Below are 55,933 nucleotides of genomic sequence, written 5' to 3' on the forward strand. Positions count from 1 at the left end.
GGAGCGAACAGCACGGCCAGCACCGTGCCCGAGTTGCCGGCGCCGGCGATGCCCATGGCCAGGCCCTTGTGCTGCGGCGGAAACCAGCCGCTGCCCAGGCTCAGCGCGACGCCGAAGCTCGCGCCGGCGATGCCCAGCAGCACCCCCATCGCCAGCACATGGTCGTAGCTGCTGATGAAGAAATAGCCAAACACCAGTGCCAGCATGATCAGGCTCATCTCGACCAGCGCGGCGTTCTTGCGTCCGATGTACTGCGCCAGGATGCCGAGCGGGAAGCGCATGAAGGCGCCGGCCAGGATCGGCACCGAGATCATGAAGCCCTTCTGCGCTGCGCTCAGTTGATAGGCCTCCGAGATGAAGGGCGCCATCGCGCCGTTGAGCACCCAGACCGCGAAGCAGAAGTCGAAGTAGAGGAAAGACGCGAACAGCGTTGGTGCATGCCCGGACTTGAGGAAGGTTCTGAATCCCGCCATGGTGCAAATTCCAGTGAAAGTTGAACTTGCAGTCCATCAAGCGAGATTCGTGCCAGCGCCAGGCACGCGCGACGGATTCAGCCGCCGCCCAGCACCTTGTAGAGCGTGACCTGGTTCTGCCAGTAGGCCAGTCGGGTCTGCGTCAGCGCCTGCTGGCTGGCGTAGAGCGAGCGCTGCGCGTCGAGCCAGTCGAGCTGGCTGGCGGCGCCATGGCGCAAGCGCAGCTCGGTCAGATCGAGTCGGCGCGCATCGGCCGTGGTCTGCGCCTGCTGGGCCTGCAGCTGGCGCGCCAGCGTCTCGCGTCCGGCCAGGGCGTCGGCCACTTCGCGGAACGCGGACTGGATCGCCTTCTCGTACTGGGCCAGGGCGGCCTCGCGCCCGGCCCGCGCCGCATCGAGCCCGGCCTGGTTGCGCCCGGCGTCGAAGATCGGCAGCAGCAGCTGCGGCGCCAGCGTGAAGCCCCAGCTGCCGTCCTTGAACAGGCCCGACAGCTCGCCGCTGGCCGAGCCGATGCCGGTCGTCAGCGAGATGCGCGGGAAGAAAGCCGCGCGCGCCGCGCCGATGTTGGCATTGGCCGCGATCAGCTGCTGCTCGGCCTGCACGATGTCGGGGCGGCGCGTCAGCCGCTGCGACGGCAGGCCGGCGGCCAGCTGGGGCAGTTGCAGCGCGGTCAGCCGCTGGGCCGCCAGCTCGGCGCGCAGGGCGGGGTCCAGCGGCTGGCCCAGCAGCAGCGCCAGCGCGTTCTCGTCCTGCGCGCGCTGGCGCTCGAACTGCGCCAGCGTGACGCGTGCGTTCTCGATCAGCGATTCGGCCTGGCGCAGCTCCAGCTCCGAGGTCGCGCCATGCTCCAGGCGCAGCCGGATCAGCCCGAGCGAGGCCTCGCGCGCGCTCAGCGTCTGCCGCGCCAGCTCCAGCTGGGCCTGGTCGGCCAGCAGCGCCAGCCAGCCCTGCGCCACGCCGGCGACCAGGCCGATGCGCACGCTCTGGCGGCCGGCCTCGCTGGCCAGGTACTGGGCCAGCGCCTGTTCCTTCAGGCTGCTCACGCGGCCGAAGAAGTCGAGTTCGTAGGCGGTGACCAGCAGGCCGCCGCTGTAGCTGCTCGTGATGTCGCCCGAGCTGTTGGGTGTGCGCGAGCCGTTGACGGCCAGGCCGACGCCGGGCCATTGCTCGGCGCGCCGCAGGCCGAGCTGGGCGCGGGCCTGCTCCAGGTTGAGCGCGGCCACGCGCAGGTCGCGGTTGTGCGCCAGCGCGGTCTCGATCAGCTGGCGCAGCGCCGGGTCGCTGAAAAAGCCCTGCCAGTCCGGCAGCTCGTCGGCCGCCACGCTGGCGCTGTCAGGCTGATGGGAGGCGCCAGGCTGGGCGGTCGCCCCGGCGCTGGCCGGCCAGTGCGCCGGCACCGGCGCGGTGGGCCGCTCGTAGGCCGGCATCAGGCTGCAGCCGCCCAGCAGCAGGGCCGCCGCCAGCGGGCCGAGTGAGGTCAATGGGATCTTATTCATGGCTGTGGATTCCGGCTTGCTGGCCATGGGCCATGTCGAACTGGTGCTGGCGCTCGCTGCCCTTGAACAGGCTGCGCACCACCACGAAGAACACCGGCACGAACACCACGGCCAGCAGCGTGCCCGTGATCATGCCGCCGATCACGCCGGTGCCGATCGCGCGCTGGCTGGCCGAGCCCGCGCCGCTCGACAGCGCCAGCGGCAGCACGCCCAGCATGAAGGCCAGCGAGGTCATGATGATGGGGCGGAAGCGCAGGTGCGCCGCTTCCAGCGCCGCCTCGATCACGGTCCTGCCCTGGGCCTGCAGGTCCTTGGCGAACTCGATGATCAGGATCGCGTTCTTGGCCGACAGGCCGATGATCGTGATCAGGCCGACCTGGAAGTAGACGTCGTTGGCATAGCCGCGCAGCAGCGTCGCCAGCAGCACGCCGAGCACGCCCAGCGGCACCACCAGGATCACGGCCAGCGGGATCGACCAGCTTTCATACAACGCGGCCAGGCACAGGAACACCGCCAGGATGGCGAAGCCGTAGACGATGATGGCCTGCGCGCCGGCGAGCTTTTCCTCGCGTGACTGGCCGGTCCACTCGAAGCCCAGGCCGGGCGGCAGCTGGGCCGCGAGCCGTTCCATCTCGGCCATCGCGGCGCCGGTGCTGTAGCCCGGCGCGGCGCTGCCGCTGATGCGCATGGCCGGATAGCCGTTGTAGCGCACGGTCTGCATCGCCCCCGTGATCCAGCGCGTGCTGGCGAAGGCCGACAGCGGCACGGTCTGGCCGCTGCTGTTGATCACATGCAGCTTGAGCAGGTCGTCGGGCTGCATGCGTGCCGGTGCATCGGCCTGCACCACCACGCGCTGCAGGCGGCCGGCGTTCGGGAAGTCGTTGATGTAGCTCGAACCCAGCGTGGTCGAGATCACCGCGTTGATCGCATCGAAGCCCACGCCGAGTGCCTGCGCCTTGTCGCGGTCGATGTCGAGCTGCAGCTGCGGCGCGTCCTCCAGCCCGTCCGGGCGCACCTGCGCCAGCACCTTGCTCTGGCTGGCCATGCCCAGCAGCTGGTTGCGCGCGCCCAGCAGCACCTCGCGGCCCAGGCCGGCGCGGTCCTGCAGCCGGAACGAGAAGCCCGAGGCCGAGCCCAGCTCGGGGATTGGCGGCGGGCTCAGCGGGAAGATGAAGGCGTCGCGGATGCCCGAGAGCGCGCCGAAGGCACGACCGGCCAGGTCCTGCGCCGAACTGCCCGGCGCATGGCGCTCGGACCAGTCCTTGAGCGTGACGAAGGCGAGCGCGGCGTTCTGGCCCTGGCCCGAGAAGGAAAAGCCCAGCACGCCGACCATGCTCTGGACCTCGGGTTGCTTGAGCATGAAGCCCTCGACCTGCTCCATCACGGCGCTGGTGCGCTCGCGCGTGGCGCCCGGCGGCAGCTGCACGTTGACCAGCAGCGTGCCCTGGTCCTCGTTGGGCAGGAAGGAGGTCGGCAGTCGCAGATAGACCACCGCCGCCACGCCGACGATGACGCCGTACAGCAGCAGCGAGCGACCAGCGCGCGGCAGCAGCCGGCCGACCCAGCCCTCGTAGCGCTTGGCGCCGCTGGCAAAGCCGCGGTTGAACCAGCCGAAGAAGCCGGTCTTGGCATGCTGGTGGCCGGCCTCGACCGGCTTCAGCAGGGTGGCGCACAGCGCCGGCGTCAGCGACAGCGCGAAGAAGGCCGAGAACGCGATCGACACCCCCATCACGGTGGCGAACTGGCGGTAGATGTTGCCGACCGAGCCGCTGAAGAAGGCCAGCGGCACGAACACCGAGATCAGCACCACCGTGATGCCGACGATGGCGCCCGAGATCTGGCCCATGGCCTTGTGCGTGGCCGCCTGCGGCGACAGGCCTTCCTCGCTCATGATGCGCTCGACGTTCTCGACCACCACGATCGCGTCATCGACCACGATGCCGATCACCAGCACCATGCCGAACATGGTCAGCACGTTGATCGAGAAGCCCAGCGCCAGCAGCGCGGCGAAGGTGCCCAGCAGCGCCACCGGCACCACGATGGTCGGGATCAGCGTGTAGCGCCAGTTCTGCAGGAACAGGAACATCACCAGGAACACCAGCGCCACCGCTTCCAGCAGGGTCTTGGCCACCTGCTCGATCGAGATCTTGATGAAGCGCGAGCTGTCGTAGGGGATCTTCCACTGCATGCCGGCCGGGAAGAACTTCTCGAGCTCGTGCATCTTGGCGCGCACGGCCTCGGCCGTGGCCAGCGCGTTGCCGCTCGGCGAGAGCTGGACGCCGATGCCGGTCGAGGGCTTGCCGTTCAGCCGCGCCGAGGTCGCGTAGGCCTGGCCGCCGAGCTCGATGCGCGCGACATCCTTCAGCCGCACCGCCGAGCCGTCGGGGTTGGCGCGCAGCAGGATGCGGCCGAACTGCTCGACGCTGGTGAGCTGGCCGTTGACCACCACGGTCGCGGCGATGCCTTGGCCCGCGACGTTGGGCAGGCTGCCGATCTCGCCGGCCGAGACCTGGGCGTTCTGCGCCCGGATCGCGGCGTTGACATCGGCCGCGCTGAGCTTGTAGCTCAGCAGCTTGGCCGGGTCGATCCAGATCCGCATCGCGCGTTCGGTGCCGAACAGCTGGGCCTGGCCGACGCCGGGCAGGCGCTGCAGTTCCGGCACCACGTTGCGCGAGGCGTAGTCGCCCAGCGCGACCGGGTCCCAGGCCGGGTCGTCCGAGGACAGGATGGCGAACAGCAGGAAGTTGCTGCGCGACTTGTCGACCCGCACGCCCTGCTGCGTGACCGCCGCCGGCAGGCGCGGCGTGGCGCGCGACAGGCGGTTTTGCACATCCACCTGCGCCAGCTCCGGGTTGGTGCCGGGCTGGAAGCTCAGGGTCAGGTTGCCCGAGCCGTCGGCCTGCGCCACCGACTCCATGTAGATCAGGCCGGGCGAGCCGTTCATCTCGCGCTCGATCACCGACAGCACGCTGTCTTCCAGCGTCTGGGCCGAGGCGCCGGGGTAGGCGGTCGAGACCACGATCGATGGCGGCGCCACCGGCGGGTACTGGGCGATCGGCAGCTGGGTGATGGCCACCGAGCCCAGCACCATCACGAACAGCGCGATCACCCAGGCAAAGATGGGCCGCTCGATAAAGAATTTCGCCATGTCAGTGCTTCCTTAGCGTGCCGCGCCAGCGCCGGCCTTGGCCGGGGCTGCAGCCTCTGGCGCTGCTGGTGCAGCGGCCTTGCCATCCTGTTTGGCCGGGCTGCCTGCCGGCTGGCCGGCGGATGCCTGCCACGGCACGGGCTTGACCACCTTGGCGCCGCGCAGCTTCTGGAAGCCGTCGACCATGACCTGCTCGCCGGCCTTGAGCCCGTCGAGGACGATCCACTGCCCGCCCTGCTGGGCGCCGATCTTGACCGGACGCGGGCCGAAGCTGCCGTCACCGGCCACGACCATCACGCTGTCGCCCTGGGCCGAGCGCGTCACCGCCTGCTGCGGCAGCGCCATCGCGTTGCCGGCCTTGGCCTGTTCCAGTCGCACCCGTACATAGAGGCCCGGCAGCAGCAGGCCACCCGGGTTCGGCACCTCGGCGCGCAGCGTGACCTGGCCGCTGCCGGCGTCCACCGTCAGGTCGGAAAACAGCAGCTTGCCAGCGCGGCTGTGCTCGCTGCCGTCGGGCAGCAGCAGGCGCACGCTGGCACCGTCCTGTCCGGCGCGCTTGAGCTGGCCGCTCTCCAACGCGCGCCGCAGCTGCATCGCCTCGTCGGCCGACTGGGTGAAGTTGACGTAGATCGGATCGATCTGCTGCACCACCGCCAGCGGCGTGGCCTCGCCCTGGCCGACCAGCGCGCCCTCGGTCACCAGCGCGCGACCGATGCGGCCCGCGATCGGTGCCGTCACCTTGGTGTAGCCGAGGTTGATGCGCGCGGTCTGCACCGCCGCCCTGGCCACGGCCACATCGGCCTGGGCCTGCTTCTGGGCCGCTTGCGCGCTGACGAATTCCTGCTGGCTGATGGCCTTGGCCTCGGCCAGCGGCTGGTAGCGCTCGGCCAGCGCGCTGGCCTGGATCAAGTTGGCCTCGGCCTTGGCCAGGCTGGCTTGCGCGCTGTCGTGGCTGGCCTGGTAGGGGCTGGCGTCGATCGCGAACAGCGTCTGGCCGGCCTTGACCTCGCTGCCTTCACTGAACAGCCGCTGCTGCAGGATGCCGGCGGCGCGCGCCCGCACCTGGGCCACCCGCGAGGCTTCGAGCCGGCCCGGCAGCTCGGTGACCAGGCCGACCTCGCCCGGTGTCACGGTCAGCACGCCGACTTCGGGCGGCGGCATGCCGGCGCCGGGGGCGGTCGGCGCGCTGGTCTTGTCACCACAGGCCGCCAGCAGGGCGGCCAGGCCCAGGGCACTGAGGGTGGTGCGCCAGTGCGCGGGGAGACGGGAGGATGCAGCTTGGATCACAGGCATGTCGAGGTCCGGTGGGAGCGTGATGGGGCGTGCCAGCCATGCGGCCAGGGCAATGCGGGCCAGTATACATACAATCGTGAATGTATAAGGGCAGGTGGCTGCTCCTGGAACCCGTTGGAAATGGACCCCGTCATGGCACGCCGCACCAAAGAAGAGGCCCTAGCGACCCGTCACCAGCTGCTCGATGCGGCCGAGTGCGTGTTTGCCGAAAAAGGGGTGTCGCGCACCTCGCTCAACGACATCGCGCTGGCCGCCGGTGCCAGTCGGGGTGCGATCTACTGGCATTTCAAGAACAAGGCCGACCTGTTCAACGCCATGATGGAGCGCACCACCTTGCCGATGGAGCAGGCCTTGCACCAGGGCGGGCATGAGCCGGGGCAGGATCCGCTGGCCGGACTGCTGCGCTCGATGGCCGACGCCATGCACCGCATCGCGACCGACGAGCGCACCCGTCGCGTGTTCGAGGTCGCCACGCTCAAGGTCGAATATGTCGACGAATTGATGGCCGTGCGGGCGCGCCATCGGCGCGTGCAGGCCGGCAACGTGCTGCAGGTGGAGCGCAGTCTGCAGCAGGCCCTGGCCCAGCGCGGGCTGTCGCTGCCCTTGCCGGTGAGCACGGTCGCGCAGGGACTCTATGCCTTGCTGGTCGGGCTGATCCGCAGCTGGCTGCTGGCGCCCGAGACGTTCGAGCTCGAGGCCACGGCCGAGGCCTCGGTGCGGGCCTATCTGAGCGGGTGGGGGCTGCTGGCGCCACTGGCCGGCTGACCGGCGGCTGAGCGCGGCTGCGGTTCAGTGGCCGCAGGGGCTCGCTCATGCCGGCGTGCCGCGCCGCGGCGTGGCGCCAGCGCTCGCACCCGCCAGCCAGGCGGCGGCCGTGCGCAGCACCGTCTCGACCGCGCCGGGCGTCAGCCGGGCGGTCTGCGCCATCTCCGCCGGCGGGCGGGTCGTGACCGGGTGCGCCTGCCGCCGCGCCAGCGCTTGCTGCATCTCCTGCAGCAAGTGGCGTTCGACTTCGCGCAGCTCGTTCATGCGGCGGCTGCAGCTGCGAAACCAGAGTTCGCCCAGGCCCGGGTCCAGCGTTGCCTGATCCGGGCTGTCGGCCAGCTGCTGGCGCAGGGCCTCCAGTTCGATCTGGGTCTCGAACCGCAGGCTGTCCTTGAGGCGTTTGCGCGCTCCGGGCCTGGCCCGGCTGATGAAGGCCGAGGCACAGCGCTGCTGGGCCTCGATCAGCTGGCCGATGCGCTGCCAGCCCCGTGCTGCGTGGCGACCCGAGGCGTACAGGCCAGCCCCGCTGGCGCGCTCCTGTCCGCTGTATTCCTTGCCCCACATCAATTGCAGCAAGATGGCGAGCTCCTGCTTGAGCGCGGAGTCGCTCAGTGCGTGGCCGGCGGCCTCGACCAGCTCCAGCAGCTGCGCCAGCAGGGTGCAGTAGGCATCGTAGACCGCCTGGCGCGAACAGCGCGTCAGCAGCAGGTCGCGGCGCAGCGACACCAGGTCGGCCAGGCCGGGCGAATGCAGCATGGCCAGGCCGAGCCGCTTGAGCCCAGTCAGTTCGGTCTCGGCGTTCCTGGGCGCCTGTTCGAGCTGGCGCAGTGGCTGGCGCAGGGCTTGCTCGACCTCGACGCTGCACTGGATCTGCTCGCACAGCGCCGGGGCGTAGCTTTCGGCCGCCGTGCTCAGCACCAGCTGACCCAGGCCGCGTTCGCGCTGCAGTTCGTCGATCAAATCGGTGCAACGCTGCACCAGATCGATGCAGAACCGATCCCTTTCCAGTGCCCGAGCTTCCTGCTGGCGCAGGGCCGCCAGCCGCCTGTACTCTTGCTTCATGCTTGCTCCCGTCCTATGCGACAAAACTGTCGTTTTTGATAGGCAAGTTCCGGGCCAGTCCTGCGCTTACACTCGCCGCATGCTCATCCTCGGAATCGAATCCTCCTGCGACGAGACTGGCGTGGCGCTGGTCGACGCCAGTGGCAGCGGCATCCCGCGCCTGCTCGGTCACGCCTTGCACAGCCAGATCGAGATGCACCAGGCCTATGGCGGCGTGGTGCCCGAACTGGCCAGCCGTGACCATATCCGGCGCGTGCTGCCCTTGACCGAGGCCGCTCTCGCGCAGGCCGGTCTGGGGCTGGACGCCGTCGACCTGGTCGCCTACACGCGCGGCCCGGGCCTGGCCGGCGCGCTGCTGGTCGGCGCCGGTGTGGCCTGCGCGATCGCCGCCGCGCTGGACAAGCCCACGCTGGGCGTGCACCACCTCGAAGGCCATCTGCTGTCGCCCTTCCTGAGCGCCGATCCGCCCGAATTCCCCTTCATCGCGCTGCTGGTCTCGGGCGGCCATACCCAGCTCATGCGCGTCGATGGCGTGGGTCGCTACCAACTGCTGGGCGAGACCATCGATGACGCCGCCGGCGAGGCCTTCGACAAGTCGGCCAAGCTGCTCGGCCTGGGCTATCCCGGCGGCCCCGCGCTGTCGCGCCTGGCGCAGCAGGGCGACCCGCAGGCCTTCAAGCTGCCGCGTCCGCTGTTGCACAGCGGCGACCTCGACTTCTCCTTTGCCGGGCTCAAGACCGCGGTGCTGACCCAGGCCAGGAAGCTCGGTGCGGAGCTGCCGGCACGTCAGGCCGACCTGGCCGCATCGACCCAGGCCGCGATCGTCGAGGTGCTGGTCAAGAAGTCCGTCGCCGCGCTCAAGCAGTCCGGCTTGAAGCGCCTGGTCGTGGCCGGTGGCGTCGGCGCCAATGCCGCGCTGCGCGAGCAGTTGAATGCGGCCTGTGCCAAGCGTGGCTGGCGCGTGCACTACCCCGAGCTGCACCTGTGCACCGACAACGGCGCGATGATCGCTCTCGCCGCCGGCATGCGGGTGCAGGCTGGCCTGACCGATGCGGCCGGATCCGCCGGAACTGGCTACGCCTTCGACGTCAAGCCGCGCTGGCCGCTGGCCGAGCTGTCCCTGCCGGCCTGAAGTCGCCCGCTTCCTGCGCCCGGCGAGCTTGTGGCTTTGCCCGGGCGCGGCTTTTCAATCGAGAAATGAGGAGCTTTTGCATGAATCCGTTTGACCGTCGTCGTTCCCTGCAGGTGCTGCTCGGCCTGTTCGGGGCCGCCGCACTGCCCGCACTGCCCGCAGTGGCCGCCAGCCCGGCCGCCGCGCCGATCCGCGTCGCGCTGATCGAGAGCCTGTCCGGTCCGATCGCCAACACCGGCGAGGCGGTGCACCGCAACCTCGTGCTGGCGACCGAGCGCGTCAACGCGCGCGGCGGCATCAAGCTGGCCGATGGCAGGCATCCGCTCGCGATCGAGCGCTACGACAGCAAGGGCCAGATCGAGGAGGCGCTGGCCGCCCTGCGCTCCGCCATCGACGCCGGTATCCGCATCGTCGCGCAGGGCAACTCGTCGGCGGTGGCCGGCGCGCTGATCGACGCGATCGCCAAGCACAACGAGCGCAACCCGGCGCAGCAGGTCTTGTTCCTCAACTATTCGGCGGTCGATCCGGCGCTGACCAACGAGCGCTGCAGCTTCTGGCATTTCCGCTTCGACGCCCATGCCGACATGCGCATGGCCGCGCTGATGGATGTGCTCAAGGCCGACCGCCAGGTCGCCAGCGTCTACCTGATCGGCCAGGACTACAGCTTCGGCCAGCAGGTGCTGCGCGAGGCCAAGCGCTCACTCGGCATCAAGCGGCCCGATGTCAGGATCGTCGGCGAGGAGCTGCACCCGATGGCGCGCGTCAAGGACTTCCTGCCCTACGCGACCAAGATCAAGGCCAGCGGCGCCCAGGCGGTCATCACCGGCAACTGGGGCAATGACCTCACGCTGCTGGTCAAGGCCGCGCGCGAGGTCGGCTACGAAGGCAAGTTCTACACCTTCTACGGCAATGCGCTGGGGGCGCCCGCCGCGCTGGGCGAGGCCGGCGTCGGCCGGGTGCTGGCGGTGGCCGAATGGTTCCCGAATGCGCCCGGCCAGGAAGCCAGGGCCTTCTACGAGGCCTTCCACCAGCGCTTCCCCAGGCCGGAGGACGATTATGTCCACCTGCGCATGCAGCTCATGATCGAGGCGCTGGCGCAGGCGCTCGAACGTGCTGGTGCCGCCGGGCGGGCGGGGCAGGGCGATGCCGTCCCGGCGGCGCTTGCCGTCGCGCGCGCGCTGGAGCAGGCCGATGTCAGGCTGGGCGGGCAGTCGCTGCAGATGCGCGCGGCCGACCACCAGGCGCAGCAGCCGCTGATGGTCGCCATCATGGATCGCAAGGGCGCCAAGGGGGTATCGTTCGACGTCGAGGGCTCGGGCTATGGCTTCCGTGTCGTGCGCCAGCTCAACGCCGAGACGGCCTCGCAAGTCCACAGCTGCCGCATGGTTCGTCCCTGAAATCCCTGGCGCAGCCGGCCTGGCCCGCGCTATAATCGACGACCCCCGCCATTTCGGCGAGTGGTTTCACGCCCGTTGCGGCTGCCCCCAAGAGGAGGCTGCGGCGGGATGCAAGTCATACAAGGACCATCATGATCTCTTTCGAAAACAAGGCGCAAGTCATTGCCGCCAACGCCCGCAGCGCCACCGACACCGGTAGCCCGGAAGTGCAAGTCGCCATCATGACCGCCCGCATCAACGAACTGATGCCGCACTTCAAGGCCCACTCCAAGGACCACCACGGCCGTCGCGGTCTGCTCAAGATGGTCAGCCGCCGTCGCAAGCTGCTGGACTACCTGAAGGCCAAGGACGCATCGCGTTACATCGCCCTGATCCAGAAGCTGGGCCTGCGCAAGTAAACTTGACGCTGTCTTGCTGACCGAAACGCCTGGGTAGCTCGGCCACTCAGGCGTTTTGCGCTTTGTAAACCCTTTAAATCCGGAGTCTTGTCTTTTCAGAGCGAAGCTGTGTCATTCCAACGAGGTCCCCTGGGTCGGGCCTGCGCTGGAATGGCATCGTGTTCTGATGGCCTGACTCCAGGCACCGTGCGCGGCCTTCTCGCGCACAAACATCCTAGGAAACCCATGAGCCTGTTCAACAAAGTCACCAAGACCTTCCAATGGGGTCAGAACACCGTCCGCATGGAAACCGGCGAGATCGCCCGTCAGTCCAGCGGCGCCGTGCTGCTCGACATGGACGGCACCGTCGTGCTGGCCACCGTCGTCGCCAAGGCCGATGCCAAGTCCGGCCAGGACTTCTTCCCGCTGACCGTCGACTACCTGGAGAAGTCCTACGCCGCCGGCAAGATCCCGGGCAGCTTCTTCAAGCGCGAAGGCCGCCCGAGCGAGTTCGAGACCCTGACCAGCCGTCTGATCGACCGCCCGATCCGCCCGCTGTTCCCGGAAGGCTTCTTCAACGAAGTGCAGGTCGTCATCCATACCCTGTCGCTGAATCCCGAGGTCGACGCCGACATCGCCGCCATGATCGCGACCAGCGCCGCGCTGTCGGTTTCCGGCATCCCGTTCAACGGCCCGATCGGCGCCGCCCGCGTCGGTTATGTCAATGGCGAGTTCGTGCTCAACCCGGGCCAGACCGCGCGCAAGAACAGCCAGATGGACCTGATCGTCGCCGGCACCGAAGCCGCCGTGCTGATGGTCGAGTCCGAAGCGCAGCAGCTGTCCGAGGAAATCATGCTCGGCGCCGTGGTGTTCGGTCACGAGCAGGGCAATATCGCGATCGCCGCCATCAACGAGCTGGTGCGCGAAGCCGGCAAGCCGGAGTGGAACTGGCAGGCCCCGGCGCGTGACGAAGCGCTGATCGCCAAGGTCGAAGCCCTGGGCGCCGACAAGCTGGCCGCCGCCTACCAGATCCGCAACAAGCAGGCCCGCACCCAGGCTTGCCGCGGCGCCTACGCCGAAGTCATGGCCGGCCTCAAGGCCGACGGCGTCGAGTTCGACAGCGTCAAGGTCGAAGGCCTGCTGTTCGACATCGAAGCGCGCATCGTGCGCGGCCAGATCCTGGCTGGCGAGCCGCGCATCGACGGCCGCGACACCCGCACCGTGCGTGCAATCGAGATCCGCAACAGCGTGCTGCCGCGCACCCACGGCTCGGCCCTGTTCACCCGTGGCGAGACCCAGGCCCTGGTCGTCGCGACGCTGGGCACCGACCGCGACGCGCAGCGCATCGACGCGCTGGCCGGCGAGTACGAAGACCGCTTCATGCTGCACTACAACATGCCTCCCTTCGCCACCGGCGAAACCGGCCGTGTCGGCAGCCCCAAGCGCCGCGAGATCGGCCATGGCCGTCTGGCCAAGCGCGCCCTGGTCGCCGCGCTGCCGAGCAAGGAAGAGTTCCCCTACACCCTGCGCGTGGTGTCCGAGATCACCGAGTCCAACGGCTCCTCGTCGATGGCTTCGGTCTGCGGCGGCTGCCTGGCGCTGATGGATGCCGGCGTGCCGATGAAGGCCCATGTGGCCGGCATCGCCATGGGCCTGATCAAGGACGGCAACCGCTTCGCGGTGCTGACCGACATCCTGGGTGACGAGGACCACCTCGGCGACATGGACTTCAAGGTCGCCGGCACCACCGGCGGCATCACCGCGCTGCAGATGGACATCAAGATCCAGGGCATCACCAAGGAAATCATGCAGGTCGCGCTGGCCCAGGCCAAGGAAGCCCGCCTGCACATCCTCGACAAGATGCAAGGCGCCATGGGCGAGGCCAAGACCGAGGTGTCGGACTTCGCGCCCAAGCTGTTCACCATGAAGATCAACCCCGAGAAGATCCGTGACGTGATCGGCAAGGGCGGCGCCACCATCCGCGCGCTGACCGAGGAAACCGGCTGCCAGATCAACATCGAGGAAGACGGCACCATCACGATCGCCGCCACCGAGTCCGCCAAGGCTGACGAGGCCAAGCGCCGCATCGAGCAGATCACCGCCGAGGTCGAAGTCGGCAAGGTCTACGAAGGCCCGGTCACCAAGATCCTGGACTTCGGTGCCCTGATCAACCTGCTGCCGGGCAAGGATGGCCTGCTGCACATCAGCCAGATCGCGCATCAGCGCGTCGAGAAGGTCACCGACTTCCTGACCGAAGGCCAGATCGTCAAGGTCAAGGTGCTCGAGACCGACGAGAAGGGTCGCGTCAAGCTGTCGATGAAGGCGCTGATCGATCGCGAGGAAGCGTTCGCCCAGCAACAGCAGCAACAGCAGTAAGTCGCAGCCATGCAGGCCGTCGAGATCACGACCCACGGTGCCCCCGAGGTGCTGAAGCTGGCTGAGCGCGAGCGCCCGGTGCCGGGTGCGGGCGAGCTGCTGATCCGCGTCAGCGCCTCGGGCGTCAACCGCCCCGACGTGCTGCAGCGCCTGGGCAACTATCCGGTGCCCCCGGGCGCCTCCGACATCCCCGGCCTCGAAGTGGCTGGCGTGATCGTCGAGGGCGATGCCGCCGCGCTCGCCGCCGAAGGTTTCAAGCTCGGCGACAGCGTCTGCGCGCTGGTCGCTGGCGGCGGCTATGCCGAATACTGCGTCGCCCCGGTGGCGCAGTGCCTGCCGGTGCCCGCCGGCTGGACCGAGCTGGAGGCCGCCGGCCTGCCCGAGACCTGCTTCACGGTCTGGAGCAACGTCTTCGAGCGCGGCCACCTGCAGCCCGGCGAGACCCTGCTGGTGCAGGGCGGCTCCAGCGGCATCGGCGTGACGGCGATCCAGCTGGCCAAGGCGCGCGGCGCCCAGGTCATCGTGACCGTCGGCAGCACCGAGAAGGCGCGGGCCTGTCTGGCGCTGGGCGCCGACCACGCGATCCACTACCAGGAGCAGGACTTCGTCGCCGAGGTCATGCGCCTGACCGAGGGGCGCGGCGTCGATGTCATCCTCGACATGGTCGCCGGTCCCTATGTCGCGCGCGAGCTCGACTGCCTGGCCGAGGACGGCCGCCTGGTCATCATCGCGGTGCAGGGCGGCGCCAAGGCCGAGATCAACGCCGCCAAGGTGCTGCGCCGGCGCCTGACCGTGACCGGCTCCACGCTGCGTCCGCGCCCGCTGGCCTTCAAGGCCGCGATCGCGCGCTCGCTGCGCCATGTGGTCTGGCCGCTGATCGAGTCCGGCCGGATCAAGCCCGTGATCCATCAGGTGTTCCCGGTGGCGCAAGCCGCGCAGGCGCACGCGCTGATGGAGTCGAACCGGCATATCGGCAAGATCCTGCTCGATTGGTCGGCGGCCTGAAGCCAAGTTCCAATGCAACCCTCAAGCATGACGAAGAAACTCATAGTCGGTAACTGGAAGATGAACGGCGGTCTGGCGGACAACGCCAGCCTGCTGGCGGCCCTGCTGGCTGGCTTGCATGACAGCCCCGCCGACGTGGCGGTCTGTGCCAGCGCGCCTTACCTGGCCCAGTTGCAAGCCCTGCTGCGGGGCAGTGCGCTGGACTGGGGGGCGCAGGACTGCTCCGCGCACGAAGCGGGTGCCTACACCGGCGAGGTCAGCGCCGCCATGCTGCGCGACTTCGCTTGCCGCTACGTGATCGTCGGCCATTCCGAGCGGCGCCAGTACCATGGCGAGAGCGATGACCTGGTGGCGCAGAAGGCCCAGCGCGCGCTGGCCCAGGGCATCACGCCGATCGTCTGCGTCGGCGAGACGCTGGCTGACCGCGAGGCCGGTCGCACCGAATTCGTGGTCAAGCGACAGCTGTCGGCCGTGATCCACGCGGTCGGCCATTGCGCCAGCGAGATCGTGGTGGCCTACGAACCGGTCTGGGCCATCGGCACCGGCCGCACGGCGAGCCCCGAGCAGGCGCAGGCGGTGCACGCGGTGCTGCGGGCCCAGCTGCGGGCGGCCTCGGCGCACTCCAGCCGCAACCGCATCCTCTATGGCGGCAGCATGAACGCGGACAACGCCGCCGAGCTGCTGGCGCAGCCCGACATCGACGGCGGCCTGATTGGCGGTGCGTCGCTCAAGGCCGCTGATTTCCTCCACATCACCGCCTGCTGCCCGCGCGTGGCAGCCGGTATCTGAAGCACCAGATCATGACCATCCTCTTCAACCTGCTTTCCATCGCTCAAGTCCTGTCCGCCCTGGCCATGATCGGCCTGATCCTGGTCCAGCACGGCAAGGGCGCCGACGCCGGAGCGGCCTTCGGCGGCGGCGGTTCGGCCAGCCTGTTCGGCGCCAGCGGCGGCGCCAACTTCCTGTCGCGCAGCACTGGCGTGCTGGCGACCTTGTTCTTCGTCTGCACGCTGGCGCTGGCCTATTTCGGCCACAGCAAGCCGGCCAGCAGCGGCAGCGTGCTCGAGGGCGCGGCGCCCGTCACCGCGCCGGCCGCGGCTCCCGCTCAGCCGGCCGCGGGCCAGATTCCGGGCCAGTAAGCATGGAAAATGCCCGTATGGATAAAAACATGCGGGTGGTCCGGAAAAGCTGATTTTTCCAGCTACAATTCGTTTCATTGATGCAGCGCGGCACCCACGGTGAAGCAAGAACAGGCTGCAGCAAGACAATAGCCGACGTGGTGAAATTGGTAGACACGCTATCTTGAGGGGGTAGTGGCGAAAGCTGTGCGAGTTCGAGTCTCGCCGTCGGCACCAAATATCAATGGGGCGCGCAACGCGCCTGCGAGACAAGCAAATGGACATAGCACAATACCTCCCGGTACTCTTGTTTGTTTTGGTGGGTCTGGCGGTAGGTGTCCTGCCCCAGGTCCTGGGCTACATACTCGGCCCCAATCGCCCTGATGCGGCGAAAAACTCCCCATACGAATGCGGCTTCGAAGCCTTCGAAGACGCTCGCATGAAGTTCGATGTGCGGTACTACCTCATCGCCATCCTCTTCATTCTGTTCGACCTCGAAATCGCGTTTCTCATCCCTTGGGCGGTCGCTCTGACCGACATCGGTTCGACCGGTTTCTGGACCGGCGTGGTGTTCCTGATCGACCTGCTCGTGGGCTTTGTCTACGCCTGGAAGATCGGCGCCCTGGACTGGGAATGAGGCGCGCGACAGCGCTCAGGAGTACAAATGATTGAAGGCGTCTTCAAGGAAGGTTTCATCACCACCAGTTACGACTCGGTGGTGAACTGGGCCAAGACCGGTTCGCTCTGGCCCATGACCTTCGGTCTGGCATGCTGCGCCGTCGAAATGATGCATGCGGCCACCGCGCGTTACGACATCTCGCGCTTCGGCGCCGAGGTGTTCCGCGCCAGTCCGCGTCAGTCCGATCTGATGATCGTGGCCGGCACGCTGTGCAACAAGATGGCGCCCGCGCTGCGCAAGGTCTACGACCAGATGGCCGAGCCGCGCTGGGTGATCTCGATGGGTTCCTGCGCCAACGGCGGCGGCTACTACCACTACAGCTACTCCGTGGTGCGTGGCTGCGACCGCATCGTGCCGGTCGATGTCTACGTGCCCGGCTGCCCGCCGACGGCCGAAGCGCTGATCTACGGCATCATCCAGTTGCAGCAGAAGATCCGCCGCACCAACACCATTGCGCGCGCCTGAGCGCTGGAGATACCCCCGATGACGAACGCAACCGCACAAGCCGTGGCGATCGCCCCTGAGGCGCTGCAGCAAACCGTCGCCGAGGCACTCGGCGACAAGGTCGGACAGATCAAGCTCGAACGCGGTGAGGTCACCGTGCAGATCGCGCCTGCCGACTATTTCGAGGCCATGCAGTTGCTGCGCGACGCGCCGGGCTGCCGTTTCGACCAGCTGGTCGATCTGTGCGGCCTCGACTATTCCGCCTACCGCGACGGCGCCTGGGAAGGCCAGCGCTTCGCGGTCGTCGCGCATCTGCTCTCGGTCGAGCTCAACCAGCGCCTGCGGGTGCGGGTGTTCTGTGCCGATGACGATTTCCCCGTCGTCGCGACGCTGTGCCCGCTCTGGTCCGTCGCCAACTGGTACGAGCGCGAGGCGTTCGACCTCTACGGCATCGTGTTCGACGGTCACGAGGACCTGCGTCGCATCCTGACCGACTACGGCTTCATCGGTCACCCCTTCCGCAAGGACTTCCCGGTCACCGGCCATGTCGAGATGCGCTACGACGCCGAGCGCCGTCGCGTCGTCTACGAGCCGGTCTCGATCGAGGCGCGCGAGGTCACGCCGCGCATCATCCGCGAAGACAACTACGGGGGCCTGCACTGAAGGGCTGATGCCCCTTAGGCGAAATCATGGCTGAAATCAAGAACTACACCCTCAACTTCGGTCCGCAGCACCCGGCCGCTCACGGCGTGCTGCGCCTGGTGCTCGAGCTCGACGGCGAGGTGGTGCAACGCGCCGATCCCCATATCGGCCTGCTGCACCGCGCCACCGAGAAGCTGGCCGAGACCAAGACCTTCATCCAGTCGCTGCCCTACATGGACCGGCTGGATTACGTCTCGATGATGTGCAACGAGCACGCCTACTGCCTGGCGATCGAGAAGCTGCTCGGCATCGAGGTGCCGATCCGCGCCCAGTACATCCGCGTGATGTTCAGCGAGATCACCCGCATGCTCAACCACCTGATGTGGCTGGGCTCGCACGGCAACGACTGCGGCAGCTCGACCATCCTGATCTACGCCTTCCGCGAGCGCGAGGATCTGTTCGACATGTACGAGGCGGTCTCGGGCGCGCGCATGCACGCGGCCTATTTCCGTCCGGGTGGCGTCTACCGCGACCTGCCGGACACCATGCCGCAGTACAAGCACAGCAAGATCCGCAATGCGCGTGCCATGGCCGAGATGAACCAGAACCGCCAGGGTTCGCTGCTCGACTTCATCGACGACTTCACCCAGCGCTTCCCCAAGTACCTGGCCGAATACCACACCCTGCTGACCGACAACCGGATCTGGAAGCAGCGCACGGTCGGCATCGGCGTGGTCGAGCCCGAGCGCGCGCTCAACATGGGCCTGACCGGTCCGATGCTGCGCGGCTCCGGCTTTGCCTGGGACCTGCGCAAGAAGCAGCCCTACGACGCCTACGACAAGGTCGAGTTCGACATCCCGGTCGGCAAGACCGGCGACACCTACGACCGCTACCTGGTCCGGATGGAAGAGCTCAAGCAGTCCAACCGCATCATCAAGCAGTGCGTGGACTGGCTGCGCGTCAACCCGGGTCCGGTCATCACCGACAACCACAAGGTGGCGCCGCCCTCGCGCGAGTCGATGAAGTCGAACATGGAGGAGCTGATCCACCATTTCAAGCTCTTCACCGAAGGCTTCCACGTCCCCGAGGGCGAGGCCTATGCGGCCGTCGAGCATCCGAAGGGCGAGTTCGGCATCTACCTGGTCAGCGACGGCGCCAACAAGCCGTATCGACTCAAGATCCGCGCCCCGGGCTTTGCCCACCTGGCCGGTCTCGACGAGATGGCCAGGGGCCACATGCTGGCCGACGCGGTCGCCATCATCGGCACCATGGATATCGTGTTTGGAGAAATTGACCGATGAGCTCCATCAAGCAAGGCGTGCAGGCGCAGTCCTTCTCCGAAGCGACGCTGGCCCGTTTCGCACGCGAAGTGGCCAAGTACCCGGCCGAACAGAAACAGTCGGCCGTGATGGCCATCCTGTCCATCGTCCAGCAGGAACAGGGCTGGCTCAGCCCCGAGGCCGAGCAGGGCATCGCCGACTACCTCGGCATGCCCGCGATGGCCGTGCACGAGGTCACGACCTTCTACAACATGTACAACCAGCATGCGGTGGGCAAGTACAAGCTCAACGTCTGCACCAACCTGCCCTGCGTGCTGCGCGACGGGCAAAAGGCGCTGGCTCACCTGGAGCAGAAGCTGGGCATCCAGATGGGCATGACGACCGCCGACGGCCTGTTCACGCTGCAGCAGTCCGAGTGCCTGGGCGCCTGCGCCGACTCGCCGGTGATGCTGGTCAATGACCGCCACATGTGCAGCTTCATGAGCAATAGCCGGCTCGACCAGCTGATCGATGACCTGCGCGCCGCGGAGGGCAAGGCATGAACGCCAATCAAGTGCTGCAACGGTTCGCCGCCTCCGGCGTCGAGACCTGTTTCCACGACCGCCACATCAACCCGCAGATCTACGCGGGCCTGGACGGCAACAACTGGTCGATCAAGGATTACGAAGCCCGTGGTGGTTACGCCGCGCTGCGCAAGATCCTGGGCCAGGACGGCCAGGCAGGCCTGAGCCAGGACCAGGTCATCGCGACCGTCAAGGAATCCGGCCTGCGCGGCCGCGGCGGCGCGGGTTTCCCGACCGGCCTGAAGTGGAGCTTCATGCCGCGCCAGTTCCCGGGCATCAAGCACCTGGTGTGCAACTCGGACGAGGGCGAGCCGGGTACCTGCAAGGATCGCGAGATCCTGATGCACAACCCGCACATCGTGATCGAGGGCATGATCATCGCGGCCTACGCGATGGGCATCCCGCTGGGCTACAACTATATCCACGGCGAGATCTTCCAGGTCTACGAGCGCTTCGAGGCGGCCCTCGAGGAAGCACGCGCGGCCGGCTACCTGGGTGACAACATCCTGGGCAGCGGCTTCAGCTTCCAGCTGCACGCCGCGCACGGTTTTGGCGCCTACATCTGCGGCGAGGAAACCGCGCTGCTCGAATCGCTCGAAGGCAAGAAGGGCCAGCCGCGCTTCAAGCCGCCGTTCCCGGCCAGCTTCGGCCTCTACGGCAAGCCGACCACCATCAACAACACCGAGACCTTCGCGGCGGTGCCCTGGATCATCCGCAACGGCGGCCTGGCCTACCTCGAGTGCGGCAAGCCCAACAACGGCGGCACCAAGATCTTCTCGGTCAGCGGTGACGTCGAGCGTCCGGGCAACTACGAGATCCCGCTCGGCACCCCGTTTGCCAAGCTGCTCGAGCTCGCCGGTGGCGTGCGCCAGGGCCGCAAGCTCAAGGCGGTGATCCCGGGCGGCTCCTCGTCGCCGGTGCTGCCGGCCGACATCATCATGAACTGCACGATGGACTACGACTCCATCGCCAAGGCCGGCTCGATGCTGGGCTCGGGCGCAGTGATCGTGATCGACGACACGCGCTGCATGGTCAAGTCGCTGCAGCGTCTGTCCTACTTCTACATGCACGAGTCCTGCGGCCAGTGCACGCCTTGCCGCGAAGGCACGGGCTGGCTCTGGCGCATGGTCGACCGCATCGAACGCGGCGAGGGCAAACCCAGCGATCTGGCGCTGCTCGACAACGTGGCCGAGAACATCATGGGGCGCACCATCTGCGCCCTGGGCGACGCAGCGGCGATGCCGGTGCGCGGCATGATCAAACATTTCCGGCACGAGTTCGAGCACCATATCGAACACAAGACCTGCGCGGTCCCGGCATACGTCTGAGGTCTTTGAACCATGGTTGAAATCGAACTCGACGGCAAGAAAGTGCAAGTACCCCCCGGCAGCATGGTCATGCATGCAGCCGAAAAGGTGGGTACCTATATCCCGCACTTCTGCTATCACAAGAAACTCTCCATCGCGGCCAGCTGCCGCATGTGCCTGGTCGACGTCGAAAAGGCGCCCAAGGCCATGCCGGCCTGCGCCACGCCCGTCACCATGGGCATGGTCGTGCGCACCAAGTCCGACAAGGCCATCAAGGCCCAGCAGTCGGTCATGGAGTTCCTGCTGATCAACCACCCGCTGGATTGCCCGATCTGCGACCAGGGCGGTGAATGCCAGCTGCAGGACATCGCGGTCGGCTACGGCGGCGGTGCCTCGCGCTACGAGGAAGAAAAGCGCGTCGTGATGCCGAAGGACGTCGGCCCGCTGGTCTCGATGCAGGAGATGAGCCGCTGCATCCAGTGCACCCGCTGCGTGCGCTTCGGCCAGGAAATCGCCGGCGTGATGGAGCTCGGCATGTCGCATCGCGGCGAGCACGCCGAGATCGAGACCTTCGTCGGCCAGTCCGTCGACTCCGAGCTGTCGGGCAACATGATCGACATCTGCCCGGTCGGCGCGCTGACCAGCAAGCCGTTCCGCTACAACGCCCGCAGCTGGGAGCTGGGCCGGCGCAAGAGCGTCAGCCCGCACGACTCGGCTGGCGCCAACCTGATCGTCCAGGTCAAGAACAACCAGGTCATGCGTGTCGTCCCGTTCGAGAACGAGGATGTCAACGAATGCTGGATCGCCGACCGCGACCGCTTCTCCTACGAGGCGCTCAACGGCGCCGAGCGCCTGACCCAGCCCATGCTCAAGCAGGGCGGTCAGTGGAAGGCCGTCGACTGGCAGACCGCGCTGGAATATGTCGCCAACGGCCTCAAGAGCATCAAGGCCGGGCAGGGCGCCCAGGCCATCGGCCTGCTGGCCAGCCCGCACAGCACGGTCGAGGAGCTCGCCTTGGCTGGTGCCCTGGTGCGCGGCCTGGGCAGTCAGAACATCGACAGCCGCCTGCGCGCCGCCGACTTCGGCAACGCGGCTCAGGACGGCGAAGCCCGCTGGCTGGGCCTGCCGATTGTCGCGCTGAGCGATCTGCAGCGCGTGCTGGTGGTCGGCTCCAACCTGCGCAAGGACCACCCGCTGTTCGCCCAGCGCATCCGCCAGGCCGTCCGCAAGGGTGCCCAGGTCAATGCGCTCAACGCTGCGCTGCAGGACTGGGCCATGCCCGTCGCCCACACCCTGGTGGCCGACGCTGTCCGCTGGACTGAGGCATTGGCAAGCATCGCTGCCGCCGTGGCTGAATTCAAGGGCATTGCCGCTCCGGTCGCCGCCCAGGCTGACGACACCGCCCGCGCCATCGCCGCCTCGTTGCTCGGTGGCGAACGCAAGGCCGTGCTGCTGGGCAACGCCGCCGCGCACCATGGCCAAGCGGCCAGCCTGCTGGCCCTGGCGCAGTGGATCGCCAAGGAAACCGGCGCCTCGTTCGGCTACCTGACCGAGGCCGCCAATACCGTGGGCGCGCAGCTGGTGCGCGCGCTTCCGGGCAAGGACGGCTTGAACGCCGGCCAGATGCTCGCCGGTGGCGTCAAGGCCGCGCTGCTGCTCAACGTCGAACCCGGCGCCGATACCGCCATCGACGGCAAGGCCCTGGCCAAGGCCGAGATGGTCGTGACGCTCAGCCCGTTCAAGACCAACCTCGACATCAGCGACGTGCTGCTGCCGATCGCGCCGTTCAGCGAGACCTCGGGCAGCTTCGTCAACGCCGAAGGCCGCCTGCAGGGTTTCCATGCCGTGGTCAAGCCGCTGGGCGAGACCCGTCCGGCCTGGAAGGTGCTGCGCGTGCTCGGCAACCTGCTCGGCCTGGGCGGCTTCGCCCAGGAGTCATCGCAGGACGCATTGGCCCAGGCGCTGCCTGGTGTCGGCAACGGCGAGCTGGTCCCGGCGGTTCGCCTGTCCAACCGGACCGCGGCGGCCATCGACATCACCGCCGCGACGGCTCAGCCTTGCGTGGCGTCGATTTACCAACTGGACGCGCTGGTGCGTCGCGCCGGTTCCCTGCAACTGACGGCTGACGCCCGTGCTGCCTCGGAGGTGAGCGCATGATCGATGCTCTGTACAACGGCGGCCTGAACCTGGTCGCCGCCCAATGGTGGGTCACGATGGCCTGGCCGGTCCTGTGGATCCTGCTCAAGATCGTCGCGGTGCTGGCACCGCTGATGGGCGCGGTCGCCTACATGACGCTGTGGGAGCGCAAGCTGCTCGGCTTCATGCAGGTCCGCATCGGCCCCAACCGGGTCGGCCCCAAGGGTCTGCTGCAGCCGATCGCCGACGCGGTCAAGCTGCTGTCCAAGGAACTGATCAACCCGACGGCGGCCGCCAAGGGCCTGTTCCGTCTCGGTCCGCTGATGGCCATCATGCCGGCGCTGGCCGCCTGGGCGGTGATCCCCTTCGGTCCCGAAACCGTGCTGTCCAACGTCAACGCCGGTGTGCTGGTCATCCTCGCGATCACCTCGATCGAGGTCTACGGCGTGATCATCGCGGGCTGGGCGTCGAACTCCAAGTACGCCTTCCTGGGCGCGCTGCGCGCCTCGGCCCAGATGGTGAGCTACGAGATCGCGATCGGCTTCTGCTTCCTGATCGTCGTCATGACCGCCGGCAGCCTGAACCTGTCCGAGATCGTCGCCTCGCAATCGCGTGGCTTCGCCGCCGACCTGGGCCTGAGCTTCCTGTCCTGGAACTGGCTGCCGCTGCTGCCGGTGTTCTTCGTCTACCTGATCTCGGGCGTGGCCGAAACCAACCGCCATCCCTTCGACGTGGTCGAGGGCGAGGCCGAGATCGTCGCCGGCCACATGGTCGAGTACTCGGGCATGGGCTTCGCGATCTTCTTCCTGGCCGAATACGCCAGCATGTGGCTGGTCTCGATGCTGGCCGTGCTGATGTTCCTGGGTGGCTGGCTGTCGCCGGTGGCCGCGCTCGACTTCATTCCGGGCTGGATCTGGCTGGGCCTCAAGTCCTTCCTGATCATGTCGGCCTTCATCTGGATTCGCGCGACTTTCCCGCGCTACCGCTACGACCAGATCATGCGTCTGGGTTGGAAGATCTTCATTCCCGTGACCCTGGTCTGGTTGCTGCTGGTCGGCTTCCTGATGCAGTCTTCCTGGAACATCTGGAAGTAATGGGGGCCAAACAAGATGTCTGCTAACACGACGACCACCGCCGTTGCGCCCTTCTCGCTGAAGGACTTTTTCAAGAGCTTCATGCTGGTGGAGCTGTTCAAGGGCATGGCCCTGACCGGCCGCTACACCTTCCGCCGCAAGGTCACGGTGCAGTTCCCCGAAGAGAAGACCCCGCTGTCGCCGCGCTTTCGCGGCCTGCATGCCCAGCGCCGTTACGAGAACGGCGAGGAGCGCTGCATCGCCTGCAAGCTGTGCGAGGCGATCTGCCCCGCGATGGCCATCACCATCGAGGCCGGTCCGCGCCAGGATGACGGCTCGCGCCGCACCACCCGCTACGACATCGACCTGACCAAGTGCATCTTCTGCGGTTTCTGCGAAGAGGCCTGTCCGGTCGACGCCATCGTCGAGACCCAGATCCTGGAGTACCACGGCGAGAAACGCGGCGACCTGTACTTCACCAAGGACATGCTGCTGGCGGTCGGCGACAAGTACGAACCCGAGATCGCTGCGGCCAAGGCAGCGGACGCCAAGTACCGCTGATAAGGATGACCATGGACTTCCAGACCGGATTCTTCTACCTGTTCTCGGCCGTGCTGCTGTTCGCGGCCTTCCGGACCATCACCGCGCGCAGCCCCGTGCACGCGGTGCTCTACCTGATGCTGGCCTTCTCGCAGGCCGCCGCCATCTGGCTGCTGCTCAAGGCCGAGTTCCTCGGCATCACGCTGGTGCTGGTCTACCTGGGCGCCGTCATGGTGCTGTTCCTGTTCGTGGTGATGATGCTCGACATCAACGTCGAGGAGATGCGCCTGGGCTTCTGGCGCCATTTCCCGCTCGCCCTCGTGCTGGGCGGCCTGGTCGGCGCCGAGCTGATCGCCGTGCTGTGGATGGGCTTCCCCGAGATGGTCGTCGCTCCCGATGTCCTGCAGACCGCGATGCACCTGCCCGATCACAACAACACGCGTGAGATCGGCAAGCTGATGTACAGCCAGTACATCTTCCCGGTCGAGATCGCTGCCGTCGTGCTGCTGGTGGCGATGATTGCCGCCATCGGCCTGACCCTGCGCGGGCGCAAGGACAGCAAGGCGATCGATCCCTCGATTCAAGTCAAGGTGCGTGCCGCCGACCGCCTCGAAGTGGTGTCGCTGCCGGTTACCCGTGCCGCCAACCAGGAGCGCCAAGCATGAGCCTGACCCTCGGACATTTCCTTTCGCTCGGCGCGATCCTGTTCGCGCTGTCGGTGACGGGCATCTACCTGAACCGCAAGAACCTGATCGTGCTGCTGATGGCGATCGAGCTGATGCTGCTGGCGGTGAACATGAACTTCGTCGCCTTCGCCCATTACCTGGGCGACCTCAACGGCCAGCTGTTCGTGTTCTTCATCCTGACCGTTGCAGCCGCGGAGTCGGCGATCGGCCTGGCCATCCTGGTGCTGCTGTTCCGCAACAAGTCGTCCATCAACGTGGACGAGCTCAACTCGCTCAAGGGCTAAGGGCTCGAGGGTTCAACGCCAAGTCAAAAAATGAGTACAAGCCTCTCTGCAAGCACCTTGCTGGCGGTGCCCCTGGCCCCGCTGGTCGGCTCCGCGCTGGCCGGCGTCCTCGGCACCCGGTTCGGCGGCAACCTGCTGGGCCGTCGTGCCGCCCACAGCCTGACCATCCTGGGCGTGTTCATCGCCTTCGTCATCTCGGCCCTGACCTTCCAGAGCGTCGTCTTCGAGGGCGCCCGCTTCAACCAGACCCTCTATGAGTGGATGGTGGTCGGCGGCATGAAGATGGAAATCGGCTTCATGATCGACGGTCTGACCGCGATGATGATGTGCGTCGTGACCTTCGTCTCGCTGATGGTCCACCTCTACACCATCGGCTACATGCACGAGGACGAGGGCTACAACCGCTTCTTCTCCTACATCTCGCTGTTCACCTTCAGCATGCTGATGCTCGTCATGAGCAACAACCTGCTGCAGCTGTTCTTCGGCTGGGAAGCCGTCGGCCTGGTGTCCTACCTGCTGATCGGTTTCTGGTTCAACAAGCCGACCGCGATCTTCGCCAACATGAAGGCCTTCCTGGTCAACCGTGTCGGCGACTTCGGCTTCATCCTCGGCATCGGCCTGCTGGCGGCCTACACCGGCTCGCTCAACTACACCGAGATCTTCGCCAAGGCGCCCGAGCTGGCCGCGATCGAGTTCCCCTGGTACATCATGGGACAGGACGCGATGCTGGTGACCGTGATCGGCATCTGCCTGTTCATCGGCGCGATGGGCAAGTCGGCGCAGTTCCCGCTGCATGTCTGGCTGCCGGACTCGATGGAAGGCCCGACCCCGATCTCGGCGCTGATCCACGCCGCCACCATGGTGACGGCCGGCATCTTCATGGTCTCGCGCATGTCGCCGATCTATGAGCTGTCGGACACCGCGCTGAACTTCATCCTAGTGATCGGCTCCATCACCGCGCTGTTCATGGGCTTCCTGGGCATCATCCAGAACGACATCAAGCGCGTGATCGCCTACTCGACCCTGTCGCAGCTGGGCTACATGACGGTGGCGCTGGGCGCCTCGGCCTACTCGGTCGCCGTGTTCCACCTGATGACGCACGCCTTCTTCAAGGCGCTGCTGTTCCTCGGTGCCGGCTCGGTCATCATGGGCCTGCATCACAACCAGGACATCCGCTGGATGGGCAATGTACGCAAGTACATGCCGATCACCTGGATCACCTTCGTGCTCGGCACCCTGGCGCTGATCGGCACCCCGTTCTTCTCGGGTTTCTACTCGAAGGACAGCATCATCGAGGCGGTGCATTTCAGCCACCTGCCGGCGGCCGGTTTCGCCCATTTCGCGGTGCTCGCGGGCGTGTTCGTGACCTCGTTCTACTCGTTCCGCCTCTACTTCCTGGTCTTCCACGGCCAGGAGCGCTACGACCAGAACCCCGATGCGCACCACGGCCACCACGATGACCATCATGACGACCACGCGGCGCATGACGACCATGGCCACCATGGCGGCGGCAAGCCGCACGAGTCGCCCTGGGTCGTGACCCTGCCGCTGGTGCTGCTGGCGATCCCCTCGGTGCTGATCGGTTACTTCACGATCGAGCCCATGCTCTATGGCGACTTCCTGAAGGATGCCATCACGATCAACCTGCACGCCCACCCCGCGCTGGAAATGCTGGCCGAGGAATTCCACGGTCCGCTCGCGATGGCCGAGCACGCGCTGACCACGGCGCCGTTCTGGCTCGCCCTGGCCGGTGCCGTCTCGGCCTGGTACATGTACCTGATCAACCCGGCCGTGCCGGCCTTCTTCGCCCGCGCCCTGCGTCCGCTGATCGTGATCATGGAGAACAAGTACTTCATGGACTGGATCAACGAGAACATCCTGGCCAAGGCGGCGCGCGGCCTGGGTCTGGGTCTCTGGAAGGGTGGCGACCGCGGCATCATCGAAGGCGCCGTCGTCAACCTGAGCTGGAAGCTCGTCGGCATGGTCTCTGGCCTGGTGCGTCGCTTCCAGACCGGCTATCTGTACACCTACGCGTTCTGGATGATCGCAGGCGTGCTGGCCTTCATGATTTATTTCGTGCAGCCCGCCAAATAAGGAGAAGAACAAGATGGGTTTGTTGAGCTTTGCGATCTGGACGCCAGTCCTGTTTGGTGTCCTGCTGCTCGCCATGGGTGGCGACAAGCGTGAAGCGGGCGCGGTGCGCTGGCTTGCGCTGCTCGGTTCCGTCGCCGGCCTGGCCGTGACGGTGCCGCTCTACACCGGCTTCGAGGTCGGTTCCGCGGCGATGCAGTTCGCCGAGCGGGTCCTCTGGATTCCCGCCTTCAACGTGCATTACCACCTCGCCATCGACGGCATCTCGCTGTGGCTGGTGCTGCTGACCGCCTTCATCAACGTGATCGTGGTGCTGGCCGGCTGGGAAGTGATCCAGGAGCGCGTGAACCAGTACATGGGCGCCTTCCTGATCCTGTCGGGTCTGATGATCGGCGTCTTCGCCGCTCAGGACGCGATGCTGTTCTACGTCTTCTTCGAAGCCACGCTGATCCCGATGTACCTGATCATCGGCGTCTGGGGCGGCCCGAACAAGATCTATGCCGCGTTCAAGTTCTTCCTCTACACCCTGCTCGGCTCGCTGCTGATGCTGGTGGCGCTGATCTACCTGTTCAACGTCTCGGGTGGCAGCTTCGACCTGCAGACCTGGTACCAGCTGCCGCTGGCCGCCAAGCCGCAGACCCTGCTGTTCTTCGCCTTCTTCGCGGCCTTCGCCGTCAAGATCCCGATGTGGCCTGTCCACACCTGGCTGCCCGACGTCCACGTCGAGGCGCCGACCGGGGGCTCCGCCGTGCTGGCCGCCATCATGCTCAAGCTGGGCGCCTACGGCTTCCTGCGCTTCTCGCTGCCGATCACGCCCGACGCCGCCCACGAGTGGTCCGGTCTGATGGTGGGCCTGTCGCTGGTCGCCGTGGTCTATGTCGGCCTGGTCGCGATGGTGCAGCAGGACATGAAGAAGCTGGTGGCCTATTCGTCGGTCGCGCACATGGGCTTTGTCTCGCTGGGCTTCTTCCTGTTCAACGATCTGGGCGTCTCGGGCGCCATCGTGCAGATGATCGCGCACGGCTTCGTCTCGGCCGCGATGTTCCTGGGCATCGGCGTGCTGTATGACCGTGTCCACTCGCGCGAGATCGCTTCCTACGGCGGCGTGGTCAACACCATGCCCAAGTTCGCCGCCTTCGCGCTGCTGTTCACGATGGCCAACTGCGGCCTGCCGGGCACCGCCGGTTTCGTTGGCGAGTGGATGGTGATCCTGGGCGCCGTCAAGGCCAACTTCTGGGTCGGCACGATTGCCGCCAGCGCGCTGATCTTCGGCGCCGGCTATTCGCTCTGGATGTTCAAGCGCGTCTACCTGGGTCCGGTCGCCAATGACGACGTCAAGGCGTTGCATGACATCAACGGCCGCGAATTCCTGGTCATGGCCCTGCTGGCTGTGATGGTGCTCTACATGGGTATTCATCCCAAGCCCTTCACCGACGTGATGGACGCTTCGGTCGCCGAGCTGCTCAAGCATGTCGCCGTCTCCAAGCTGCCCTGAGGCCCGACCCTCTCAACGTATCGAAAGAGCACCACAATGATAGAGAGTACCCACTGGGCGGCGGTTGCGCCGGAGCTGCTGCTCCTGAGCATGACCGGCCTGATCGCCCTGTTCGATCTGGCGGTCAAGACCCCGCTGCGCGGCGCGACCTACCGTCTGTCGATGCTGACGCTGGTGGTGGTGGCGGCCCTGCATTTCGTGCAGGCCGGCGCCGCCGAGACCGTCTACGCCTTCAACGACATGATCGTGGTCGACGCCATGTCGTCCCTGCTCAAGGGCTTCGCCACCCTGGCCGTGATGGTGACGCTGGTCTACAGCCGTCCCTACGCCGGCGCGCGCGACATGCTGCGCGGCGGCGAGCTGTTCACGCTGTCGCTGTACGCGCTGCTGGGCATGTTCGTGATGATCTCGGGCCATCATTTCCTGACGCTCTATCTGGGTCTGGAACTGCTGACGCTGCCGGGCTACGCCCTGGTCGCGCTGCGCCGCGACGAGCTGCGCTCGACCGAAGCCGCCATGAAGTATTTCGTGCTCGGCTCGCTGGCCAGCGGCTTCCTGCTCTACGGCCTGTCGCTGGTCTACGGCGCCACGGGTTCGCTCGACCTCGCCGGCGTGCAGCAGGCCATCTCCACCGGCTTGCTGGACAAGAACGTGCTGATGCTGGGCCTGGTCTTCGTCGTCGCCGGTCTGGCCTTCAAGCTCGGCGCCGTGCCCTTCCACATGTGGGTGCCCGACGTCTACCACGGCGCTCCCACCGCGATCACCCTGATGATCGGTGGCGCGCCCAAGCTGGCGGCGTTCGCGATCGTGATGCGCCTGCTGGTCGAGGGCATGCTGCCCCTGGTCTGGCATTGGCAGCAGATGCTGATGGTGCTGGCCGTGGCCTCGCTGCTGGTCGGCAACCTGGCCGCCGTCGCGCAAACCAACCTCAAGCGCATGCTGGCCTTCTCGACCATCGCGCAGATGGGCTTCGTGCTGCTGGCCTTCGCGTCCGGCGTCGTGGGCCAGGACGGCAACAACATGAACGCCGCCTACAGCTCGGCCATGTTCTACGTCATCACCTATGTGCTGACCACGCTGGCCGCCTTCGGCGTGATCCTGCTGCTGGCGCGCGAGGGCTTCGAGTCCGAGGAACTCTCGGACCTGGCCGGCCTGAACCAGCGCAGCCCGCTGTATGCCGGCATCATGACGGTCTGCATGTTCTCGCTGGCAGGCGTCCCGCCGCTGGTCGGCTTCATGTCCAAGTTCTCGGTGCTGCAGTCCCTGCTCAACGCGGGTGGCGGTGTCTACCTCGGCCTGACCGTGTTCGCGGTGATGATGTCGCTGATAGGCGCCTTCTACTACCTGCGCGTGGTCAAGGTCATGTACTTCGACGTACCGACGCAAACGGCGGCGATCGACGCGCCCTCCGACGTGCGCCTCGTGCTCACGCTCAACGGCGCGCTGGTGCTGGGCCTGGGCCTGATGCCGGGCGGCCTGATGACGCTGTGCGACCAGGCCATCCTGGCGCTGTGGCACTGACGGGCGTCAGGGCATGAACCAGACGGCCTCGGTCTGGCTGGTGCTGGTGGCTGCCTTGGCAGCCGCCAACCTGCCTTTTCTGAGCGAGCGCTTCCTGGGTCTGTTGCGCCTGCGCTGCGCCACCAAGGGCCTCGCGCTGCGTCTGCTGGAGCTGTTGCTGCTCTACCTGCTGGTTGGCGGCCTGGGCCTGGCCTTGGAGCAGGGTCTGGGTCAGATCTATCCCCAGGGCTGGGAGTTCTATGCCATCACGGCCACCCTGTTCCTGACGTTGGCCTTCCCGGGCTTCGTCTGGCGCTACCTGGTGCGCCATTGACGGGCCTTGTCCCTCCAAGCCTTTCCCACACGCAGCCCCTTCACGGGGCTTTGTCGTTTCCGACGCCATATTCCTGAACCGCCATGAATCATCCCCTGCTGCCCGAACTGCAACCGGCCCATCTGCGCGAAGAACGGATCGACAGCGCCACCGTCTACCAGGGCCATTTCCTGCATGTCATGCGCGACAGCGTGCAACTGCCCGACGGCCGCCAGGCGGTGCGCGAGTACATCAGGCACCCGGGCGCGGTGATGGTCATCCCGATGCTCGACGACGGCCGGGTCGTGGTCGAGCGCCAGTATCGCTACCCGCTGCAGCGCGCGCTGATCGAGTTTCCCGCTGGCAAGCTCGACCCCGGCGAGGCGCCCCTGGTCTGCGCCCAGCGCGAACTGCGCGAGGAGACCGGCTATGTCGCGCGCGAGTGGGCGAGGGCCGGGGTGCTGCACCCCGTGCTGGCCTACGCCGATGAATTCATCGAAATCTGGTTTGCGCGCGGCCTGAGCCTGGGGGAGCGCGCGCTCGATCAAGGCGAGTTCCTCGATGTGCTCGCGGCCACGCCCGAGGAACTGCTGGTGGCCTGCCGCGACGGCGTGGTCACCGACAGCAAGACGCTGACCGGACTGCTCTGGCTGCAGAACGTGCTGTCCGGCGCCTGGTCGCTGGACTGGCAGCCCGTGATCGAGCATCCTTGAGTGCTTCGTCCCCGTCACCTCCCGCCATGCTCGACCCCAGGACCGCTCCGCTGATCGGCACCGACCGACATCTGCCCCCCGTGCCGCCGCAGCGCCTCAGCGGCCCCGCGCTGCGCCAACGCTTTGCCTCGAACCCGGCCTGGCAGCCCGAGCTCGCGCGCGATTCACGCAACTTCGTGGATCGACCCGTGCGCCACGCGGCGGTGCTGGTGCCGATCGTGTTGCGCGATGCGCCTACCGTGCTGCTGACGCGGCGTACCGACCAGCTGTCCAGCCATTCAGGGCAGGTGGCCTTTCCCGGCGGCAAGGTCGACGACGATGACGACGACGCGGTCGCCGCCGCGCTGCGCGAGGCCGAGGAGGAGGTCGGTCTTGAGCCGCGCTGGGTCGAGGTGATCGGCGCCTTGCCCGACTACTTGACGGGTAGCGCCTACCGCATCACGCCCGTCGTCGGCCTGGTGCATCCGGCGGCGGCATTCAGGCTCAACCCGCATGAGGTGGCCGACCTGTTCGAGGTGCCGCTGACCTTCCTGATGGATCCCGCCCATCACCAGCGCCATGTGGCGCACTGGCAGGGGCAGCGGCATGAATGGTTCGCCATGCCCTACGACGATGCGGGCACCGAGCGCTTCATCTGGGGGGCGACGGCGGCGCTGCTGCGCAATCTGTACCGGTTTCTGTCGGCCTGAGGCCGGCTGCGCGCGGGTGCCGGCGCCGGTATCATCGCGGCATGAGTTTCTTCGCCATCTTTCTTGCCCTGTTGCTCGAACAGGCCCGGCCGCTGGGCCGGGATAACCCGGTTCATCGCGCGGCGACGGCCTGGCGGCGCTGGGTCAGGCGCAGTCTGGACGCCGGCCAGACTCCGCACGGCTGGATGGCCTGGAGCGCGGCCGCGCTGGTGCCGGCCTTGCTCGCCGCGCTGGTCCACTGGCTGCTGTTGCCCTTCAGCGACCTGCTGGTGTTCGCCTGGACCGTGGGCGTGCTCTACCTGACCCTGGGGTTCAGGCAGTTCAGCCACCATTTCACCGCGATCCGCGACGCGCTCGAAGCCGGCGACGAGGCCGCCGCGCGCGCCGAACTGGCCGAGTGGCAGCAGGTCGAGGTCGGCGAGTTGCCACGCCAGGAGCTGCTGCGCCATGTGATCGAGTATTCGACGCTGGCGGCGCACCGCCATGTCTTTGGCGTGCTGCTGGCTTATTCCGTGCTGGCTGCCCTGGGCCTGGGTCCTGCCGGCGCCGTGCTCTACCGCATGGCCGAGTCGCTGGCGCGCCGCTGGCGGCCCAGGCTGGAGGACGCTCCCAGCAGCGCCGCGCAGCAGGCCGCCGCGCAGGCCTGGCTCTGGATCGACCATGTACCGGCGCGCGCGACCGCGCTGGCCTTCGCGGTGGTCGGCAATTTCGAGGAATCGATCGCCGCCTGGCGCTCGGACGCGACGCGCCAGGCCAAACCCAATGACGGCATCGTGCTGGCCGCCACCGCTGGCGCGATCAATGTCAGGCTGGGCGGGCTGGGACTGGGTCCGGCCGAGCCGGGCGCGCCCGGGACAGCCGGCGGCTGGGCCGAGGGCCGGGAACCGCAGAACGCGCATCTGACCAGTCTGGTCGGCCTGGTCTGGCGCTCGGTCGTGCTCTGGCTGCTGCTGCTGTTGCTGACCATGCTCGCGCGCAGCGTCTGAGCGGTTTGCCTCAATAGCGCGGCTGCGACAGCTCGGCGAACAGTTCGCCGTAGAGGCGGTAGCGGTTCTCGTCGATGCCGCCTTCCACGCCGACGGCGTCGCGCACCGCGCAGCCCGGTTCATGCAGGTGGCTGCAGTTGTAGAAACGGCAGTGGCCCAGTCTGGCCTTGAAATCGGGCATCAGGTGGGCCAGCTGCGTCGGCCCGATGTGGTGCAGGCCGAATTCCTGGAAGCCGGGCGAGTCGATCAGCGCCGTGCTCCTGGCCGCGTCGACCCAGTACCAGGTCGTGCTGGTGGTCGTGTGCTTGCCGCTGTTGAGCGCGCGCGAGATCTCGTTGGTCTGGGCCCGAGCCGCCGGCACCAGACGGTTGATCAGCGTGCTCTTGCCCGCGCCCGAGGGACCCAGCACCAGCGTGGTCTTGCCCTGCAGCCTGCGTTCGAGTTCGTCGACACCGGTCTCCGCGCCGGCTTGCAGCGACAGCGGCAGCACCGCCTCGCCCATGGCGCGATAGGGCGCCAGCCGCTGCCAGGCGCGTTCGAACAGCGCGCCGAGGTCGCTCTTGTTGAGCACGACCAGCACCGGTATCGACTGGGCGTGGGCCGCGATCAGCGCGCGCGTGAGCTGGCTCTCGGAAAACTCGGGCTCGGCGGCCAGCAGCACCAGCACCAGATCGAGGTTGGCCGCGAAGGACTTGGTGCGGATCTCGTCCTGGCGGTAGAGCAGGTTGCGCCGCTCCTGCAGCTTCTCGATCGTGCCCTCGTCGGCGCTGGCCTGCCACCAGACGCGGTCGCCGACCACGGCCTGGCTTTTCTTGCCGCGCGGGTGGCAGATCAGGCGCGAGCCGTCCTCGATCTCGACCAGACAGTGGCGTCCGTAGGCGGCGACGACCAGGCCGGAGCGTGAGGAATTGTTCATGAATGTGCTGTCTCAGGCCGGCTGGGCTCAAGGCGCGCCAGGCGCTCGGCTGCGGGCGGGTGGGAATAATAGAAACTGGCGTAGACCGGGTCCGGCGTCAGCGTGCTGGCATTGTCCTGGTAGAGCTTGACCAGCGCGCTGGCGAGATGGCTGCGGTTGGCGTGGCTGCAGGCATAGGCGTCGGCCTCGAACTCCTGCCGGCGCGACAGCTGGCTCAGCAGCGGCGTCAGGAAGATGCTCGCCAGCGGCATGACGCTGACGAACAGCAGCAGCGCCAAGGCGTTGCTGGGCGCGACCAGGTTGGGCTGCACGCCCAAGCCGACATAGAAGCCCAGTTGCCCCGACAAATAGCCCAGCAGCGCGAAGCCCAGCAGGCTGACGAGTCCGGACAGCAGCAGCCGCCTGGGCAGGTGGCCGCGCTTGAAGTGGCCGAGCTCATGGGCGAGCACGGCATCGATCTCGTCTGGCGAGAGCTTCTGCAGCAGGGTGTCGAAGAAGACCACGCGCTTGGCCGGCCCGAAGCCGGTGAAGTAGGCGTTGGCATGCGCGCTGCGCTTGCTGCCGTCCATCACATAGAGGCCGCGCGAGCGAAAGCCGCAGCGGGCCATCAGCGCCTCGATGCGCTGACGCAGCGCCGGGTCAGTCAGCGGCACGAAACGGTTGAACAGCGGCGCGATCCACGTCGGGTAGAGCACCAGCATCAGCAGGCTCAGCCCCAGCCACAACGCCCAGCACCAGAGCCACCAGAGCGGTCCTGTCGCCTCCATCAGCCACAACAGCAGGGCGGCGAAGGGCAGTCCGAACGCGGCGCCGACGGCGGCCGACTTGAGGCCATCGGCCAGCCACAGGCCCGGCGTCATGCGGTTGAAGCCGTGGCGCTGCTCGACGCGGAAGGTGCGTATCCAGGCCAGCGGCAGGTCGAGCAGGGCCGTGATGGTGAAGAAGGCCGCCAGCAGCGCGAGTTGCTGCGCCAGGCCGTCACCGAGCCGGCCACGCAGCCCCTGGTTGAGCAGGTCGAGCCCGCCCAGCAGGGTCCAGCCCAGCAACAGCGCAGCGTTCCAGGCCAGCTCGACCAGTCCCAGCCTCAGCTTGGCGATGGTGTAGTCGGCGGCCTTCTGGTGCGATCCCAGGCTCACGCGTTCAGCAAAGGCTGGCGGCACCGCAGGCCGATGCTGCGCGACATGGTGGATCTGCCGGCTGGTGAGCCAGAGTTGGGTCAGCAGGCTGGCGACGAGCAGGCCGCAGAAAAACAGCGCCCAGGCGTAGGCCAAGGCGGAAAGGGGTGAGTCCATGGCCGCGAGTCTAGCGAAAGCCAGCCTGGGCTGTCGTCCCATGGGTGAAAATCAGTGCCATGAGCACGAAATCCAGCCCACCCAACCCAGAGACTGGCAACAGCGCCGGCAATGAAACGGTCCCGCACCTGAGCAAAAGCGACCAGAACCTGATCTGGCTAGACTGCGAGATGACGGGCCTGAAGCCAGACACCGACCGCCTGATCGAGATCGCGGTCGTCATCACCGGCCCCGATCTGACGCCCCGCGTCGAGGGTCCGGTGCTGGCGATCCATCAGAGCGACGCCGCGCTCGACGCGATGGACGCCTGGAACAAGGGCACCCATGGCCGAAGCGGCCTGATCAACCGGGTCAAGGCCAGCGCCACGACCGAGGCCGATGCCGAGGCCCAGGTGATCGAATTCATCCGCAAGTACGTCCCCAAGGGGGCTTCCCCGATGTGCGGCAACTCGATCGGCCAGGACCGGCGCTTCCTGGTCAAGTACATGCCCAGGCTGGAGGCCTATTTCCACTACCGCAACCTCGACGTCAGCACCTTGAAGGAACTGGCCAAGCGCTGGCGGCCCGAGGTCTACAAGGCCTTCAAGAAGCACCAGCGCCATACGGCGCTGGCCGACGTGCACGAGTCCATCGATGAACTCATGCATTACCGCGAGCATTTCCTGCGCTGATCAGGTGAACAGCTGCAGGCTGACCCAGTAGGCCACGGCGGCGACCGCGGCCGAGGCGGGAATCGTCAGGACCCAGGCCCAGACGATGTTGCCGGCCACGCCCCAGCGCACCGCGCTCAGGCGCTGCACCGAGCCGACGCCGACGATGGCGCCGGTGATGGTGTGGGTGGTCGAGACCGGCACGCCCAGCGCGGTGGCCAGGAACAGCGTGATGGCGCCGCCGGTTTCGGCGCAGAAGCCGCCGACCGGCTTGAGCTTGGTGATCTTCTGGCCCATGGTCTTGACGATGCGCCAGCCGCCGAACAGGGTGCCGGCGCCGATCGCCATGTAGCAGCAGATGATGACCCAGCTCGGTGGCGAGCTATCGGCGGCGGAGGCGTAGCCGGTCGCGAGCAGCAGCATCCAGATGATGCCGATGGTCTTTTGCGCGTCGTTGCCGCCGTGGCCCAGGCTGTAGGCACCGGCCGACACCAGCTGCAGGCGGCGGAACCAGCGGTCCACCTTGGAGGGGGTGAAGCTGCGGCAGGTCCAGGCCACGATCACCATCATCAACGAGCCGAACAGGAAGCCCAGCAGCGGCGAGATGAAGATGAAGATCACGGTCTTGACGATGCCGGTCGAGACCAGCGCGCTGGCGCCGGCCTTGGCGATCACGGCGCCGACGATGCCGCCGATCAGCGCGTGCGAGGAGCTGCTCGGGATGCCGTAGTACCAGGTGATCAGGTTCCAGCTGATCGCGCCGGCCAGCGCGCCGAACACCACATGGGTGTCGACCACGCCGGGCTCGGCGATGCCCTTGCCGACCGTGGCCGCCACGGTCAGGTGGAAGATGAAGATGGCGACGAAGTTGAAGAAGGCCGCGAAGGCCACCGCCTGCGCCGGCTTGAGCACGCCGGTCGAGACCACGGTCGCGATCGAGTTGGCCGCGTCATGGAAGCCGTTCATGAAGTCGAACAGCAAGGCCATCACGACCAGCACGGCGATGACCCAGAAGGCCGCCTGCATTGAATTCATGCTGGATCCCCGGATCAGGAGTTCTCGAGGATCACGCCCTCGATCAGGTTGGCCACGTCCTCGCAGCGGTCGGTGATGGTTTCGAGCAACTCGTAGATGGCCTTGAGCTTGATCAGCTCGCGCACGTCACTTTCCTCGCGGAACAGCTTGCTCATGGCGGTGCGCAGCACGCGGTCGGCGTCGGATTCGAGGCGGTCGATCTCCTCGCAGGTCTTGAGCGCGGCCTCGGCGTTCTTGGCGTCGGCGATCTTGTCGAGCAGGGCGACGGCGGACTGCAGGCGCTCGCAGCACTTGACGCCGAGGTCGGTCAGGCGGCTGATCTCCTCGGTCATGTGGCGCACGTCATACAGCGCCATGGTCTCGGCCGAGTCCTGGATCAGGTCGGCGACATCGTCCATGGTGTTGATCAGCGAGTGGATCTGCTCGCGGTCGATCGGCGTGATGAAGGTCTTGTGCAGCAGGCGATTGACTTCCATCGTCACGCGGTCGGCGGCATGCTCGGCGCGGTCGACTTCCTGGTTGTACTTGTCGCGCAGGACGGGATCGGCGTAGTTCCTGACCAGCTCGGCGAAGGCGTGCGAGGCCTCGACCAGGTGCTTGGCATGCTGGTTGAAGAGTTCGAAGAAGTTGCCCTCTCGGGGCATCAGTTTGCCAAAGATCATGTTCATTCCTTTGTAAGTGCGTTTTGTCATGAAAATGACATATTCAGGCTTTAAGGACGGATTGTAAGTACCGACTGCGGTTTGTCTCCTTCCCGCGCTGGGTCGCATCGGCGTCAGCCCATAAAAAAACTTGGGGAAAACCCGTGGCTGTGCGATAATTTCGTTCGTCAGCCGCATAAGCGGCGACTTTACGTGCATCTGCCTCACTCTGGCCCCCCCTCACGGTGTAAACCGGCGACCCGTCATCGGGTTTGAATTCAGGGCCCCACGCATACCAGTCGGCCCACTCATGGGCACGCGGCATGCCGATCTGTTTGATGGTTGATGTTTCTTGTTGACCATGATCGGATCGGGCACGCTGCCCGGACTCTTTAGTCCGGCTCGTCCTGCTTTGCTCATTGCGCGCTATTTCAGCGCCTGGACGATAGACATGACTGACTCTTTGCAATTCCCGGTCGAAACCGGTTTCGATTCCTCCATCACCACCGACGTCGTCGAGACGGTTGCCGTGGTCGCGGCCGGCCCCAACCCCTTCGAGGCCCTGGGCCTGGCGCCCGAGCTGGTGCAGGCCGTGGCCGACCTCGGCTTCACCCAGCCGACCCTGGTGCAGAACGCCACCATCCCCAAGGCCATGAACGGTGGCCATGCCGAAGGTTTCACCGACCTGATGGTGTCGAGCCAGACCGGTAGCGGCAAGACCGCCGCCTTCCTGCTGCCGGTGCTGCATACCCTGCTTGAGCAGCAGGCCGCCGCCGAGGCCGCCGAGCGCGCCGACTGGGACCGCCAGGTGGCCGAGGCCGAAGCCGCCGGTCAGCCGGCACCGAAGAAGCCCAAGCGCAAGAACCCGCTGCTGGCCCGTCATTTCACCCCGGCCGTGCCGGGTGCCCTGATCCTGTGCCCGACGCGCGAACTCGCGCAGCAGGTGGCCCAGGATGCGATCGAGCTGGTCAAGCATTGCCGCGGCCTGCGCATCGCCAACGTGGTGGGCGGCATTCCCTACCCGGTCCAGATCGCCAAGCTGCAGAACGCCGACCTGGTGGTCGCGACCCCGGGTCGACTGCTCGACCTGCAGCGCAACGGCCAGATCAAGCTCGACAAGGTCCAGTTCCTGGTGGTTGACGAAGCCGACCGCATGCTGGACCTGGGTTTCTCGGACGACCTGGCCGAGATCAACCAGCTGACCATCCAGCGCCACCAGACCATGATGTTCAGCGCCACCTTCGCGCCGCGCATCCAGAGCCTGGCCCAGCGCGTGATGCGCGCGCCGCAAAAGGTGCAGATCGATTCGCCGCAGGACAAGCACAGCAGCATCGAGCAGCAGCTGTTCTGGTGTGACAGCCAGGAGCACAAGCGCAAGCTGCTCGACCATTGGCTGCGCGACGCGACGATCGACCAGGCGATCGTCTTCGCCAGCACCCAGATCGAGTGCGACTCGCTGGCTGAAGAGCTGCAGCAGGTCGGCTTCTCGGCCGTCGCGCTGCACGGTGCCCTGAGCCAGGGCCTGCGTACCCGCCGCCTGATGGCGCTGCGCAACGGCCAGGTGCAGATCCTGGTCGCCACCGACGTCGCCGCCCGCGGCATCGACGTGCCGACGATCACCCACGTGTTCAACTACGGCCTGCCGCTCAAGGCCGAGGACTATACCCACCGCATCGGCCGTACCGGCCGTGCCGGTCGCAAGGGTCTGGCCGTGACCATGGCCGAGTTCCGTGACCGTCGCAAGATCGGCGAGATCGAGGCTTACAGCCAGCAGGTCATCAAGACCGCGACCATTCCGGGCCTGGAGCCCAAGAAGCAGGTCTACGAATTCAACGACCGTCGTCCGGCCGGCCGTGGTGGCAATGGCCGCGGTGCTCCTGCGCGCGGTGGCAATTTCCGTGGCAACGATCGCGGTGGCGATCGTGGCGGCTGGGGCGGCCGCAGCGAAGGTGGCTTCGGCGGCAACGCTGGTCGTCCGGCCAGCCGTGGCGGCGACTTCCAGCCCCGTGGCGAGTTCCGCTCGGAACCCCGTGGCGACGTGCGCTTCGAGCCCCGTGGCGATGCCCGTCCGGAAGGTCGCGGCGAGTTCCGTGGTGGCGACCGCTCCGAGCCGCGTGGTGATTTCCGTGGCGAGTCGCGCGGTTTCGCCGGCCGCGAGCAGCGTGGTCCGCAAGGCGGTTTCGGTGGCGAGCAACGCCGCGAGTCCTTCGGCCGGCCGGCCGGCGGTGAGCGCAGCTTCGGTGACCGTCCGGCCTTCGAGCGTCGCGGCAACGAGTCCCGTGGCCATGGCGGCGGCGCGCCGTCCTTCGGTGACCGTCGCCCGCGCCCCGAAGGCGGCGCCGGCAAGCCGCGCTTCGTCAAGCGCTGAGCGACGGGCTTGAGGCCCATCTCTTGAAGAAAACCCGGCTTCGGCCGGGTTTTCTTTTTCCCGGCCCTTTCCCACTGCTGGCTGCATTGACCAGCACTGAGCGGCAAGCCTCGGGGTTCAGCCCGAGGTTCGAGCGATCAGGCCGGCACGGCCTGTAGTCTGCTGCATAGTTCTGCACTATCATGTTCGCCGTGAACACCGCCACCAAGACTCTCCAGCTGCGCATCAAGGACAAGCACGCCCGCGTGCTGTCGTCGATGGCCCGTGAGGTCAATCAGGTGTTCAACTTCTGCAACGAGACCAGTGCCCGCGCCATCCGCGAGCGTTGTCACTGGCTCAGTGGCTACGACCTGCAAAAGCTCACCGCCGGGTTCAGCCAGTGCGACGGCATCACCATCGGCAGCGGCACCGTGCAAGTCGTCTGCGCTGAATACGCCACCCGGCGCAAGCAGTTCAAACGCTCACGCCTGAACTGGCGGGTATCGAACCCCCAATCATCGAAATACTCGCTGGGCTGGATACCGTTCAAGGGCGGTCATGCTCGCTACAAGGCAGGCCAGGTCCACTTTGCCGGCCAAAAGTTCGGCTTGTGGGACAGCTATGGTCTGTCGGATTACGAGTTGCGCGCCGGCTCGTTCAGCGAGGACAGCCGGGGCCGTTGGTACTTCAACGTGGCCGTGCAGGTGCCAGCAAAACCCAGCGCAGGCACGGCAGCCGTGGGCATCGACCTGGGCCTGAAGGAGGCGGCTGTTTGTTCAGATGGCCAGCGTATCGAAGGCCGCTGGTACCGGGCGCATGAGCAAAAGCTGGTGACCGCCCAGCGGGCGAGAAAGAAACGGCGCGTCAAGGCCCTCCACGCCCGGATCAGAAACCAGCGCAAGGATGCGCTGCACCAATTGAGCACCGCCCTGGTGCGACAGAACGCCGCCATCTTCGTGGGCGACGTGGCCAGCGCCCAGCTGGTCAAGACAAGAATGGCCAAGTCCACGCTGGATGCGGGCTGGGCCATGTTCAAGACGATGTTGGAGTACAAGAGCCATCAGGCCGGTATCGTCTTCGAGGTAGTCAACGAAGCCTATTCCACCCAGACTTGCTCGTGCTGCGGGGCCATTCCCGCCAGCAGTCCGAAAGGTAGAGCGGGTTTGCGAATAAGAGAATGGGCCTGCAGCGCCTGCGCCACGGTCCACGACCGGGACGTGAACGCGGCCAGGAACATTCTCGCGGCGGGACATCGCCGTCTAGTAGTAGGAATCCCCGTCCTTTAGGGCGGGGAGGATGTCAAAGTCCAAGCCGCATGGGCGAGCATCGTTTCATGGCGCTATGGCCATCGAGAGGCAAGGGAGGACAACATGCAATACAGGATTCGGCTCGCCGTCATGGCGCTGGTCACCGCCTTGGCGGCCTGCGGCGACAGCGATGGGCCACGCACCAGCGCGGTGCGGGTGGCGGGCGACAGCCTGAGCGACAGCGGAACTTTCGGCTTCAAGGCCACCGTGCAGGGCAGCAGCATGGCCGATACGCTGATCTGGGTCGATCATGTGGCCGATGCGGTGGGCGTCGCAGCCCTGTGCCCGCGCTATCTCGCATCGAACGCCGACACGGCCGCGCTCAATCCCGATCCCGCCTATTCGCGCTGTACCTCGCATGGGGTCGTCCGCGCCCGGGTCAATGTTCCGGACACGATGCCGGGCGGTGACGCGAGTCCCTTTTCCATCCTGCAGCAGCTCAAGGACATGACGGCGGCTGCCACCTTCGGACCGGAGGAGTTGTTGCTGGTCGACGGCGGCGGCAATGATGTCGCCGACCTGATGCGCGGCTACCTGACGCTGGCTTCCGACGCCGGGACGGCCTACCTGGGTCTGCTCGGCGAGCTGCTGACGCCGGCGCAACTCCAGGCGGCCCTGCTGGGAGGCGAGTCAGGCCTGGCGGCAGCCGGTGCGCAATACATGGAAGCCTTGGCGAATCTCCTGGCCGATCAGTTGGTCACCCAGGCGCTGGGTCAGGGGGGGCAGCGCGTCGTGGTGCTGAACATACCAGCACTGAGCCGGACCCCCTATTTCCAGGCCATGCTGGCGCAGGTAGCGCAAGCCAATGGCGGTGGTGATGCCGGTGCGACCGCCGCTGCCCAGGTGCAAGCCATGGCCGACGGCTGGATCCAGGCTTTCAACAGCCAGCTCAAGCGGCGTTTCGCCAGCGAGCACAGGGTGGCCGTGGTGGATCTGCATGCCGAGCTCGCGCAATGGGTGGACAGTCCATCCACCTATGGCTTCACCAATGCCAAGGACCCGGCCTGTCCGCCCACCGGCGTGCCCGATGCCCTTGGACTGCCCGCCTATTTCCTGGCTGATTGCTTCGCCGCCAGCCTCTCGGCCTATCCACCACCGACCGCCACCAGCCCTGAATGGTGGCAGACCTACGTGTTTGCCGACGACTACCATGGCACACCCAGGACCCATTTGCTGATCGGGCAACTGGTCACCTCGACCTTGCGGGCCAGGGACTGGCTCTGAAGCGGCGGCCAGCCCTGTCAGGCGGGGCCTGTTCTTACAATCAGGCATGTTTGAAAACGCTCTTTTTCCTGCCGATGCCTCGCCCCTGCTGCAGGGCCTCAACGCCGAGCAGCTGACGGCCGTGACGCTGCCGCCCGAGCCCGCGCTGATCCTGGCCGGCGCCGGCTCCGGCAAGACGCGCGTGCTGACCACGCGCATCGCCTGGCTGCTGCAGACCGGCCAGCTCACGCCGGGCGGCCTGCTGGCCGTGACCTTCACCAACAAGGCGGCCAAGGAGATGCTGACCCGCCTGTCGGCCATGCTGCCGGTCAATGTGCGCGGCATGTGGATCGGCACCTTTCATGGCCTGTGCCATCGCCTGCTGCGCGCGCACTGGAAGCTCGCCAGCCTGCCGCAGTCCTTCCAGATCCTGGACACGCAGGATCAGCTCAGCGCGATCAAGCGCCTGTGCAAGCAGCACCAGATCGACGAGGAGCGCTATCCCCCGAAACAGCTGCAGCGCTTCATCGCCGCCTGCAAGGAGGATGGACTGCGCGCCCACCAGATGAACCCGCGCGACGAGGACCAGCGCCGCAAGATCGAGTTCTACCAGCTCTACGAGGCGCAGTGCCAGCGCGAGGGCGTGGTCGACTTCGGCGAGCTGATGCTGCGCTGCCATGAGTTGCTGCGCGACCAGGACGCGGTGCGCGAGCATTACCAGCGCCGCTTTCGCCATATCCTGGTCGACGAGTTCCAGGACACCAACAAGCTGCAGTACGCCTGGCTCAAGCTGCTGGCGGGCCATGAGGAGAACGGCCGCTTCGTGCCGGCCGGCAATGCGGTGCTGGCGGTCGGCGACGACGACCAGAGCATCTACGCCTTCCGTGGCGCGCGGGTCGGCAACATGGCCGATTTCGTGCGCGAGTTCGAGGTCAGGCACCAGATCAAGCTGGAGCAGAACTACCGCAGCCACGGCAACATCCTGCAAGCGGCCAACCAGCTGATCGAGCACAACAGCGCCCGTCTGGGCAAGAACCTGCGCACCGAGCAGGGCGCCGGCGAGCCGATCCGGGTCTACGAGGCGGCCAGCGACTTCGCCGAGTCCGACTGGCTGATCGACGAGATCAAGAGCCTGGTGGCCGAGGGCTGGTCGCGCCAGGAAGTCGCCGTGCTCTACCGCAGCAACGCGCAAAGCCGGGTCATCGAGACCGCGCTGTTCCGCGCCGGCCTGCCGTACCGCGTCTACGGCGGCCTGCGCTTCTTCGAGCGCGCCGAGGTCAAGCATGCGCTGGCCTATCTGCGCCTGCTCGACAACCCGAATGACGACACCAGCTTGCTGCGCGTGGTGAATTTTCCGCCGCGCGGCATCGGTGCGCGCTCGATCGAGCAGTTGCAGGACGCCGCGCGCGCTTGCGGCTGCTCGCTGCACGATGCGGCCAGCAGCCTGGGCGGCGCGGCTGGCACCAAGCTGTCGCTCTTTGTCGCCAGGATGGATGTGCTGCGCGAGCAGACCGAGGGCCGCACGCTGCGCGAGATCATCGACCTGATGCTGCGGCACAGCGGCCTGCTCGAACATTACCGCGCCGACCGCGACGGCGCCGACCGGGTCGAGAACCTGGAGGAACTGGTCAACGCGGCCGAAAGCTTCGTGTTGCAGGAGGGTTTTGGCCGCGATGCGGTGGCGCTGCCGCTCGACGAGACCGCGCCGGCCGGTCCGGGGGGGCAGCCCGCCGACAGTGGCGAGACGCTGAGCCCGCTGGCGGCCTTCCTGACGCATGCGGCGCTGGAGTCTGGCGACAACCAGGCGCAGGTCGGCCAGGACGCGGTCCAGCTGATGACGGTGCACGCGGCCAAGGGCCTGGAGTTCGACGCGGTCTTCATCACCGGCCTGGAGGAGGGGCTGTTCCCGCACGAGAACAGCCTGAGCGACCGCGACGGCCTGGAGGAGGAGCGCCGCCTGATGTACGTGGCGATCACGCGCGCCAGGAAGCGCCTGTACCTGAGCCACGCGCAGACCCGCATGCTGCATGGCCAGACCCGCTACAACCTGCGCAGTCGCTTCCTGGACGAACTGCCCGAGCCTTGCCTGAAATGGATCAGTCCGAGGCAGGGCGGCTGGGGTACGGGACTGGGTTCCGGTTTCGGCTCGGGCCAGTCAGGCCGCGCGGGGCAGCCAGCCTGGGGCCGCGGCGGGCTGGGAGACTCGGGTTCGGGCCGCCAAGGTGGCGGCAAGGAGGCGGCCTACAGCGGCGCTGGCAGCGTGCCGGCGCGCAAGGCGGCAGCTGCGCACGGCATCCGGGCCGGCATGCAGGTGTTTCACCCCAAGTTCGGCGAGGGCAAGGTGCTGACCCTCGAAGGGCAGGGTGACGACGCGCGCGCCCAGGTCAATTTCCCGCGCCACGGCACCAAGTGGCTGGCGCTGGCGATCGCCAAGTTGACGCCGGTCTGAGCCCGGCGTGCGGCCGCGGTGCCGCAGCGGGCTTTGCGCTCGGCGGGTCGCCTCAGGCGGTCTTGTTGTAGCGCAGGATCCGGTCCGCGATCTCCGCCAGCGGCACGACCTCGCCGACACCGCCGAGCTTGATGGCCTCCTTGGCCATCCCGAAGACGACACTGCTGGCCTCGTCCTGGGCGATGGTGCGGGCCCCCGCCTGGTGCAGCTCGCGCAGGCCGCGTGCCCCGTCGTCGCCCATGCCGGTCATGATCACGCCGATGGTGTTCTTGCCGGCGATGGCTGCCGCCGAGCCGAACAGCACGTCGACCGAGGGCCGATGGTGGTTGACCGGCGGCCCATCGAATACCTCGACCTGGTATTGCGCACCGCTGCGCGCCAGTCGCGTGTGCATGCCACCCGGGGCAATCAGTACCACGCCGGGCAGCACCCGGTCGCCGTGGCGGGCCTCGCGTACCTCCATCGCGCACAGGCCATCGAGTCGCTGCGACAGCGCGGCGGTGAACTTGGCGGGCATGTGCTGCACGATCACCACGCCTGGCGCATCGCGCGGCAGGCGCGGCAGCACCTGCTCGATGGCCTGCACCCCGCCGGTGGAGATCCCGATCACGACGACCTTGTGGCTGGTGGCGAACAGCGGCCGTGACGTGACTGCGGCCGGGCTGGGTGGCGCGCTGGCAGCGGGCGGCTTGGCGCGCGTCTGGCGCACGGCGCTGCGACTGGCGTTGCGGATGGCCTGGATCAGGCCGTTGCCCTCATCCTGCAGGAAGCCCTTGAGGCCCAGGCTCGGCTTGGTGACGAAGGCAACGGCCCCGAGTTCCATGGCGGTCAGCGTGGTTTCCGCGCCCTCGGTGGTGAGGGTCGAGCACATCACGACCGGAATCGGATGGCTGGTCATCAGCTGGCGCAGGAAGGTCAGGCCATCCATGCGCCGCATTTCGACGTCCAGCACGATCACATCCGGTGTTTCCTTCTTGAGGAAGTCCTGCGCGAGCAGGGGGTCCGGCAAGGCGGCGATCACCTGAAAACCGTGCTGGCGCAGCACATCGGCCAGCACGCGTCGAACCACGGCCGAGTCGTCGACCAGCATGACCCGGATGGGTCGGACGGTATTCATCGTGTGCTTGTCAGCCAAATATCAAAAGGTGTTCATTATCCCAGCTTTGTGTGACGATTTCGTGACTCGTCCTCGACAGCTCGGTAGATCGAAGGGGCGACCTGCTGCAGGCCCGGATGGGGGGTGCCCCGCAACGATTCGGCATGGCCGGTGTACAGGTAGGCCCCCGGTTTCAGACGCTGGATCACGTTCGCGATCAGCTGGGACTTGGCCTCGCCCTCGAAGTAGATCAGCACGTTGCGCAGGAAGATCACGTCGAACAGGCCCAGCTCCGGCATCGGATGCAGCAGGTTGCCGACCTCGAAACGCACCTTGGCGCGCAGCTCCCGATTCATCAGGACCTGCCCGCGGTAGGCGCCTTCGCCACGCAGGCACCAGCGCTTGAGATCGGCTTGCTCGATCCGGGAACAGCGTTCGGCCACATAAAGGCCTTGGCGCGCCTGAGCCACGACCCGGGTCGACAGATCGGTTCCGATCACCTCCCAGGGGCGGGCGCCGGCGTGACGTGCCAGTGTCATGGCGATCGAATAAGCCTCCTCGCCCGAGGAGGCCGCCGCGCTCCAGACCCGCAGCATCTGTCGGCCCGGGTCATGGCGCAGCAGATGGGCCAGTTGCTTGAAGTGCTCCGACTCCCGGAAGAAATAGGTTTCGTTGGTGGTCAGCAGGTCGATCACATGCCTGGCCTCGTCGCTCTGCGGCGCGGCCAGGATCCGGGTCACATAGTCGTCCAGGGTCGCGCACTTGAGCCTGGCGGCTTCGCGTGTCAGCCGGCTGACCACCAGCTGCCGCTTGGTGGGCTGGAGCCGGATGCCGGAATGTTGATAGAAGAAGTTCGTGATCGCGGCGAGGCTGTGCGCCGACAGGGTTGTGCTCATGCGTTCAGTCTCCCACCGCCGTCAGTGATTCCAGCTGCTCGATCGAGAGCACCTGCATGGGTTCGAGCAGCAGCACGATCCTGTCGGGCAGCCGGATCATGCCTTGCAGGAATTCCCGCGCGATCTGGGTGCCGAACTGCGGCGGCTCATTGATCTGGTCGGCGCCGATCTCCACCACCTCGTGCACCGCATCGACCATCACGCCCAGCGTTTGCCGGCCTTCCCCGGCGTCGAGCTCGAAGATCACCACGCAGCTGCGCCAGCCCGGCTCGGTGCGCGCCAGGCCGCAGCGCTGGGCCAGGTCGATCACCGGGATGACGGAGCCGCGCAGGTTCATCACGCCGCGCAGGAAGCCCGGCATCATGGGCACCGGGGTCAGCTCGGGCAGCTCGATCAGCTCCTTGACCAACTCGATCGGTACCGCGAAGGTATTGCCCTGGAGGGCAAAGGTCAGGGCCTGCATCAGTACTTGGTGAAGCTGGACTCGTCGATCGCGAGCGAGTCGTGCATCGAAATGCCACCGAAACTCATGGCGCGCTGCGGCGCCGGCCGTTCGGTGCGTGGCCGGTTCTGGTGCTGGAGGCTGCGCGGCTGCGCCGGCATCAGCTGGGCGTACTGGCTATCGAAGTGGCTCTCCGCCTGGCTGTAGCCGTCCTTGAAGAAACTCATCATCTGCTGCAGCTGCGCGGCCTGGCCCGACATCTGCTCGGCGGTGGCCGCCAGCTCCTCGGAGGCGGCGGCATTGTGCTGGGTCGACTGGCCCAGCTGGCTCATGGCCGCGTTGATCTGGGCCACGCCCTCGGTCTGCTCGGCGCTGGCCTCCGTGATCTCCTGCACCAGATCCGAGGTCTTGCGGATCGAGGGCACCATCTCGGTCAGCAGCATGCCGGCGCGCTCGGCCATGCCGACCGAATTGGTGGCGAGCTGGCCGATTTCCTGCGCGGCCACCTGGCTGCGCTCGGCCAGCTTGCGCACTTCCGCGGCGACCACGGCGAAGCCGCGACCGTGCTCGCCAGCGCGCGCGGCCTCGATCGCCGCGTTGAGCGCGAGCAGATTGGTCTGGTAGGCGATGTCGTCGATGATCGAGACCCTGGTCGCGATCTGCTTCATCGCATCGACCGTCTGGGCCACCGCGACCCCGCCTTCGACCGCCTCCTTGGCGGCCTTGGTGGCCATGCCGTCGGTGATCTTGGCATTGTCGGAGTTCTGGCTGATCGAGCCCGACATGATCTGCATCGACGCGGTGGTCTGCTCCGCGGTAGCGGCTTGCTCGCTGGCCGCCTGTGACAGCGATTGCGAGGTGGCCGAGATCTGGCCGGCGGCACCGCTGAGCGCATCGGCGGCCGAACGCACCTCATGCAGGGTGTCGGCCAGCTTGCGCATGGTGCTGTTGACGACGTCCTTGATCTCCGCGAACGCGCCCTGGTAGGCGCCCTCGACCGTTTGCGTCATGTCGCCGCGCTCCATCAGCTTGAGCACGCTCTGGATCTCCTGCAGCGGATGGGCGATGGCGTCGAGCGTGCCGTTGATGCCATCGACGATCTTGCGGAAGTCGCCATGGTGCCGGCTCGGGTCGGCGCGCGTCAGCAGTCGGCCCTGCACCGCGGCCGCCGCCAGGGTGTCCGCATCCGTCACCAGCTGGGCCACGGCATCGATCGCGCTGTTGAGGTTGAGCTTGACCTGCTCGAACACCCCTTGCGCCTCGCGCGTGATGCGCTGCGCGAGGTTGCCGGCGGCCAAGGCGCACATGACCTGGTCCACGTCGCCGATCACGCCCGAGAGCTTGTCGCTGGCGGCGTTGGCATCGTCCTTGATCTGGGCGAAGGAGCCCGAGTAGTCGCGCGTGATGCGTTGCGTGAGATCCCCGGCCGACAGGGCGCTGAAGATGCGCTGGATGTCGGAGAAGGTCAGGCGGGTGGTCTCCATCAGGCTGTTGACGCCCTCGCACAGGATGCGGATCGGTCCGACCTTGTCTTCCATTGAAATGCGTTGCTCCAGGTCGCCGTTGCGCGCCGCCGTGGTCACGCGCTGGGCCTGCTCCACCGCCTGCTCCAGCATCTGGGTGGATTCGATCTGGGCGGTGATGTCGGTGGCCAGCTTGATGACCTTGACGACCCGGCCCATTTCGTCCTTGACCGGCGCGTAGGTGGCCTGCAGGTACACGGTCCGGCCCGCCTTGTTGACGCGCTTGAAGATCTCATTGCGGGGCTTGCCGTGGCTGAGGTCGCGCCAGAACTGGGCATAGCCGGCAGTGGCGGCCTCGGCCTGATCGACGAACATCCGATGCAGCTCGCCGATCACCTCGTCGCGCTGGTAGCCCATCAATTGCAGGAACTTGTTGTTGGCCGACAGCACCTGGCTATCGAGGTCGAACTCGATGTAGGCGTAGGAGGCATCGATCGCTTCCAGGATGCCGCGCGCGTTCTGGCGCTCGATCTCGATGGCGGTGATGTCGTAGCGCACCCCCATGTATTTCATCGGCTTGCCGTTGTCCCCCAGGATCGGCGCCACGACGGCATCGACGTAGTAGGGGGTTCCGTCCTTGGCGCGGTTCTTGATGACCCCGCGGAAAATGTCGCCCCGACCGATGGTCGCCCACATCTGCTTGAAGGTCTCCCGTGGCATGTCGGGATGGCGGGTCGTGCTGTGCGGGCGGCCCAGCAACTCCTCACGGCCGTAGCGGGACACCTCGGTGAACTTGTCGTTGATCGACAGGATGTCGCCCTTCTTGTCGGCCTCCGAGACGATGCTGGTCAGGTTCATGATGTCGCAGCGCACCTTGAGCTCGGCTTCGACCTCGCTCAGGCGGGCCTGGGTCTTGGCCAGTTCGCTCTCGGCGGCCTGCAAGGCGGTTTGCTTGCGTTCCAGTTCGTCCTGCGCGCGCTGCAGTTCGGAGCCGGCCACGAGACGGGCGATCCACGAAGGGTTGTGCTGATTCATGAGTGTCGTTCTGGGTGTGATGAAGGAGTGGCCGGCAAGGCCGAGGGGGCGGCGGGCAGATGCAGTGCCGACGCATCGGCCAGCAAGGCGGCGATGTCCAGGATCAGCGCGACCGATCCCGACCCCAGGATGGCCGAGCCGCTGATGCTGCGCAGCCGGCTGAACAGCCGGCCCAGGGGTTTGATGACGGTCTGGTGTTCGCCATGCAGGCGGTCCACCAGCAGGCCGACGCGTTGGCTGCCGTGGCGCACGACCACGACGCTGTTGCGCCGGCTCGTCGGCCCGTCCAGCTTGAAATGACGGCGCAGGCACAGCAGCGGCATGACGCTGTTGCGCCGCTCGAAGTAATTGGCCGCCGCCAGCGACTGACCAGCCAGTTCGGGCACCTCGATGCATTCCTCGACGCCGTCGAGCGGCAGCACGAAGCTCGATCCGGCCACCTCGACCAGGAAGCCGTCGATGATCGCCAGCGTCAGCGGCAGGCGGATCTGCACGGTCGAGCCTGCACCCTGACGGCTGAACAGCTTGACCTCGCCGCGCAAGGCGTCGATGTTGCGGCGCACCACATCCATGCCGACGCCCCGACCCGAGATGTCGGTGACCTGCTCGGCGGTGGAAAAGCCCGGCAGGAAGACCAGATTCCAGACCTGCTCGTCGCTCAGCCTGGCGTCGCGCGCCACCAGTCCACGCTCCAGCGCCTTGGCCAGGATCCGCTCGCGCGACAGGCCCCGACCGTCGTCCGAGACCTCGATCACGATCGCGCCGGTGTCGTGGTAGGCGTTGAGCTGGAGCTGACCGCTGGCGGCCTTGCCGTGCGCCAGGCGCTCGTCGGGCGTTTCAAGCCCGTGGTCGAGCGCATTGCGGACCAGGTGGGTCAGGGGATCCATGAGCTGTTCGACCATGGACTTGTCGAGTTCGGTCTCGCCGCCGCTGATCAGCAGCTCGGCCTCCTTGCCCAGCGAGCGGCTGACGTCGTAGACGATGCGCTTGAAGCGCGCGAAGGTGTCGCCCACCGGCACCATCCGCAGCTTGAGCGAATGGTCGCGCGCCCCCTCCACCAGCTTGTCGAGCCGCTGCGCGATTTCCGAGAGCTCGGTGATCTTGTGCTTTTCCGCCAGGATCTGGGCCGAACTCACGGCGATCACCAGCTCGCCGATCTGGGAGATCAGCTCGTCGAGCTTGTCGGCGGGTACCCGGATGTAGCGTGACTCTTCGCTCTTCCTGTCGCGCGCGGTGGCGGGGCGCTCCGCGGGTGTCCGCGGCGCGGGCGCCGCGGTGGCGCGTTCCTCGGGTCGGCTGGCCGGCGGCGCAATGCCCGCTGGTGCGGCTGTCGCGTAGGCCTGCTGGCAGGCGTCGAACAGGCGCTCCAGATCGTCCTCGTCCTCGTCCGCGCCGGATTCATCGCCGTTGCCAGTCGGGGCTTGCGCCTCCGTGGCCGCGGTCGCGACTGGCGCTCCAGCGTCCTGCGGCCAGGCGCCGATGTCGCGCAGGATCGTCTGCAGCCGAGCTGGATCAGGCTCGATTTCGCCCATCTGTGTCCGCAGCACCGAGAGCTCGAACGGGGCCGCCAGCAGCCGCAGCACGCATCTGTGCGCGACGAAATCGAAGGCCTTGACGATCTCCTCCCGGCTGGCTGCGCTGCGCAGACGCAGCATGAAGCCCAGCTGGCAGCGTTCGGCATCGAGTTGCGCGAGCTCGGGCACCTGATGATCGGTCAGCCCCTGTACCGCGAGCAGCTCGCCGAGCTGACCCAGATGGCGCACCAAGGCGAGCGGATCGTGGCCGTCGCCCAGGCCATCGGGTCCGAAGCGAACCCCGAGCAGCCATTCAGCCTGGGCCGGTGGCAGCTCATGCCCGGAGCTGGCATGGCCGGCCTCGGGCCCGTTTCCGTCCCCGCCCTTGAGTGTCCCCAGCTTGAGCATCAGTTGCTGGCTGCGCTGCTGGTTCAGATGGCTCTGACTCGAATCCGAGAGTTCATGCAGCAGCAATTCGATCTGATCCAGGCATTCGAGCAGCAGCTGCACCGCTGGCTGGTCGATCGCCTGCGTGCCGGCGCGCATGCGGTCGAGCAGGGCCTCGACTTCGTGGGTGAATTCCACCACCCGCTCGAAGCCGAACATGCCCGCCGTGCCCTTGATGTTGTGCGCGGCGCGAAACGCGCTGTTGAGGGTCTCCAGGTCGTGCGAGGCCTCGGCCATGGCCAGCAGGGCCTGCTCGAAGTCGTCGAGCATCAGCCTCGAATCCTCCAGGAACATGTCGAGCGAGCTGTCGCGGAAGTCGTCGTTCATGGCGCTGTCATCGTGATGGGAGTGTGGGGGCGAGCCAGTGTCTGAAGTTCGAGTCCGGCCAGGGCCTTGGACGCCCCGATCGATAACGGGTCCCGCTCGACCGCCTGACCTCGATGTCCACGCCGACGGGTTTCGACCCGGGCTGGGGTCCGGGTGACGCAATATCGCTGATGGGAGGCTGGTTCGGCATCAGTAATTTTCGATAAATGTACTTCCAAGTAGAAATACATCAATAATCGCAATTCATTATAGCGATTGCTGTACCCGGTTCTGGCGGAGCGGCCGGCGAAACCGGTTCCCGTCCCGCCGGATCTGCCCTGGGTCAGCGGTAGAACACCTCGACCTGGCCCTTGAGCTTGATCAGCAGCGGAAAGCCCTTGCGGTCGACCGTCTTGCCGGCCGGCACCTTGACCCAGCCTTCGCTGATGCAGTATTCCGCCACGTCGGAGCGGTCCTTGCCGTTGAAGAGGATGCCGATGTCGTGCTCGAAGACGGCGGCCACGTGATGCGGGCTGCGCGGGTCGATCGAGAGGTGGTCGGGCAGGGCGGGGCGGGTGTCGCTCATGGGGGGGCTTCCGTGGTTGAATCGCAAAGATGCCGATTGTCCCGGATTTGAACCGCCTCGGACGCGCGGCTATCATTCAGGCATGAACATAGTGATACGGGATGCCGGGCCTGACGACGCGGCGGGCATCGTGGCCATCTACAACGAGGCGGTCGCCCACGGCACCGCGATCTGGAATGAGCGCCGGGTCGACGTGGCCGACCGCCTGGCCTGGATCGCCGCGCGTCAGGCCGCTGGCTGGCCGGTGTTGGTGGCGCTCGACCCGCAAGGTCAGTTGCTGGGCTACGGCAGCTTCGCCGATTTTCGCGCCTTCGACGGCTACCGGCACACGGTCGAGCATTCGGTCTATGTGCGTGCCGACTGTCGCGGCGCCGGCCTGGGCGCGGCCTTGCTGCTGGCCCTGGTCGAGCGCGCGAAGGCTGCCGGCAAGCATGCGATGGTGGCGGCGATAGAAGCCGGCAACACCGCCTCGCTGCGCCTGCATGCCCGCTGCGGTTTCGAGCCTGCGGGCACGCTCAGGCAGGTCGGCGCCAAGTTCGGCCGCTGGCTCGACCTGAGCTTCATGCAGCGCCTGCTCGACGAGCTGCCGCCGCGCTGAGGCGGCGGTGTTTCAGGCCAGCGGCTGGCCGTCGTCGTCGCTGAAGCTGTCGCGAAAGGTGAAGTAGAAGCTGCTGAAGAACATCGCGGCCAGCGTCAGCGCGGCGGCAAACAGCAGCGAGGCCAGCAGATCGGGGCTGCCGAGCAGGCTGCCCAGCAGCGACAGCACCAGGCCCGTCACCATGAAGACGCCCATCCAGGCCAGCATGAACAGCGCGAGCGCGCCCTTGTTCTGCCAGCAGGCCATCAGGCTGAAGAACAGGCTCTTGGCCGGGCTGATGCCTTGCCAGTGCACCAGCGCCGGTGCGTGCCAGAACAGCAGCGCCAGCGGCAGATAGAGCAGCATGCCGATCCACATCGCCTGCTGGAAGGAGTCGCTCAGCACGACCTCCTGCGTCATCTCGGCCGAGCCCAGGTAGACCTGCGCGAACTGGCCGCCGTCGAACAGCGCCGACACGCCCAGTACCGCCATGAAGCCCAGCGCGTAGACGGCTCCCAGCACCAGCATGGCGCGCAACCGCTCGCGGCCGGCACGAAAGGCGCTCAGGATGAGGGTCGGCAGCGGGAACTTGCCGCGATCAGCCTCGCGCGTGGCGACCATCAGGCCCAGCGTGGTCGCGGGCAGCAGGGCCAGCGCCAGCAGGTTGCCGATCACGGGTAGCGCGCTCAGCAGCGAGAGCGCGAGCATGTAGAGCAGGAACAGGCCCGCCAGCGCCAGTGGCTGGCGCGCGAAGGTCGCGATGCCCAGCTTGACCCACAACCAGCCGGTCCTGGCCGGCACCGGCTTGAGTTTCACAGTCGCTCCAGTCGGGCGCGCAGCACGCGCTCGAAATGCGCGGGGTCATGCGGCTGCAGCATGCTGGCCTCGCGCGGCAGATGCCAGTCCCACAGGCGCGAGATCCAGAAGCGCAGCGCGCCGGCGCGCAGCATGGCCGGCATCAGTTCGCGCTCGGCCGCGGTCAGCGGGCGCACCGACTCATAGGCCTGGCGCATGGCGCGCGTCTTCTCGTCGTCCTGGCGGCCTGTCACGTGGTCGATGCACCAGTCGTTGAGGCAGACCGCGAGGTCGAAGGCGAAGCTGTCGACGCCGGCGAAGTAGAAGTCGAAGAAGCCGCTCAGGCGACCCTGGTCGAACATCACGTTGTCGCGGAACAGGTCGGCGTGCACCGGGCCGCGCGGCAGCGCCTCGTGGCTGGCGCTGGCGGCGACATGGTTCTGATAGGCCAGCTCGGATTGCAGCAGGCTCGCCTGCTCGGGCGCCAGATGCGGCAGCACGACCGGCACGGTCTCGTTCCACCAGTCCAGGCCACGCAGATTGGGCTGGCTGCGCGGGTAGTCCTGGCCGGCCAGGTGCATGCGCGCGAGCATGGCGCCGACCTGGGCGCAGTGGTCCGGCTGGGGCGCCAGCTCGCTGCGGCCCTTCAGGCGGTTGACGACCGCGGCCGGCTTGCCCTTGAGCTTGTGCAGGATCTCGCCCCGCGCGTCGGCGGCCGGATCGGGCACCGGGATGCCCTTGCCCGCCAGGTGCTTCATCAGGTGCAGATAGAAGGGCAGCTGCTCGAAGGTCAGGCGTTCGAACAGCGTCAGCACATGGTGCCGTGGCTGGCCGTCTTGCAAGGTGCTGACGAAGTAGTTGGTGTTCTCGATGCCACCGGAGCAGCCCTCCATGTCGGTGAGCTGGCCCAGGTTGAGCCGGCTCAGCAGCGCGGCGGCTTCGGTCTTGCTGACTTGGGTGAAAACGGCCATGGGCGGAATTAGCGTGCGGTGGAGCAGGGGTGGTCGGCGGATGCGGCCAGCCGCTTGCGGGTGGAGGTGAGGAAGGAAGGCGGGTCGGGTGCGTGCCGGACTCAGAAGTCCACCAGGCGCCAGCGGCTCTTGCCGGCGCCGCGCTCGGACTGATCCTGCGGGTTCGCGTCCAGCGGCTGGACCTGGTAGGCCGGCAGCGCGGACTTGGTGGTGACCTCGATGCGCCGGGTCTGGCCACCCACGCGCAATTCGTCGATGCGGCTGCCGGCGTCCTCGTGCGTGATCTGTTCGGCTTTCTGCTCGATCACGGGCTTGACCTCCTGGGTTGGTCGGGCGCCTGGCTGGGCCGCGGCGGCGCAGGCCAGGGTGGACAGGAGCAGGGCGAGTGAGTGGCGGCGGGCGGTCGAGCGGTGCATAACCTTTGATTGTAGGTCTTGAGCGAGTCTGCGCGCCGGATCGGGGCGCGCTTTCGCCGACAATCCCGGCATGACCGAGACCCCGAAGACCCTGGTGCTGGTGGATGGCTCCAGCTACCTCTACCGCGCCTACCATGCCATGCCCGACCTGCGCGCCGTGCCCGGCGATCCGAGCAGCCCGGCGACCGGAGCGATCCGAGGCATGATCAACATGATGCAGGCCTTGGCCAGGGAGCAGCCCGCCGACTACACCGCCTGCGTGTTCGACGCCTCGGGCCCGACTTTCCGCGACGCGCTCTATCCCGAATACAAGGCGCATCGCAGTCCCATGCCGGATGACCTGCGCGCGCAGATCGCGCCGATCCACGAGGTGGTGCGGCTGCTGGGCTGGACCGTGCTCGACATCCCCGGCGTCGAGGCCGATGACGTGATCGGCACCCTGGCCCGGACGGCGGCGGCGCAGGGCGTGCGCGTGATCGTCTCCAG

At 67.0% G+C, this 55,933-nt stretch carries 51 protein-coding genes, 1 tRNA gene and 1 pseudogene (2 of these 53 cut by a window edge); 34 read left to right on the forward strand and 19 right to left on the reverse strand.

From position 1 onward, the window contains the following. From PHR85_RS06715 to PHR85_RS06730, 4 genes are all read right to left on the reverse strand, one after another. Positions 1–473, reverse strand: the beginning of a protein-coding gene (locus tag PHR85_RS06715) for a nitrate/nitrite transporter (RefSeq protein ID WP_300052113.1). The gene continues 799 nt to the left of window position 1, outside the view; 473 of the gene's 1,272 nt are visible here — the first part of the coding sequence; it begins with the start codon at positions 471–473; its stop codon lies off the left edge, out of view. 77 nt (positions 474–550) lie between these two features. Next, positions 551–1,969 carry an efflux transporter outer membrane subunit gene (locus PHR85_RS06720; RefSeq protein ID WP_300052116.1) on the reverse strand — a complete coding sequence of 473 codons (1,419 nt, stop codon included), beginning with the start codon at positions 1,967–1,969 and terminating at the stop codon, positions 551–553. Continuing rightward, positions 1,962–5,117 (reverse strand): efflux RND transporter permease subunit, encoded by a 3,156-nt coding sequence (locus PHR85_RS06725; protein ID WP_300052118.1) that lies wholly within the window; start codon positions 5,115–5,117, stop codon positions 1,962–1,964. Before PHR85_RS06725 ends, PHR85_RS06720 begins: the two co-directional genes overlap by 8 nt. A gap of 12 nt (positions 5,118–5,129) precedes the next feature. After that, entirely contained in the window at positions 5,130–6,410 is a 1,281-nt protein-coding gene (locus tag PHR85_RS06730; protein ID WP_300052122.1) for an efflux RND transporter periplasmic adaptor subunit, read from the reverse strand. A 132-nt stretch (positions 6,411–6,542) separates the two neighbouring features. Between PHR85_RS06730 and PHR85_RS06735 the strand changes: the two genes are divergently transcribed. After that, positions 6,543–7,175, forward strand: a complete 633-nt coding sequence (locus PHR85_RS06735) for a TetR family transcriptional regulator (RefSeq protein ID WP_300052124.1) — start codon at positions 6,543–6,545, stop codon at positions 7,173–7,175. A 45-nt stretch (positions 7,176–7,220) separates the two neighbouring features. On the opposite strand, the gene PHR85_RS06740 is transcribed toward PHR85_RS06735, so the two are convergent. Continuing rightward, positions 7,221–8,237: a nitrate- and nitrite sensing domain-containing protein gene (locus PHR85_RS06740; RefSeq protein WP_300052127.1), complete on the reverse strand. Its 1,017-nt coding sequence runs from the start codon at positions 8,235–8,237 to the stop codon at positions 7,221–7,223. Positions 8,238–8,316: 79 nt separating this feature from the next. Between PHR85_RS06740 and tsaD the strand changes: the two genes are divergently transcribed. The 26 genes from tsaD to PHR85_RS06870 all read left to right on the forward strand — a co-directional run bounded on the left by tsaD (position 8,317) and on the right by PHR85_RS06870 (position 33,063). Continuing rightward, a complete protein-coding gene (tsaD, locus tag PHR85_RS06745; RefSeq protein ID WP_300052129.1) occupies positions 8,317–9,369 on the forward strand; it encodes a tRNA (adenosine(37)-N6)-threonylcarbamoyltransferase complex transferase subunit TsaD in 1,053 nt (350 codons plus the stop codon). A gap of 80 nt (positions 9,370–9,449) precedes the next feature. Beyond that, on the forward strand, positions 9,450–10,766 hold the full coding sequence (locus tag PHR85_RS06750; RefSeq protein ID WP_300052132.1) for a branched-chain amino acid ABC transporter substrate-binding protein: 1,317 nt from the start codon (positions 9,450–9,452) through the stop codon (positions 10,764–10,766). Positions 10,767–10,897: 131 nt separating this feature from the next. Then, the gene (gene rpsO / locus PHR85_RS06755) at positions 10,898–11,164 is read left to right on the forward strand and encodes a 30S ribosomal protein S15 (RefSeq protein WP_300052135.1); all 267 of its coding nucleotides are present in this window, start codon (positions 10,898–10,900) and stop codon (positions 11,162–11,164) included. A gap of 225 nt (positions 11,165–11,389) precedes the next feature. Next, positions 11,390–13,519, forward strand: coding sequence for a polyribonucleotide nucleotidyltransferase (gene pnp / locus PHR85_RS06760; RefSeq protein ID WP_300052137.1), 2,130 nt, complete (start codon positions 11,390–11,392; stop codon positions 13,517–13,519). Positions 13,520–13,528: 9 nt separating this feature from the next. Then, complete coding sequence (locus PHR85_RS06765) at positions 13,529–14,524, forward strand: NAD(P)H-quinone oxidoreductase (RefSeq protein WP_300052139.1); 996 nt, start codon at positions 13,529–13,531, stop codon at positions 14,522–14,524. A gap of 27 nt (positions 14,525–14,551) precedes the next feature. Then, on the forward strand, positions 14,552–15,313 hold the full coding sequence (tpiA, locus tag PHR85_RS06770; protein ID WP_300052142.1) for a triose-phosphate isomerase: 762 nt from the start codon (positions 14,552–14,554) through the stop codon (positions 15,311–15,313). 11 nt (positions 15,314–15,324) lie between these two features. After that, positions 15,325–15,663 carry a preprotein translocase subunit SecG gene (secG, locus tag PHR85_RS06775; protein WP_300052145.1) on the forward strand — a complete coding sequence of 113 codons (339 nt, stop codon included), beginning with the start codon at positions 15,325–15,327 and terminating at the stop codon, positions 15,661–15,663. Between the two features lie 131 nt (positions 15,664–15,794). Beyond that, a tRNA-Leu gene (locus PHR85_RS06780) sits at positions 15,795–15,879 on the forward strand. A gap of 40 nt (positions 15,880–15,919) precedes the next feature. Continuing rightward, positions 15,920–16,279, forward strand: a complete 360-nt coding sequence (locus PHR85_RS06785) for an NADH-quinone oxidoreductase subunit A (protein WP_105748038.1) — start codon at positions 15,920–15,922, stop codon at positions 16,277–16,279. Between the two features lie 27 nt (positions 16,280–16,306). Beyond that, positions 16,307–16,786 carry an NADH-quinone oxidoreductase subunit B family protein gene (locus tag PHR85_RS06790; protein ID WP_300052150.1) on the forward strand — a complete coding sequence of 160 codons (480 nt, stop codon included), beginning with the start codon at positions 16,307–16,309 and terminating at the stop codon, positions 16,784–16,786. An 18-nt stretch (positions 16,787–16,804) separates the two neighbouring features. Continuing rightward, complete coding sequence (locus PHR85_RS06795) at positions 16,805–17,428, forward strand: NADH-quinone oxidoreductase subunit C (RefSeq protein ID WP_300052153.1); 624 nt, start codon at positions 16,805–16,807, stop codon at positions 17,426–17,428. Positions 17,429–17,454: 26 nt separating this feature from the next. Next, on the forward strand, positions 17,455–18,708 hold the full coding sequence (locus tag PHR85_RS06800; RefSeq protein ID WP_300052156.1) for an NADH-quinone oxidoreductase subunit D: 1,254 nt from the start codon (positions 17,455–17,457) through the stop codon (positions 18,706–18,708). After that, positions 18,705–19,229 (forward strand): NADH-quinone oxidoreductase subunit NuoE, encoded by a 525-nt coding sequence (gene nuoE / locus PHR85_RS06805; protein WP_300052158.1) that lies wholly within the window; start codon positions 18,705–18,707, stop codon positions 19,227–19,229. The genes PHR85_RS06800 and nuoE overlap by 4 nt, the downstream gene beginning before the upstream one ends. Further along, positions 19,226–20,578 (forward strand): NADH-quinone oxidoreductase subunit NuoF, encoded by a 1,353-nt coding sequence (gene nuoF / locus PHR85_RS06810; RefSeq protein ID WP_300052161.1) that lies wholly within the window; start codon positions 19,226–19,228, stop codon positions 20,576–20,578. Before nuoE ends, nuoF begins: the two co-directional genes overlap by 4 nt. A 12-nt stretch (positions 20,579–20,590) precedes the next feature. Then, a complete protein-coding gene (nuoG, locus tag PHR85_RS06815; protein ID WP_300052164.1) occupies positions 20,591–22,714 on the forward strand; it encodes an NADH-quinone oxidoreductase subunit NuoG in 2,124 nt (707 codons plus the stop codon). Continuing rightward, positions 22,711–23,787, forward strand: coding sequence for an NADH-quinone oxidoreductase subunit NuoH (nuoH, locus tag PHR85_RS06820; RefSeq protein WP_300052167.1), 1,077 nt, complete (start codon positions 22,711–22,713; stop codon positions 23,785–23,787). Before nuoG ends, nuoH begins: the two co-directional genes overlap by 4 nt. A 15-nt stretch (positions 23,788–23,802) precedes the next feature. Then, positions 23,803–24,327 (forward strand): NADH-quinone oxidoreductase subunit NuoI, encoded by a 525-nt coding sequence (gene nuoI, locus PHR85_RS06825; protein ID WP_300052169.1) that lies wholly within the window; start codon positions 23,803–23,805, stop codon positions 24,325–24,327. Between the two features lie 11 nt (positions 24,328–24,338). Then, on the forward strand, positions 24,339–24,971 hold the full coding sequence (locus PHR85_RS06830; RefSeq protein ID WP_300052172.1) for an NADH-quinone oxidoreductase subunit J: 633 nt from the start codon (positions 24,339–24,341) through the stop codon (positions 24,969–24,971). Continuing rightward, positions 24,968–25,276, forward strand: a complete 309-nt coding sequence (gene nuoK, locus PHR85_RS06835) for an NADH-quinone oxidoreductase subunit NuoK (RefSeq protein ID WP_300052175.1) — start codon at positions 24,968–24,970, stop codon at positions 25,274–25,276. The genes PHR85_RS06830 and nuoK overlap by 4 nt, the downstream gene beginning before the upstream one ends. Positions 25,277–25,306: 30 nt before the next feature. Beyond that, on the forward strand, positions 25,307–27,370 hold the full coding sequence (gene nuoL / locus PHR85_RS06840) for an NADH-quinone oxidoreductase subunit L (RefSeq protein WP_300052177.1): 2,064 nt from the start codon (positions 25,307–25,309) through the stop codon (positions 27,368–27,370). A gap of 13 nt (positions 27,371–27,383) precedes the next feature. After that, a complete protein-coding gene (locus tag PHR85_RS06845; protein ID WP_300052180.1) occupies positions 27,384–28,862 on the forward strand; it encodes an NADH-quinone oxidoreductase subunit M in 1,479 nt (492 codons plus the stop codon). A gap of 36 nt (positions 28,863–28,898) precedes the next feature. Continuing rightward, positions 28,899–30,383: an NADH-quinone oxidoreductase subunit NuoN gene (gene nuoN / locus PHR85_RS06850; protein WP_300052182.1), complete on the forward strand. Its 1,485-nt coding sequence runs from the start codon at positions 28,899–28,901 to the stop codon at positions 30,381–30,383. Between the two features lie 13 nt (positions 30,384–30,396). Continuing rightward, the gene (locus tag PHR85_RS06855; protein ID WP_300052185.1) at positions 30,397–30,696 is read left to right on the forward strand and encodes a DUF2818 family protein; all 300 of its coding nucleotides are present in this window, start codon (positions 30,397–30,399) and stop codon (positions 30,694–30,696) included. 83 nt (positions 30,697–30,779) lie between these two features. Continuing rightward, complete coding sequence (locus tag PHR85_RS06860; RefSeq protein WP_300052188.1) at positions 30,780–31,388, forward strand: NUDIX domain-containing protein; 609 nt, start codon at positions 30,780–30,782, stop codon at positions 31,386–31,388. A gap of 26 nt (positions 31,389–31,414) precedes the next feature. After that, positions 31,415–32,077, forward strand: a complete 663-nt coding sequence (locus PHR85_RS06865) for a CoA pyrophosphatase (protein ID WP_300052248.1) — start codon at positions 31,415–31,417, stop codon at positions 32,075–32,077. Positions 32,078–32,118: 41 nt separating this feature from the next. Then, positions 32,119–33,063 carry a CobD/CbiB family protein gene (locus PHR85_RS06870; RefSeq protein ID WP_300052191.1) on the forward strand — a complete coding sequence of 315 codons (945 nt, stop codon included), beginning with the start codon at positions 32,119–32,121 and terminating at the stop codon, positions 33,061–33,063. Positions 33,064–33,073: 10 nt separating this feature from the next. Here the strand turns inward: PHR85_RS06870 and rsgA are convergent, their stop codons facing one another. Then, positions 33,074–33,979, reverse strand: coding sequence for a ribosome small subunit-dependent GTPase A (gene rsgA / locus PHR85_RS06875; RefSeq protein WP_300052194.1), 906 nt, complete (start codon positions 33,977–33,979; stop codon positions 33,074–33,076). Continuing rightward, positions 33,976–35,271, reverse strand: a complete 1,296-nt coding sequence (locus tag PHR85_RS06880; RefSeq protein ID WP_300052196.1) for a M48 family metallopeptidase — start codon at positions 35,269–35,271, stop codon at positions 33,976–33,978. Before PHR85_RS06880 ends, rsgA begins: the two co-directional genes overlap by 4 nt. A gap of 59 nt (positions 35,272–35,330) precedes the next feature. Between PHR85_RS06880 and orn the strand changes: the two genes are divergently transcribed. Further along, on the forward strand, positions 35,331–35,942 hold the full coding sequence (gene orn, locus PHR85_RS06885) for an oligoribonuclease (protein WP_300052198.1): 612 nt from the start codon (positions 35,331–35,333) through the stop codon (positions 35,940–35,942). Here the strand turns inward: orn and PHR85_RS06890 are convergent, their stop codons facing one another. Both PHR85_RS06890 and PHR85_RS06895 read right to left on the reverse strand, forming a co-directional pair. Next, positions 35,943–36,956: an inorganic phosphate transporter gene (locus tag PHR85_RS06890; protein WP_300052200.1), complete on the reverse strand. Its 1,014-nt coding sequence runs from the start codon at positions 36,954–36,956 to the stop codon at positions 35,943–35,945. It lies immediately after the preceding gene. Between the two features lie 14 nt (positions 36,957–36,970). Then, positions 36,971–37,618, reverse strand: a complete 648-nt coding sequence (locus tag PHR85_RS06895) for a DUF47 domain-containing protein (protein WP_300052202.1) — start codon at positions 37,616–37,618, stop codon at positions 36,971–36,973. A gap of 430 nt (positions 37,619–38,048) precedes the next feature. Here PHR85_RS06895 and PHR85_RS06900 point away from each other — a divergent pair, with 430 nt between their 5' ends. The 4 genes from PHR85_RS06900 (at position 38,049) to PHR85_RS06915 (ending at position 44,903) form a co-directional block, all read left to right on the forward strand. Beyond that, positions 38,049–39,965, forward strand: a complete 1,917-nt coding sequence (locus tag PHR85_RS06900; RefSeq protein ID WP_300052204.1) for a DEAD/DEAH box helicase — start codon at positions 38,049–38,051, stop codon at positions 39,963–39,965. Between the two features lie 191 nt (positions 39,966–40,156). After that, positions 40,157–41,230 carry a transposase gene (locus PHR85_RS06905; protein ID WP_300052206.1) on the forward strand — a complete coding sequence of 358 codons (1,074 nt, stop codon included), beginning with the start codon at positions 40,157–40,159 and terminating at the stop codon, positions 41,228–41,230. An 84-nt stretch (positions 41,231–41,314) separates the two neighbouring features. Beyond that, complete coding sequence (locus tag PHR85_RS06910; protein WP_300052209.1) at positions 41,315–42,475, forward strand: SGNH/GDSL hydrolase family protein; 1,161 nt, start codon at positions 41,315–41,317, stop codon at positions 42,473–42,475. Positions 42,476–42,521: 46 nt separating this feature from the next. Further along, on the forward strand, positions 42,522–44,903 hold the full coding sequence (locus PHR85_RS06915; protein ID WP_300052210.1) for a UvrD-helicase domain-containing protein: 2,382 nt from the start codon (positions 42,522–42,524) through the stop codon (positions 44,901–44,903). A 52-nt stretch (positions 44,904–44,955) separates the two neighbouring features. Here the strand turns inward: PHR85_RS06915 and PHR85_RS06920 are convergent, their stop codons facing one another. From PHR85_RS06920 to PHR85_RS06950, 7 genes and pseudogenes are all read right to left on the reverse strand, one after another. Then, complete coding sequence (locus tag PHR85_RS06920; protein WP_300052213.1) at positions 44,956–46,020, reverse strand: chemotaxis response regulator protein-glutamate methylesterase; 1,065 nt, start codon at positions 46,018–46,020, stop codon at positions 44,956–44,958. Between the two features lie 35 nt (positions 46,021–46,055). Next, a complete protein-coding gene (locus tag PHR85_RS06925; protein WP_300052215.1) occupies positions 46,056–46,895 on the reverse strand; it encodes a protein-glutamate O-methyltransferase CheR in 840 nt (279 codons plus the stop codon). Between the two features lie 4 nt (positions 46,896–46,899). Further along, positions 46,900–47,358 (reverse strand): chemotaxis protein CheW, encoded by a 459-nt coding sequence (locus PHR85_RS06930; protein WP_300052217.1) that lies wholly within the window; start codon positions 47,356–47,358, stop codon positions 46,900–46,902. After that, positions 47,358–48,644 (reverse strand): methyl-accepting chemotaxis protein, encoded by a 1,287-nt coding sequence (locus tag PHR85_RS06935; RefSeq protein ID WP_300052250.1) that lies wholly within the window; start codon positions 48,642–48,644, stop codon positions 47,358–47,360. Before PHR85_RS06935 ends, PHR85_RS06930 begins: the two co-directional genes overlap by 1 nt. A gap of 48 nt (positions 48,645–48,692) precedes the next feature. After that, positions 48,693–49,835: pseudogene (locus PHR85_RS06940) on the reverse strand (PAS domain S-box protein); the annotation flags it as partial. Beyond that, positions 49,832–52,123 carry a chemotaxis protein CheA gene (locus PHR85_RS06945; RefSeq protein WP_300052219.1) on the reverse strand — a complete coding sequence of 764 codons (2,292 nt, stop codon included), beginning with the start codon at positions 52,121–52,123 and terminating at the stop codon, positions 49,832–49,834. The pseudogene PHR85_RS06940 and the gene PHR85_RS06945, both read right to left, overlap by 4 nt. Positions 52,124–52,445: 322 nt before the next feature. Then, a complete protein-coding gene (locus PHR85_RS06950; RefSeq protein ID WP_300052221.1) occupies positions 52,446–52,688 on the reverse strand; it encodes a DUF3297 family protein in 243 nt (80 codons plus the stop codon). 82 nt (positions 52,689–52,770) lie between these two features. On the opposite strand from PHR85_RS06950, the gene PHR85_RS06955 reads away from it, so the two are divergent. Beyond that, positions 52,771–53,286: a GNAT family N-acetyltransferase gene (locus tag PHR85_RS06955; protein ID WP_300052224.1), complete on the forward strand. Its 516-nt coding sequence runs from the start codon at positions 52,771–52,773 to the stop codon at positions 53,284–53,286. Between the two features lie 12 nt (positions 53,287–53,298). Here PHR85_RS06955 and PHR85_RS06960 read toward each other — a convergent pair whose 3' ends face one another. The 3 genes from PHR85_RS06960 to PHR85_RS06970 form a co-directional block, all read right to left on the reverse strand. Continuing rightward, on the reverse strand, positions 53,299–54,081 hold the full coding sequence (locus PHR85_RS06960) for a BPSS1780 family membrane protein (protein WP_300052227.1): 783 nt from the start codon (positions 54,079–54,081) through the stop codon (positions 53,299–53,301). Next, on the reverse strand, positions 54,078–55,031 hold the full coding sequence (locus PHR85_RS06965; RefSeq protein WP_300052229.1) for a homoserine kinase: 954 nt from the start codon (positions 55,029–55,031) through the stop codon (positions 54,078–54,080). Before PHR85_RS06965 ends, PHR85_RS06960 begins: the two co-directional genes overlap by 4 nt. Before the next feature lie 101 nt (positions 55,032–55,132). Then, positions 55,133–55,447, reverse strand: coding sequence for a hypothetical protein (locus PHR85_RS06970; protein ID WP_300052231.1), 315 nt, complete (start codon positions 55,445–55,447; stop codon positions 55,133–55,135). Positions 55,448–55,517: 70 nt separating this feature from the next. Here PHR85_RS06970 and polA point away from each other — a divergent pair, with 70 nt between their 5' ends. Next, positions 55,518–55,933, forward strand: the 5' portion of a protein-coding gene (gene polA, locus PHR85_RS06975; protein ID WP_300052233.1) for a DNA polymerase I. It continues 2,482 nt past the right edge of the window; 416 of the gene's 2,898 nt are visible here — the first part of the coding sequence; it begins with the start codon at positions 55,518–55,520; the stop codon falls past the right edge of the window.

It is taken from the genome of Malikia sp., assembly GCF_028687635.1.
Classification (GTDB): Bacteria; Pseudomonadota; Gammaproteobacteria; order Burkholderiales; family Burkholderiaceae_C; genus Malikia.

Excerpts from the sequence above, each read along its gene's own strand:
- PHR85_RS06920 (WP_300052213.1), bottom strand. The coding sequence starts at position 46,020 with ATGAATACCGTCCGACCCATCCGGGTCATGCTGGTCGACGACTCGGCC.
- PHR85_RS06750 (WP_300052132.1), top strand. The coding sequence starts at position 9,450 with ATGAATCCGTTTGACCGTCGTCGTTCCCTGCAGGTGCTGCTCGGCCTG.
- nuoF (WP_300052161.1), top strand. The coding sequence starts at position 19,226 with ATGAACGCCAATCAAGTGCTGCAACGGTTCGCCGCCTCCGGCGTCGAG.
- PHR85_RS06930 (WP_300052217.1), bottom strand. The coding sequence starts at position 47,358 with ATGCAGGCCCTGACCTTTGCCCTCCAGGGCAATACCTTCGCGGTACCG.
- PHR85_RS06740 (WP_300052127.1), bottom strand. The coding sequence starts at position 8,237 with ATGAAGCAAGAGTACAGGCGGCTGGCGGCCCTGCGCCAGCAGGAAGCT.
- PHR85_RS06935 (WP_300052250.1), bottom strand. The coding sequence starts at position 48,644 with ATGTGCGCCTTGGCCGCCGGCAACCTCGCGCAGCGCATCACGCGCGAG.
- PHR85_RS06965 (WP_300052229.1), bottom strand. The coding sequence starts at position 55,031 with ATGGCCGTTTTCACCCAAGTCAGCAAGACCGAAGCCGCCGCGCTGCTG.
- PHR85_RS06900 (WP_300052204.1), top strand. The coding sequence starts at position 38,049 with ATGACTGACTCTTTGCAATTCCCGGTCGAAACCGGTTTCGATTCCTCC.
- rsgA (WP_300052194.1), bottom strand. The coding sequence starts at position 33,979 with ATGAACAATTCCTCACGCTCCGGCCTGGTCGTCGCCGCCTACGGACGC.
- PHR85_RS06890 (WP_300052200.1), bottom strand. The coding sequence starts at position 36,956 with ATGAATTCAATGCAGGCGGCCTTCTGGGTCATCGCCGTGCTGGTCGTG.
- pnp (WP_300052137.1), top strand. The coding sequence starts at position 11,390 with ATGAGCCTGTTCAACAAAGTCACCAAGACCTTCCAATGGGGTCAGAAC.
- PHR85_RS06915 (WP_300052210.1), top strand. The coding sequence starts at position 42,522 with ATGTTTGAAAACGCTCTTTTTCCTGCCGATGCCTCGCCCCTGCTGCAG.
- PHR85_RS06785 (WP_105748038.1), top strand. The coding sequence starts at position 15,920 with ATGGACATAGCACAATACCTCCCGGTACTCTTGTTTGTTTTGGTGGGT.
- PHR85_RS06955 (WP_300052224.1), top strand. The coding sequence starts at position 52,771 with ATGAACATAGTGATACGGGATGCCGGGCCTGACGACGCGGCGGGCATC.
- tpiA (WP_300052142.1), top strand. The coding sequence starts at position 14,552 with ATGACGAAGAAACTCATAGTCGGTAACTGGAAGATGAACGGCGGTCTG.
- PHR85_RS06865 (WP_300052248.1), top strand. The coding sequence starts at position 31,415 with ATGCTCGACCCCAGGACCGCTCCGCTGATCGGCACCGACCGACATCTG.
- orn (WP_300052198.1), top strand. The coding sequence starts at position 35,331 with ATGAGCACGAAATCCAGCCCACCCAACCCAGAGACTGGCAACAGCGCC.
- tsaD (WP_300052129.1), top strand. The coding sequence starts at position 8,317 with ATGCTCATCCTCGGAATCGAATCCTCCTGCGACGAGACTGGCGTGGCG.
- PHR85_RS06800 (WP_300052156.1), top strand. The coding sequence starts at position 17,455 with ATGGCTGAAATCAAGAACTACACCCTCAACTTCGGTCCGCAGCACCCG.
- nuoN (WP_300052182.1), top strand. The coding sequence starts at position 28,899 with ATGATAGAGAGTACCCACTGGGCGGCGGTTGCGCCGGAGCTGCTGCTC.
- PHR85_RS06830 (WP_300052172.1), top strand. The coding sequence starts at position 24,339 with ATGGACTTCCAGACCGGATTCTTCTACCTGTTCTCGGCCGTGCTGCTG.
- nuoH (WP_300052167.1), top strand. The coding sequence starts at position 22,711 with ATGATCGATGCTCTGTACAACGGCGGCCTGAACCTGGTCGCCGCCCAA.
- nuoK (WP_300052175.1), top strand. The coding sequence starts at position 24,968 with ATGAGCCTGACCCTCGGACATTTCCTTTCGCTCGGCGCGATCCTGTTC.
- secG (WP_300052145.1), top strand. The coding sequence starts at position 15,325 with ATGACCATCCTCTTCAACCTGCTTTCCATCGCTCAAGTCCTGTCCGCC.
- PHR85_RS06730 (WP_300052122.1), bottom strand. The coding sequence starts at position 6,410 with ATGCCTGTGATCCAAGCTGCATCCTCCCGTCTCCCCGCGCACTGGCGC.
- nuoL (WP_300052177.1), top strand. The coding sequence starts at position 25,307 with ATGAGTACAAGCCTCTCTGCAAGCACCTTGCTGGCGGTGCCCCTGGCC.
- PHR85_RS06945 (WP_300052219.1), bottom strand. The coding sequence starts at position 52,123 with ATGAACGACGACTTCCGCGACAGCTCGCTCGACATGTTCCTGGAGGAT.
- PHR85_RS06795 (WP_300052153.1), top strand. The coding sequence starts at position 16,805 with ATGACGAACGCAACCGCACAAGCCGTGGCGATCGCCCCTGAGGCGCTG.
- PHR85_RS06950 (WP_300052221.1), bottom strand. The coding sequence starts at position 52,688 with ATGAGCGACACCCGCCCCGCCCTGCCCGACCACCTCTCGATCGACCCG.
- PHR85_RS06870 (WP_300052191.1), top strand. The coding sequence starts at position 32,119 with ATGAGTTTCTTCGCCATCTTTCTTGCCCTGTTGCTCGAACAGGCCCGG.
- PHR85_RS06925 (WP_300052215.1), bottom strand. The coding sequence starts at position 46,895 with ATGAGCACAACCCTGTCGGCGCACAGCCTCGCCGCGATCACGAACTTC.
- PHR85_RS06880 (WP_300052196.1), bottom strand. The coding sequence starts at position 35,271 with ATGGACTCACCCCTTTCCGCCTTGGCCTACGCCTGGGCGCTGTTTTTC.
- nuoE (WP_300052158.1), top strand. The coding sequence starts at position 18,705 with ATGAGCTCCATCAAGCAAGGCGTGCAGGCGCAGTCCTTCTCCGAAGCG.
- PHR85_RS06735 (WP_300052124.1), top strand. The coding sequence starts at position 6,543 with ATGGCACGCCGCACCAAAGAAGAGGCCCTAGCGACCCGTCACCAGCTG.
- PHR85_RS06765 (WP_300052139.1), top strand. The coding sequence starts at position 13,529 with ATGCAGGCCGTCGAGATCACGACCCACGGTGCCCCCGAGGTGCTGAAG.
- PHR85_RS06725 (WP_300052118.1), bottom strand. The coding sequence starts at position 5,117 with ATGGCGAAATTCTTTATCGAGCGGCCCATCTTTGCCTGGGTGATCGCG.
- PHR85_RS06860 (WP_300052188.1), top strand. The coding sequence starts at position 30,780 with ATGAATCATCCCCTGCTGCCCGAACTGCAACCGGCCCATCTGCGCGAA.
- PHR85_RS06790 (WP_300052150.1), top strand. The coding sequence starts at position 16,307 with ATGATTGAAGGCGTCTTCAAGGAAGGTTTCATCACCACCAGTTACGAC.
- PHR85_RS06910 (WP_300052209.1), top strand. The coding sequence starts at position 41,315 with ATGCAATACAGGATTCGGCTCGCCGTCATGGCGCTGGTCACCGCCTTG.
- rpsO (WP_300052135.1), top strand. The coding sequence starts at position 10,898 with ATGATCTCTTTCGAAAACAAGGCGCAAGTCATTGCCGCCAACGCCCGC.
- PHR85_RS06970 (WP_300052231.1), bottom strand. The coding sequence starts at position 55,447 with ATGCACCGCTCGACCGCCCGCCGCCACTCACTCGCCCTGCTCCTGTCC.
- PHR85_RS06720 (WP_300052116.1), bottom strand. The coding sequence starts at position 1,969 with ATGAATAAGATCCCATTGACCTCACTCGGCCCGCTGGCGGCGGCCCTG.
- nuoG (WP_300052164.1), top strand. The coding sequence starts at position 20,591 with ATGGTTGAAATCGAACTCGACGGCAAGAAAGTGCAAGTACCCCCCGGC.
- PHR85_RS06845 (WP_300052180.1), top strand. The coding sequence starts at position 27,384 with ATGGGTTTGTTGAGCTTTGCGATCTGGACGCCAGTCCTGTTTGGTGTC.
- nuoI (WP_300052169.1), top strand. The coding sequence starts at position 23,803 with ATGTCTGCTAACACGACGACCACCGCCGTTGCGCCCTTCTCGCTGAAG.
- PHR85_RS06895 (WP_300052202.1), bottom strand. The coding sequence starts at position 37,618 with ATGATCTTTGGCAAACTGATGCCCCGAGAGGGCAACTTCTTCGAACTC.
- PHR85_RS06855 (WP_300052185.1), top strand. The coding sequence starts at position 30,397 with ATGAACCAGACGGCCTCGGTCTGGCTGGTGCTGGTGGCTGCCTTGGCA.